A 55212-nucleotide genomic window follows, 5' to 3' on the forward strand; every position below is an offset into this window, starting at 1 on the left:
TTAGAATCAAAAAATTCCTTGATAACACTGACATTAACCCCCGGAACTGGAACATAAGCTAATATTCTATAAGCAAATAAAAAAGCTAATGTTATGAGAATTTTATTTGTCAATGCTTTATTCATTATTTTTGTCCGCTAAAAGTGATCTTCTCGTCTTTAATTTTACTAGCAAGATCTTTAGCACTTGCTCCAATAAGCTTAACTTTATTTACATTTTTTGAAAGCTTATGAATGCTATTGATTGTTTCAAATGTAATTTCGCTAAGCTCTTTGATTGCTGTGATTTTTTCAACATTAATCACATAAGGTTTTTCAAATTTAGAAGTAAAACCTACTTTTGGTAAGCGTCTTTGAAGTGGTTGTTGGCCCCCTTCAAAACCTCTTTTTTCGTTATAACCTTTTCTAGCAGTTTGGCCTTTTCCACCTTTAGTAGAAGTTTTACCCATACCACTACCTTGACCACGGCCTATTCTTTTGGTTTTATGTGTTGAACCTGGTGCTTTTGTTAAATTCATTGATTATCCTTTAAGCATTGTAAGTGCTTTGATAGTAGCACGCACAACATTTGCTGAATTATTTGAACCTAAAGACTTAGTTAAAATGTCTTTAATACCTGCAAGTTCCACGATAGGACGTGTTGAACCACCTGCAATAACCCCTGTACCTTCACTTGCTGGTTTAAGTAAAATTCTACTTGCGTTGTATTTTACTTCTACATCATGAGGGATAGTTGAACCTTTTGTTTTAACTTCAACAATGTTTTTAAAAGCATCATCAACTGCTTTTCTGATAGCATCTGGAACTTCTTTAGCTTTTCCATAGCCCACACCAACTAAACCTTTTCTATTTCCAACGATAACTAAAGCAGTAAATCTAAATCTTCTACCACCTTTAACAACCTTAGTAACCCTGCCGATATCGACGATTACTTCTTCAAATTCTTCTCTATTATATTTTTCCATCGATCTTCCTTTTGGGTTATAGTTTGATTCCGTTTTCTCTTAGTGCTTCAGCTAATGCTGCAATAACACCATGGTATAAATAACCATTTCTATCAAACACTGCTTCTTCTATGTTTTTAGCTTTTAAAACTTTTGCAAATTCAGCTGCTATTTTTTTAGCACCTTCTTTATTTGCTTTAACACCAATTTTTCTTCCATCTACTGCTGCTAAAGTTACTGCTTTAACATCATCGATAGCTTGGATATATAAAGTTCTGTTTGATTTAAAAACAGAAACTCTTGGAAGAGCTTGTGTTCCTGAAATTTTTGCTCTAATTCTTTTTTTTCTTTTAATTCTTAAAGATATTTTTCTTTTTAATACATTTGCTCTCATATTCTATCCTTACTTCTTAGATGTCTTACCAGCTTTGCGGATAATACGCTCATCTGAATATTTAACACCTTTTCCTTTGTAAGGCTCAGGTGGTCTAAATTCACGAATTTGAGCAGCAACTTGACCTACCACTTGTTTATCACTACCTTTGATAATAACATTATTTTTATCAACGGTAATTTCTATGCCTTCTGGAATAGCATAGTTGATAGGATGAGAAAAACCTAAAGCAAGTTCAAGAACTTTACCTTTTAATGCAGCTTTATAACCAACACCATTGATTTCTAAAGTTTTGCTAAAACCATCAGTTAAACCGATGATGATGTTTTGAGCTAAAGCTCTATAAGTTCCCCAATAAGCTCTACTTTGTCTATCTTCACCTTTAGGAGAGAAAAGAATTTGTGCTTCTTTAATCTCAACATTAACATTTGCTTTTGTATCAAGCTCTTTTGCTAAATTTCCTTTTTTGAATTTTAGCAAGTTACCTTCTAATTTTACTTCTACTCCACTTGGAATAGCAACTGGTTGTTTACCTATACGAGACATTCATTTTTCCTTTTTACTTGTCTACGATATGACTACTTTATAAGAATGGATACCGAATACCATAAAAAGTAGAAACTCTTACCAAATAGTACATAAAACTTCGCCGCCAACGCCTGCTTTATAAGCTTCGTCGTTAGCTAAAACACCTTTTGAAGTGCTTACTACGATAGTACCATAACCGTTTTTAAATCTTTTGATCTCATCTTTGCCTTTATAAACACGACGACCAGGTTTAGAAATACGCTTAACTTCATTAATTACGCTTTTGCCTTTTTCATCATATTTTAAAACTACATTGATGAATTTCTTTTTATCCTCTTCAATAACATTAAAGCTTTCAATATAGCCTTTAGCTTGGAAAATTCCAAGTAAAGCTTCGATAACTTTAGAATGCAAAAGTTGAGTAGTCTCTAATCTTCTCATCCCTGCATTTCTAATTCTTGTTAGTGAATCTGAAATTAAATCATTTATCATGGTTCTTTCCTCTTACCAACTTGCTTTTTTAAGACCAGGAATTAAACCTTCATTTGCCATTTTTCTTAAGCAAACTCTACAAATTCCAAAATCTCTATAAACTGAATGTGGTCTTCCACAAATTTGGCATCTAGTATACCCTCTAACGCTAAATTTAGGTTTGCGGGCAGCTTTTGCAATCATTGATTTTTTAGCCATATTACTTTCCTTTTGCAAATGGCACGCCAAATAATTCTAATAATTTTTGTGCCTCTTTATCTGATTTTGCTGTTGTAACGATAGAAATGTTCATACCATGAGTTCTTAAGATTTTATCATATTCAACTTCTGGGAACATTAACTGCTCATCTAAACCAAAGTTATAGTTTCCTCTTCCATCAAAACCATCTCTTGGAAGACCTCTAAAGTCTTTAACACGAGGAAGAGCTATAGTAATAAGCTTATCTAAGAAAGCATACATATTGTCTTTTCTTAATGTTACCATTACACCTACTGGGAAGCCTTCTCTTACTTTAAAACCAGCAACTGATTTTTTAGCTTTTGTGATAACTGCTTTTTGCCCAGCGATCAATGAAATAGTATCTGCAACATTTTGTAATACTTTTTGATCTTTTGCCAATTCCCCAGCACCTACACTGATTACAACTTTTTCAATAAAAGGAACAAGCATAGGATTTTTAATATCAAATTCTTTAACTAAAGCAGGTTTGATATTTTGAGTATATTTTTCTTTCAATCTCATCATCTTATTCTCCTGCCTTTGCTACATTTGAAATATCCATTGGCATTTCTTTATTGATAAAACCGCCATTTGGATTTTTATCACTTGGCTTAACAGCTTTTTTAGCGATTTTACAACCCTCAACAATTACTTTATTTGTCTTAGGAAATACTGCTAAAACTTTACCTGTTTTGCCTTTGTCATCGCCTGCGATAACTTTTACCATATCATTCTTTTTAATTTTTAATTTCATTACAACACCTCCGGTGCTAGTGAAACAATTTTCATAAAGCCACCATATCTTACTTCACGACCTACTGGTCCAAAAATACGCGTTCCGATAGGCTCTCTTTTAGCATCAAGAATAACTGCTGCATTTTCATCAAAACGAATTAAAGAACCATTGTCTCTATGAATTTCTTTTTTAGTTCTAACGATAACTGCTTTTACTACTTGACCTTTTTTAACTTTACCATTTGGTAGAGCTTTTTTTACAGATGCAACGATTACATCACCAACAGTAGCGTATCTTCTTTTGCTACCACCTAAAACCTTAATACACATTAATTCTTTTGCACCGCTATTATCAGCAACTGCAAGCCTAGTAAAACTTTGAATCATTACTCAACTCCTGCTGATACTATAGTTTTTAAGCGAAATGATTTTCTCTTAGAAAGTGGTCTACATTCAATAGCAACTACAGTATTTCCCACTTTAAGTTCATTTCTTTCATCATGAATTAAATATTTTTTAAAGCGTTTTACGATTTTTCTGTATTTTGGGTGAACCACTTTTCTTTCAACCAAAATTGTTGCTGTTTTATCTCCAGCAATTTGAACAACAACGCCTTGAATTTCTCTTTTAAATGCCATTTTCTATCCTTATTTTAAAGCGCTAATTGCAGTATTGATTCTAGCGATGTCTTTTTTAACTTCGCTAATCTCTTTAGGATTAGTTAGCTGCATTGTTTTTAGCTTTTGTCTTAAAGTAAATAAAAGCACCTTTTTTTCTTTTAGCATTGTTGCAAGCTCACCTGCTGTTTTATCTTTAATCTCAGTATATTTCATTTTGGCTCTCTCTTGTAACAAACTTAGTTTTAAATGGCAATTTATGCATCGCTAAAGTTAAAGCTTGTCTTGCCATTTCTTCATTAACCCCTGCCATTTCATAAATAATACGACCTGGTTTAATGTTCATTACCCATTCCTCAACTGCACCTTTACCTTTACCCATACGAGTTTCTAAAGGTTTTTTAGTTAGAGGTTTATCTGGGAAAACTCTAATCCAAGTTTTACCTTGTCTTTTTACAAAACGAGTTAAAGCAATACGAGCTGCTTCGATTTGGCGTGAATTGATACGGCCAGCTTCAGTTGCTTTTAGGGCAAAATCACCAAAAGTAAATTCAGTCCCTCTGTTGGCATAACCTCTGTTACGCCCTTTCATCATTTTACGATATTTTGTTCTTTTTGGCATTAACATGATTATTTACCTCTTCTTGCTCTTCTAGTTTTTTTAGCTGGAGCGTTTTCTTCGGTTTTTTCAGGTTGAACACCCTTTTGTAAAACTTCACCTTTGAAGATCCACACTTTAATACCTATATTTCCATAAGTAGTATGTGCTTCTGCAAAACCATAATCGATTTTTGCTCTTAAAGTGTGAAGTGGAACACGACCTTCTAGGTACCATTCAGTTCTTGCCATTTCAGCACCACCTAAACGGCCTGAAACTGAAACTTTAATCCCTTTAGCACCTGCTTTTTGCGCTCCTTGAATTACTTTTTTCATTGCTCTTCTAAAAGCAATTCTTTTTTCAAGTTGAGTAGCAACACTTTCAGCTGCAAGCTGAGCTGAAGCACCTGCTTTTCTTTCTTCTTTGATATTAATATTAACTTCTTTTTTGATTAAATCTTGAAGTTCTTTTCTTAAAATATCAACATCACTACCTTTTTTACCAATAATAATCCCTGGTCTTGCAGCTACAACAGTTACTCTTAATTTTTTCGCTGTTCTTTCTACAAGAATTTGGCTAATTCCTGCATAATAAAGTTTTCTTTTTAAGAAAGTTCTGATTTTATAATCTTCACCAATATTTTCTGCTAAATTAGCTTTTGTAGGAAACCATCTTGATTCCCAATTTCTATTAATTCCTAGTCTTAAACCAATCGGATTTACTTTTTGTCCCATATTAGCTTTCCTTTTTCACTGATGCTTTTTTAGCTTTTGTAGTTTTTTCAGCACTTGCTTCTACTTTACTAACTTCTACCAAAATGTGTGAAGTTGGCTTTCTAATAAGACTAGCACTTCCTCTAGCTCTTGGTCTAAATCTTTTTAAAACCGCACCAGCATCAACACGACAACTTGAAACAACAACTTCATTTGCTTCAAATCCGCCATTTGCTACAGCACTTGAAATAGCGTTTGCTATAAATTTAGCACCTTTATTTGGCATAAATTTCAAACTAGCTAATGCAAGCTCTGCATTCATACCTTGAACTTCTCTAGCAATCAATCTCGCTTTAGTTGGAGATAATCTTATGAATTTAATTAACGCTCTACTCATAAATCTCCCTTACTTACCTATTTTTTTCTGAACAGAGCCTTTATGACCCTTAAATGTTCTAGTAGGTGCAAATTCACCTAATTTGTAACCGATATGATTTTCAGTAATATATACTGGGATAAAGCTTTTTCCATTATGAACATTAAAAGTTAAACCTATCATATCAGGTATAATAGTGCTGCGTCTTGACCAAGTTTTAATTGGCTTACCATCGTTAGCTTTTTTAGCAGCGATGACTTTTTTCATTACATGGTCATCAACAAAAGGACCTTTTTTTAGTGACCTAGCCATCTTACTTTCCTTTTCTTCTTGAAATTATTAGCTTATCGCTAGCTTTTTTACGGCGAGTTTTAGCACCTTTAGTTGGTTTACCCCATGGAGTAACTGGATGACGGCCTGAATTTTTCTTACCTTCACCCCCACCGTGCGGGTGATCAACTGGGTTCATCGCAGAACCTCTTGTTTGAGGACGAATACCTCTATGGCGGTTTCTTCCTGCTTTACCGATAGTCACATTTGACCATTCTTCATTACCAACTTCACCGATACTTGCCATACATTCAGCTAAAACTTGTCTCATTTCACCACTTGCAAGTCTTAAGATAACATATTTTTCTTCTTTACCCATTAATTGAGCATAAGCACCCGCTGAACGGATCATTTGTCCGCCTTTGCCCGGTTTTAACTCGATATTGTGTACGATAGTACCCACTGGGATGTTTCTTAATTTCATTGCATTACCTGGTTTAATGTCAAGTCCGCTTTCAGCAGCACAAATAACATCACCAACGCTTAAACCTTTTGGTTGTAAGATGTATCTTTTTTCACCATCTCTATAAGAGATTAATGCAATACGACAATTTCTGTATGGATCATACTCGATTGCTTCAACTTTACCTTCAATACCAAATTTTCTTCTTTTAAAATCTATAATTCTGTAAAGTTTTTTAGCACCTGCTTCTTTATGACGGCTTGTGATTCTACCATTATTGTTACGACCTGCATGAGCTGGAAGTTTTACAAGTAATGAACGCACACTAGCTTTTGCTGTGATATCATCAGAGCTTACACCTGTGATGTATCTTCTACTTGGAGTATATGGTTTATAAGTTTTAATTGCCATCTTATGCCTCCGAACTTTCTAAGCTCACACCTTCTGGTAGCTTAACATAGAATTTTTTAAAGCTATTTCTTTGACCTTCACGACCTCTAAAACGCTTTACTTTTCCATCCATTTTTAAAGAATTAATTCTTACTGGAGTTACACCAAAATATTCTCTTAAAACTTCTTTTAAACCATTTTTAGTCATTTTTGGAGAAGTTTGAATAACTACAACACCTTGCTCTTGAAGGTTTAAGCTTTTTTCAGTGTAAAGTATTGTTTTTATATCAGTAATATCTGCCATTTTAACCCTCTTTTACGATAGATTCAAGCGCTGCTTTTTCAATGATAACAGCATTAAATACAGATACTAAATAAGCATTTACTTCGCTAATATCAACTACATAGCAATTTGCTAAGTTTCTAAAAGCAAGAAGTGTTTTTTCATCTAGTAAATCTTTTACAATTAAAGCATCTTTTAAACCAAGCTTTTTAATAACTGCATTTGCATCTTTTGTTTTACCGCTTTCAATGCTTAAACTATCTACTGAGAATAATGCATTGTTTTGTGCTTTATCAGCCAATGCTCTTTCAAGCGCTAAGCGTTTTTGTTTTTTATTAACTTTTTGGAAATAATTACGATTGTTTGTAGGGCCAAATGCTACAGCACCACCAACCCAAACATTCGTTCTTGTTGAACCTGCTCTTGCACCACCACGACCTTTTTGTCTCCATGGTTTTTTACCACCACCACTTACATCGCTTCTACCTTTAGTATGAGCTGTGTTTGCTCTAAGGCTAGCAAGATAAGATTTTACATATAAATAAAGGTTGTGAGGATTAACTTCTGCATATTTTGCTGGAAGATCGAGTTCACTAGCTTTTTCAAATTTATCATTTAAAACAGTTACTTTACTCATTTTGCAATCCTTATTTTACCCATAGCACCATTAAATCCTGGTACCGCACCTTTTACTACTAAGATGCCATTTTCTTCATCAAATGAAACTACTTCATTTTTAACAGTAACTTTTACATTACCATAATGACCTGCCATTTTCATACCTGGTTGAACACGACCTGGCCATTCGCGGTTACCGATTGATCCGTGGCGTCTGTGGAATCTTGAACCGTGACTTGCAGGACCTCCGGCAAATCCGTGTCTTTTAACAACCCCACTATAACCTCTACCTTTAGAATTAAAGCTCACTTTTAAGATAGAAGCTTCTTTTAAAGGATTAAGATCAATATCACCTGCTTCTGTGTTTGCTACTTCTAAAGAAGCAAATCTATTATATTCAGCTGAAAGATTGTATTTTTTTTGCTGACCCGCAATGCATTTATTATTTGCTTTGCCTTTTACATAAGCAACCAAAGCTTTTCCATTTTCTACTTCACATACTTTAGTTTGAACAAGTTTAAGTAAGGTTACAGGAATGCTTGGTGTGCTGATTGTTCTACTCATACCAATTTTTTCTACAATGTATTCCATATTCTATCCTTATTTACCCATAGCTCTTACTTCAACATTGACCTCTGGAGCCAAGTCAAGCTTAGTGAGTGAATCTACTGTATCTGGAGTAGCTGCTACAATATCAAGCATACGAGCATGAATTCTCATCTCAAATTGTTCGCGTGAATCTTTATTGATGTGTGGAGATTTCAAAACTGTATATCTTTTGATTTTTGTAGGCATTGGCACTGGACCTCTGATGTCAGCACCTGTTCTTTTAACAGCTTCTACAATTGCTGCAACTGTGCGATCTAGAACTCTGTGGTCATAAGCTTTTAGCTTAAGCCTGATTCTTTCCATATTTTTTCCTTTGTAAAGAACTCGTTAGACCCATAAGAATCTAACCACCATATAAAATGATGTTGAAATTATATAAAAAGAGCCTTTGCTATGTCAAGAAATTTATGCATTTTTTTTAATTATTTTCCTTTTAAAAAGGATAAAAATTAAATTTTATAAAATTTACAAGATTTTTTATACATTAAGAAAATCTAAGAAAAAATATAGTATGATTTCAAAATCTAAAGGGGCATTAGCTCAGCTGGGAGAGCACAACGCTGGCAGCGTTGGGGTCAGCGGTTCGAACCCGCTATGCTCCACCATTAATTACAAAGAAATTTATGAAATCACTACAATTTTTTTACGATAATTACCCAAAATTTCAAAAATTTGATGAAAGAAAAATTCAAATTCAAACCCATAAAAACATCATTATAAAAGGTGGTTTTGCAAGTGGTAAGAAAAATTTAATTTTAAATTTTTTATCTTTGTACAAAAGTGAAAATATACTTTTTATCGATTGTGATGATTTGAAATTTCAAGCAAGTGCTTTGGTAAATTTAAATTCGTTTTTAACCTATAATCCACAGATTAAATTTTTAGCACTTTGCAACTTTGCTCATAATTTTGACTTTGCCAGTTTAAAACACCTTAATTTGCAAATCATAATAAGCGTTTGTGATAGCAATTTTCATTTAGATTATTTTGAAGAACTTCATTTAGATTATTTAGACTTTGAAGAATTTTTAAGCTTAAACAAAAAATACGCTGACACTAAAACCATGGTAAGTTATTTTTTACATACAGGACGCAATGTGATTTTAAATCACAACTTTAACACAAACTCATCATACTTAAGAAGTTTTTACACTCCATTAGAGCTTACCATACTCAAACAAATTGCCTTAGAACTCGGGAATGAATTTAGCGTTAATGAGCTATTAAAAACACTAAAAAATACTATAAAAATTTCCAAAGATACCTTATATAAAAGCATAGAAAAACTAGAATCAAACTACACTTTGTATTTTGTAAAAAATCTTGAAAAGAATTTAAAAAAAATATATTTTTGGGACTTTTCACTAAAAAATTCTCTAAGCATACAAAAAGACTTTAGTGCTTTGTTTGAAAATTTGATTTTAAGCGAGTTGTTTAAATTTGAACAAGAAATTTTTTATACCAAATATTTTGATTTTTACTTACCAAGTCTTAAAAATGCATTTTTATGCTCGCCCTTTAAAGATAAAGATTTACTTAGTTTAAAAGTCAAAAAAATACTTAGTAAAAATCAACTCGCACTTTCGACTATTTATATCATCACGCTTTCACAAAGAGATGAGTTTTTCATAGAAGGGGTGCATGTGATGATTTTACCTTTTGATGAGTGGGCTTTAGGAAATTAATCTAACTCATCAAGCTTATGTTGATTTATGATAGAAATAATAAGCTTAGTATAATTACTTTTGATCTCTGAGTATTTTTCCAAATGACTTGCCGCTTCTTTGCCATCAAGTTTTTCATTTTGATTTATAGCATCCCACCGCCAAGCTCTAAATTCCTTATAAGCATCATGACGATTTAAATTTAGCAAGTATGAATCCACGCTTTCTTGCAAGGTATCAAATATACGAATTTTATGAGTTTTACCTTCACTTCTTTCTTTTGGAATCAAACCTTTCTCGCCCCAAGTCCATTCTCCAAATAAATTATTTGCTTCTTTAGCAAAACGACTTGTACCAGTTGCGCTTTCAATAATTGCTTGAGCTATGGCTAAAGATTTTGGAACTTTTTGGATACGCAGTTGGTATTCCTTGTGATCGTATAAATTTTTAACGCGATATTTTTCTTTTAAAAACCATAGTTTTTGCACAGCATTAGAATTTAGTTTTCTAAAATTACTCTTTAAAGCTTCCTCAAAAAAAATATCTATAAATTCTTTTTCATTTTCAATTTCTTTGAAAGAAACATCCAACAAAGCATTGATTTTTTTGATAAAAACTTCACGCTTTTCTTTTATACTTAAAGCATAATAATATTTATCAAAACCTGCTATAAATTCAGCTTTTAAAAATAAAAAACTACTAAGTAAAATTATAATCAGCTTCAAAACAGCACTTTACCTTTCCTCTGAAAAATATTTGATCATCCTCTAATCTAAAATATAAATTTTCTTTGCTTTTTGGTTTTACTAAAATATCATCTTTAACTTTTTGATTTAAATAAGCAAGATAAAAACAAGCTCCCATACCTGTACCACAAGCTAAAGTCTCATCTTCTACCCCGCGTTCATAGGTTCTAACTCTTATAAATTCTTCATTTTCTATTTTAGCAAAATTAACATTTGCATTATATTTTTTACGCACTTCTTTGCATAAATTTACATCAAATTCATTTAAATCATCAACAAAAGTCACCATATGTGGCACACCTGTATTACATCCTTGCCAAATTCTATCTTTATGTTTAAAAGCTTCTTTAATATCCTTCACTCCACTTAATTTAATCTCTACCATGTCATCATCAACAAATGATTTTATAAGTCCTGCTCCAGTTAAAAAATTTAAATATTGTGATTTTTTTAGATAATGATGAGCAAAATGAGCTGCTGCACGCGATCCATTACCACACATATTTGCTTTACTACCATCGCAATTATAAAATTCCCATTCAAAATCATATCTATCATGAGGTACAACTACTATAAGTCCATCAGCACCTATGCCCTCATAACGATTACAAAGAATTCTAGCTAACTCGCTACGATCTTTTTTTTCACCATCTGCAAATACTACAAAATCATTTCCGCTTGCACAATATTTATAAAATTTCATTTTTAACCTTTAAAGTATGTTTTAAAAAATTTAGCACATTTTCTTCAAATTTTTCATAACTTGAAATATTTTTTATCACAAAATCTGCTTTTTTTAGTTTTTCTTCTATATCAAGTTGCAAATTAATTCTTTTTAAGGCTTCATTTTCATCTAAATTATCTCTTTGTATTAATCTTTTTAATAAAATTTCTTTTGGAGCATAAATCAATATACTTTTTCCTAGATCTTGATAATGATTATTTTCAAAAAATAAAGGCAATTCTATAAAAAAAGCCTTGTTTTTTTTATCTAAAATTAGTGCTTTTTGTAAAATTTCTTCTTTGATTTTAGGATGTAAAAAACCTTCTAACTTTTTTTTGGCGTTTAAATCATTAAATACAATAGCACCAAGCTTTTTTCTATCTATTTTTCCTGCTATAAGTAAATCATCATTATCAAAAAGCTTAGCTATGGAATTTGCATTTTCATTTAAAAGCTCATGAGCTATCACATCTGCACTTAAAGTATCAAAACCCAAATTTTGAACTATTTTTATAAAGCTTGACTTTCCACCTGCTATACTTGAAGTCACAAAATAAGCATTTTGCATAATTTAACCTTAAAATATTTTTAGTTAAAATACCTTTTAAATTCTTAAAGGAAGATAAATGAATATAAGCTATGAAGATGCGGGTGTAAGTATAGATAATGGTAATACTTTTGTAGAAGCAATCAAGCCTTTAGTAAAAGAAACTTTTAATGAAAATGTTTTAGGTGGCATAGGCTCTTTTTCGGGTGCTTTTGCCATGCCAAGTGGTTTTAAAAATCCTGTTATGCTAGCAGCAACAGATGGGGTAGGCACAAAGTTGCGTCTTGCTATTGATAGTCAAAAATTTGACACCATAGGCGAAGATTTAGTAGCAATGTGCGTGAATGATTTAATTTGCAATTTTGCTACGCCTTTGTTTTTTCTAGACTATTATGCAAGTGCAAAGTTAGATGTAGAAGTAGCTAAAAAGGTTGTAGCAGGGATTGCTAATGGTTGTAAAAAAGCAAATTGTGCCTTAATAGGCGGAGAAACTGCTGAAATGCCTGGAATGTATCATAACAATGACTTTGACTTAGCAGGTTTTTCAGTGGGCATGGCTGAAAAAGATGAAATAGATAGAAGAAATTTTGTAAAAAATGGAGATATTTTACTAGCTTTGCCTAGTAGTGGGCTTCATTCTAATGGATATTCTTTAGCTAGAAAAGTATTATTTGAAGCACAAAAGCTTAAATTTGATGATAAAATAGATGGTAAAAATTTAATCGATATTTTACTTGAACCTACAAGAATTTATGTAAAAGACTTTTTAAAATTAAAACCTTTCATCAATGCACTAGCTCATATAACAGGTGGTGGTTTAGTAGAAAATTTACCTAGAGTTTTTCCAAGAGGAATAGGTGCTATTATTAGAAAACATCATCTAAAAACTCCTGAAATTTTTTATCAAATAGGCCAAAGCGTAGAAGAAGCTGAAATGTATAGAAGCTTTAACATGGGTGTGGGCTTAGTTATGGTGGTAGATCCATCTAATGTAGGAAAAGTTTTAGAGAACTCAGGTGCTTATGTAATAGGCGAAGTTGTGCTAAATGAAGGGGTTGTTTTAGAGTAAAATCTCTTAGACTTTCTAAGAGATTTTATTTTTTAGTTTAGCGGATGAAGTTCATTTGCATAAAAGCTTATTGAATTCATACCTTCTTTGATAGCCCATTCATAAGCTTTTACTACAAATTCCCAGTTAATGTGTGCGTAGAATTTTTCTAAATACGCAGGGCGTGCATTACGGTGATCTACATAGTAAGCATGCTCCCACACATCAACTACTAAAAGTGGAACTTTACCTTCAGTGATAGGTGTAGCAGCATTGCTTGTAGCTACTAATTCTAATTTTTGATTTTGAGTGTTATAAACTAGCCAAAACCAACCAGAACCAAATACTCCTGTAGCTCCTTTGATGAATTCTTCTTTTAAATTTTCCATAGAACCAAAGTCTTTTTCAACCGCTGCTTTAAACTCATCACTTAAAGAACAGCCACAACCACAGCATGTTTTTGGCTTAATGCAGTCAAAATAAAAGTCATGATTATACACTTGAGCAGCGTTGTTAAAAATTCCGCCATTTGAGTTTTGTATGATATAAACTAAATCTTTTCCTGCAAATTCAGTATCTTTGATAAGATTGTTTAGGTTGTTTACATAAGTTTGATGGTGTTTGCCATGATGAAATGCAAAAGTTTCTGCACTCAAAAAGTCTCCAAAAGCGTCTGCTTCATAAGGTAGTTTTCTTAATTCAAACATATTGTTCTCCTTTTTTTAAATTTTATAGCATTCTAACATAGTTAAGTTAAAAAAGACTAAATGAGTCTTTATTTTTCAAAAAGTATTACTTTGCCTTGTTCTAAGCTTTTTGCTACATCGATAATGCGTTGGTTTTTACTACCTTTAAATTTTAAAGATAAGTCTTTTTGCTCTAAAATAAACTTCCCATCTATCAAAACATCAGCCAAGATAAGCAATTCTTTCATAGCTTGTTCTTGCAATAGCTCTTCATAAGTAAAACCTGTATATATAGTAAGATCAAGTCCTAAAGCCTTAATGTGTTTTGCTAGAATACTTAAATTTTTTGCTTGCATAAAAGGCTCCCCGCCACTAAAAGTAACACCTTGGAGTAAAGGATTTTTACAAATATCATCATACAAACTTGCTAAATCTTGCAAATATCCTTTGTTAAAATCATGTGTTTGTGGATTATGACAACCTTTGCAATGATGAGGGCAGCCTTGAGTAAAAATCACATAACGCAAACCATAGCCATCGACTATGGATTCTTTTATGACACCGGCTAATCTAAGAAAAATCGTGTTTAATTCTTGCATGAACTTCAGCTTTTTTAGCGTCATTAAAACGATCAAGCGTTCCTACTAAATAACCCGTGATTCTTCTTATGCGTTCAAATTTAATATCATCTTCTTTTCTATGGCACTTTGGACAAAACTCATCTATCACACCACTATAACCACATACCGGATCTCTATCTAGCGGGAAATTAATCGAACCATAGCCTATATTGCTTTCTTTCATACATTTTATAATGCGTTCAAAACTTTCTAAATTCTTACTCACATCGCCGTTTAATTCTACATAAGTAATATGCCCGCCATTATTTAACTCATGATATGGGGATTCTATTTGAATTTTTTCATATATACTAATAGGAAAATCTACAGGAATATGAAAAGAATTAGTATAAAAATCTTTATCGGTTATGCCTTTTAAAATGCCGTATTTTTTTTGATCTAGTTTTAAAAATCTTCCACTTAAACCCTCAGCCGGGGTAGCTATGAGTGAAAAATTCAGTTTGTCTTTGAGTGCTTTTTCATCGACAAATTCACGCATAAAACGCACGATTTGCAAACCTAAATCCCTTGCTTCTTGACTTTGTCCATGATGAGAACCTACTAAAGCTATTAAACTCTCACAAAGTCCTATATAACCTATAGCTAAAGTCCCGTGTGCTATGATTTTTTCTACGCTATCATTTTCTTTTAAAGAATCTGAATCTATCCAAATTCCCTCGCCCATTAAAAATGGGAAATTTTTAACCTTTTTTAGACTTTGAATTTTATATCTATGAAGTAATTGCTCATACACAAGCTCTAATTTTTCTTTTAAAAGTGAGTAAAAAAGCTCTAAATTTCCTTTGGCTTCTATGGCTAAACGCACAAGGTTTATACTTGTAAAGCTTAAATTTCCCCTGCCACTTGTGATTTCTTTGCTCTCATCATAAACATTTGCCATAACCCTAGTTCTACAACCCATATAAGCTACTTCACTATTATAATCACCCTTTTTATAGTATTTTGCATTAAAGCTTGCATCTAAAAAGCTAAAATTTGGAAAAAGTCTTTTAGAAGCACATTCTATAGCGAGTTTAAAAAGCTTGTAGTTTGGATCTTTTTCATTATAATTAATACCTTCTTTTACTTTAAAAATTTGCACAGGAAAAATTGGTGTTTCACCATTTCCTAAGCCTTTCATCGTGGCTTTGAGTAAATTTTCTATTACCATTTGCCCTTCAAAAGAAGTATCGGTGCCATAGTTTAGCGTGCTAAAAGGCACTTGAGCTCCTGCTCTTGAGTTCATAGTATTAAGATTATGCACCAAAGCTTCCATAGCTTGAAAAGTCGCATCTTGGGTTTGCTTTAATGCTCTTTTGTAAGCATAAGCATTTGCTTGTTTTAAAAAATTCTCATCACTATTTAAATCAAGCTTTAAAAGCTCTTTAAAGCATTCTTTTTCGCTTGAAACTTGAAAATTAGCATTTTTAAAGCATTGCTCATCTAAGTTTTGCTCTAATTTTATTTCAAAAAAAGCATTTATAGCCTTTTTATACTCTTTTTGAAAAGTCTTTGCCACACCCTTTGCCATAGCAAAATCAAAATTTAGTATAGATTGACCTCCATGCATTTCATTTTGATTAGCCTGTAAAGCAATGCAAGCTAAAGAAGCGTAGGATCTAATATCATTTGGCTCACGCAAACTTCCATGTCCAGTGCTAAAACCATTTTCAAAAAGCTTCAACAAGTCTATTTGACAACAAGTTTGTGTTAGCATATAAAAGTCTTTATCGTGTATATGTATATCGCCATTTTTATGTGCATTTGCGATATGTTTTGGTAAAATACACTCATCTACATAGTATTTTGCTCCTTCTGAACCATATTTTAACATCATACCCATAGCACTATCTGAGTTGATATTAGCATTTTCTCTTTTTAAATCAGCTTCTTTAGAATCTTTGAAAGTTAAATCATCATACAAATTTAGCAAATCATAGCTACCATTGCGGATTTGTGTTCTTTTTTGGCGGTATAATATATAAGATTTTGCAGTATTGATTAAAGCATTTTTTATTAAAACCTCTTCAACTTTATCTTGAATTTGTTCTACCTGTGCATGATTTTCATCAAGTAAAGCTACAACCTCATCACAAAGCTTACCTAATTCATCATTTTCTAATTTTTTATCAGTAGAGTTTATATTGGCTCTAAAAATAGCATTTTTAATTTTAAAAATATCAAATGCAACTTGACTTTTATCTCTTTTTGTAATAAATTTTATTTTCATGTAAATTTTCCTAAAAAATAATCTCTAGAAGCTAAAAAATAACGCTTTATGAAGATAAGTTTAGTACAAAAACTTGATGAAAAACTTAAAAAGACAAAAGAAAAATTCACACAAAAATTGTGTGAATTTTGTTTATTCTAACTCTATACCTTTTACTGCATAAAGTTTATCAATACCACGATTTCCAAACATTTTTTCAGTATTACAATCCTTTTGGATATTCCACTCATCTAGCTCATGATGGAAATTTTTGCAATTGTGAAAAAGATATGCCATAGTAATTACATTTTGCACATCCCAATTCACAACACTATGCTCATACGCATGACAGTTTTCAAAATAATATGCCATTCTGGTAGTATTTGAAGTTTTCCAATGCAATAAAGAATGATTAAAATTAACACAATTAAAAAACATATAAGACATATCTTTTAAATTTTGAGTATCCCATTTTGATAAATCTTGATTAAAATTTTTGCAGTTAAAAAACATACTTGCCATATTTTCAACTTTAGAAACATTCCAGCGTGACAAATTTGCATTAAAACTTTCGCAACAATAAAACATATAAGACATATCTTTAGCATTTGATACATCCCAATGTTCAATACCTAAAAAATCCAATCTTTTAGAATAATAAAATACATAAGAAAAATCATCAATCAAAGATACATCAATATCCCTTAGAGAAATTCTTTCATTATGCACCAAATTCATTAACTCATTTTTGCTTTTAGGTCTATACATTTTGTCCTCCTTTTTGTATATTTTAAAAAACAAGTGTGAAGTCAATGTAAAAATTTACAAATTATTAACAATAACTTTCAATATATTAATAATAAGTATTTTAAAATAAACTTAATTTAAATAAGAGAAAACAAATAAAAAATATTTAAATTAAACAATGTAACTTTTTGTAAAATATGACAATGATTATCAAAAAAAGTGGATATAAAATAGTAAGTGGTGACCCATACGAGACTCGAACTCGTGTTACCGCCGTGAAAGGGCGATGTCCTAACCGCTAGACGAATGGGCCATTTTGCAGTTTTAAGATGAAATTATAACAATTTTTACTTAATAATTATTTAAGGCATTAAAAAATACCTTAAATATCGATTTCTATCCCTACAGGAGCATGATCTGAGCCAAAAATATCATCTCTTATAAAAGCATTTTTAATTTTATCTTTTAAGCCATTAGAAATGAAAAAATAATCAATCCTCCAGCCTACATTTCTTTCTCTTGCTTTCATTCTATAACTCCACCACGAATACTTTTCTTTAACATCGCCATTTATATGTCTAAAAGTATCTATAAAACCTAATTTTAATAAATCATCTATCCAAGCACGCTCAATCGGTAGAAAACCTGAAGTTTTTTCATTAGCTTTTGGGTGGGTTAAGTCTATCTCACGATGTGCGGTATTAACATCTCCACAGATGATAATTTCTTTACCTTCTTTTAAAAGTTTATCTAAATATACTAAAAAGTCATTATAAAATTTCATTTTAAAATTCAAACGCTCTTCATCTTTTTGACCATTTGGAAAGTAAATATTAAACAAAACTACATTTTTAAAGCTATGCTCTAAAACTCTACCCTCATCATCATCAAAAAACTCACATTTTTTGACTTCACAATCAAAATTACACAAGCTCATTACACCTGAATACCCTGCTCTTTTAGCACTATTTGAATACATATGTTTAAAAGGATACTCATAAATTCTTTTTGGAAATTTATCCTCGTGTGCTTTGATTTCTTGAAAACCTATAAAATCAATTTCTTCTTTTTCAATCCAATCAAGTGCATTTTTATCACAAATTGCCCTTAGGCCATTTACATTCCATGATAATAATTTCATAATTTAATCCTTAAACTTACAAAAAGCAAAATCATACCATAAAGATATTAAGTTAACCATTTTTATTTATAATTAAATCTTTAATTTTGAAAGGATTTCATGAAATTTTTTAATATATCGTGGCTTAAATTTATTATTTTGAGTGCTTTTTATATAACTAGTATCAATCTGAAATTGTTTTCTTATATTCACGAAAATTTACATCCTCATAATAATGATATTTCCATTATTTTATATATAATTATATATTTTGCACTATTAGTTGGAATTTTCGCTTTATTATTTTTGCCTTATCTTAGCAAGATTTTAATGATTTTTTTAATAGGTGTGAGTTCAATTAGTAGTTATTTTATGATCAATTATGGTGTTATTATAGATCATGATATGATTAGAAATGCTATGCAAACTGATCAAAAAGAAGTACGCGATCTGATTAATTTTAATATTTTTGTTTATATATTTTTTACTTTTGTGATTCCAACATTTTTAGTTATAAAAGCTAAAATAGAATATCACAATATCAAAAAACATTTAATCATTAAATTTGGCACTTTAGTTGTTGCTTTATTTGTTGCTTTTGGATTGCTTGGAATTTTTTCAAAAAGTATTGTACCATTTTTAAGAACTTATAATGAAGTAAGAGTTTATAACACTCCTTTTTATCAAATTTATTCAGCAATTAAATATATAAAATTAGAAGTTATTCCAGAAAAAGAACTTCAAAAGATAGCTTTAGATGCGAAAATGGAAAAAGACTTAAACAAAACTATGATTTTAGTCATAGGGGAAACCGCTAGAGCAAATAACTATTCTTTGGGTGGTTATACCAAAAATGATACTAATTTTTATACCAAAAACGAACCTAATTTAGTATATTTTGACAATGTAAGCTCTTGTGGGACAGCAACTGCTAGAAGTTTACCTTGTATATTTTCAAGACACAAAAGAGCTACTTTTGACAATAGTCTTTATGAAGAAAATGCTTTAGATATTTTACAAAGAGTTGGAGTTCAAAGTGTTTGGCTTGGAAATAATTCTGGAGGTTGCAAAGGAAACTGCGATCGTATAGCACATAAATTGATTTCAAAAGATTATGATGAGAGCTTACTTGAGCTTGTAAAAGAACAATTACAAAATCCATCTTCAAGTAAAATCATAGTCGTTCATTTGCAAGGTTCTCATGGACCAGCTTATTTTAAGCGCTATCCAAATGAGTTTAAAAAATTTACGCCAACTTGCGATACAAATGAATTACAACAATGCTCGCAAGAAGAATTAACTAATACCTATGACAATACTTTACTTTATACAGATTTTATCATCAAAAGTCTTATTGACTTACTAAAGCAAAGTCCTGCACAAAATGCCTCATTGTTGTATGTATCAGACCATGGAGAAAGTTTAGGAGAAAATGGAATTTACCTTCATGGAATGCCCTATTTCATAGCACCAAAAGAACAAACTCATGTTCCTATGATTCTTTGGAGCAAAGATAATAATTTAATCCAAGAATTACAAAAAAAGAAAGATTATAAATTATCTCAAGATAATATTTTTTCAAGTTTATTAGGATATTTTAATGTCCAAACTAAAGAATATGAAGAAAACTATGACTTATATAGTAAAAATTTAAAGGAAAATCCTTAATGAAGCCAAAGTATTCTTTATTTAAAAATGCAAGTTATGCTTTTAGTGGCATTAAATTCTTGCTTAAAGATGAAATGGCTTTTAGAATAGAATTTGCCATTATCTTACCTTTGATTTTTGTAAGCTTTTTTTTACCTGTGAGTTTTTTAGAACATTTTGTGCTTATTTTAGTATTAGTTTTGATTTTAATTATAGAAGCATTAAATTCTGCTATAGAAGCTTGCGTGGATCTTTGTACGAGCGAATTTCACATCTTAGCTAAAAAAGCAAAAGATTGTGCGAGCGCTGGGGTGTTTTTTAGCATTGTTTTGGCTATAATTACTTGGAGTTTTATTCTTTTTAATATGGCTAGAGAATGGATGATAAAGTAAAAACACTATGCATAAAAATCTTTGGTAAAAAACGCTTTGAAATTTTAGAATTTTTAGCCCTTCATGCTAATGAAGATGGCTTTGTCTTTGCAAATATCGAAGAACTTTCTAAAAAGTTAAACATCAGTAAACCAACCATCATTTCTACTTTTAAATTTTTAGAAGAAAAAGCTTTGCTTGAAAAGCTCAAAAACGGCTTATATAAACTCAAATAGGAGATAAAATGACGCTTAAAAACCCTTTGGATATGCATTTACATTTACGCGATGAAAGCATGCTTGAACTTGTAGCTCCATTTAGCGCAAAAGACTTTAAAGCGGGAGTTATCATGCCAAATTTAATCACTCCGCTTACTGAAATAAACGCATTAAAAGCTTATAAAGAACGCATTTTAAAAGCATGTAAAAATGAAGATTTTACGCCTTTGATGACTTTATTTTTTAAAGACTATGATGAGCAATTTTTAGAAAAAGCTAAGGATGAAATTTTTGCTATCAAACTTTATCCTGCAGGCATAACTACAAATTCAGATAATGGAATTTCAAGCTTTGATATAGAAAAGTTAAAACCTACACTAAATGCTATGAGTGAGCTTGGCCTGCCTTTACTTGTACATGGAGAAACAAATGATTTTGTAATGGATAGAGAGGCAAATTTTGCTAAAATCTATGAAAAATTAACTAAAAATTTTCCAAAATTAAAAATTGTAATGGAACATATTACCACTAAGGTTTTGTGTGATTTATTAAAAGATTATGAAAATTTATACGCAACTATCACTTTACATCATTTAATGATAACCCTTGATGATGTAGTAGGTGCTAAGATGGACCCACATTTGTTTTGCAAACCTATTGCAAAACGCTATGAAGATAAAGACGCTTTATGTGAGCTTGCTTTTAGCGGCTATGAAAAGGCTATGTTTGGAAGTGATAGCGCACCTCATCCTTTGCATACTAAAGAATGCTGCGGGTGTGCAGCTGGCGTATTTAGCGCACCGGTGATTTTACCTGTATTAGCTGAACTTTTTGAAAAGCACTCAAATGAAGCAAATTTACAAAAATTTATTTCAGATAATGCTTGTAAAATCCATAATCTTAAATTTGAAAAAGATAAAATCATCACTTTAGAAAAACAAGAATGGCAAGTAGCGCAAAAATACGGCGATGTAGTGCCATTTATGGCGGGAAAAACTTTAAATTTCAAGGTTATTTAGCCTTGAAATTTAATCAATAATCAAAAGTTTTATCTTAGCTTCTATAATCTCTTCTACCTCATCTTTTACAAAGCTTTCTAACTCTTGTTTGTTTGCATTAATGCCATTCATACTCAAATGCCATAAGGCATTTTCTATCGCACTATCCTTATCTCTTTTTACCACTCTAGTTTCATTAAAAATTTCACTCTCATAAGAAATATTTTGCGCATTTAAAAAACTTTGCAAATCCTCTTCATAAAAACCTTTAAAATGCGTGTTAAAATGCTCAAATATAGGATCTAAAAAGCTACTTTTGCGCCTACTCGCCCAGCCTAAATATACTTTTTTAGAAGCTAAGCTTAAAAAAGCTTTATAGTCTTTTTCATTTTGCAAAGCAGGAGACATGCTCAAAAAGGCTAAATCAAAATTTGTGTTATTGTTTTTATAAAAGTTTTCAAAGTCTAAATTTAAAGTTTTTATATTTGATATAGCATGAGTTTTTGCATCTTCTTGTAAAATTTCAAGCATAGCACTAGAGCTGTCTATACCTAAAACACTTTTTGCTTTTTGTGCTAAATGCAAAGTCCAAACACCGCTCCCACAGCCTATATCCACCACGATTTTGCCTTGTAAAGATCTAAGTTTTGCAAAAGTGACTTTTTGAATTTCGTTTAAGCTAGAACTATATCTTGCATAGCTTTTTGCTTTTTTATTCCATAAATTCATCTTCACTCCTTATTTTTTCTAATATAGTATAATATTTTTTTGTTTTTAGAAAGGAAAATTATGCGTGTATTGTTTTTGTGTTTGATTTCATTTTTAAGTATATATGCCAAAGATTTGGTAAGTGTTAGTATAGCCCCACAAGCTTATTTTGTAAAGCAAATTGCTAAAGACACTTTGGACATCAATATAGTCATACCACCTAATGCAAATGAGCATACTTTCGAATTTAAACCAAGTGGTATTTTAAAACTTGAAAAAAGCGATATTTACTTCACAGCAAATTTAGAATTTGAAAAAATTTGGATTTTAAAACTTAAAGATAATCTCAAAAATACCAAAATCATCTCTACTCAAAATGGCATTGATTTTATACCTTTACAAGAGCATGCTCACGAAGGACACCATCATCATGGAGATGACCCTCACACATGGCTTGATCCACTTTTAGCAAAAACTCATGCTAAAAATATCACTTTAGCACTTATAGAACAATACCCGCAAAATAAAGCATTTTATGAACAAAATTTAGAAAATTTCTTAAAAGAAATGGATACATTAAATTTACAAATACAAGCTTTATTTAAAAACACAAACAATAAGCATTTTTTAGTTTATCATCCATCTTGGGGGTATTTTGCAAAAAGATATCATCTAAGTCAAATTCCTGTTGAAATAGAAGGAAAAGAACCTAAGCCAAAAGACTTGGCCAAGCTTGCAAAACTCATACAAAAAGAGCAAATAAAAGCTATTTTTGTACCTAAAGGAGCTAATAATAATACCATTAAAGCTATGGCAAGTAATTATAATCTTAAAATCATAGAACTTGATCATTTGCCAAGTGATTATGAAAATGAACTTTTAAAAGATGCAAAAAATATAGCAAGCGTTTTACAATGATAAAAATCAATATTAAAAATTTAAACTTTTCATATAACCAAGATGAGGTTTTAAAAAATATCAACCTAAACTATGAAAGCAAAGACTTTTTAGCCATAGTAGGGCCAAATGGCGGGGGTAAATCTACACTTTTAAAACTCATACTAGGCTTACTAAATAGCCATAAAAATATAAACTTTGAAAGCTTAAGTTTAAAAGATATAGGTTATGTCCCACAAAATACTTTAGCTAATCCAAACTTTCCAGTACGCGTGCTAGAAGTGGTGATGATGGGAAGGGTGGATAAAAAATTCTTTGGTTTTTATACCAAAAAAGATCAAGAGCAAGCCTTGCTAGCCTTAGAAAAAGTAGGTATGAGAAATTTTTGGGATAAAAAAATCAATGAACTAAGCGGAGGCCAAAGACAAAGAGTTTATATAGCAAGAGCCCTAGCAAGTGAATGCAAACTTTTAATCCTTGATGAGCCTACTGCAAGCATAGATACCAAAGGCTCGGTGCAGATTTTTGAGCTTTTGAAAAAATTACACGAAAGTGGGGTTGGCGTGATAGTAATATGCCATGATTTAAATGTAAGCTTAGCTTATGCAAATAAAATCGCATATTTAAACAAAGAATTATTCTTACATGAAAACACCCCTGAAAAAAAGGCACATTTACTAGCGCATTTAAGCCAAAATCACACGCATTTTTGTGATGTGGAGCTTAGCTTGGAGCAGTGTTGCTGTGAAGGAAAAAACCATGCTTGAACTTTTATCTAGCTCTTTTATACAAAATGCTTTTTTAGCTGCATTTTTAACTAGCATTGCTTGTGGGATTATGGGGACTTTGATCATGATCAACCGCTTAAGCTCTATGGCAGGAGGCATTACGCATGGGGCTTTTGGGGGTATAGGTATAGCATTTTATTTTGGTTTGCCAGTACTTGTTAGTACGAGTTTATTTACGCTTTTTTTAGCCTTGCTTGTAGCATTTTTAGTGCAAAAATATCCTTTTAGAAGTGACAATATAGTCGGGGTTATATGGGCTTTTGGAATGGCTGTTGGTATCATACTCATAGACTTAACCCCTGGGTATAATGGTGATTTAATGGGGTATTTATTTGGTAGTATTTTGTCTGTACCTACGCAAGATATAGTTTTATTTGCAGTGATTGATGTGATTTTTATCATTTTAGTATTGCTTTTTTATCGTCAATTTGAAATTCTAAGCTTTGATAAAGAATTTGCAAGCTTAAGAGGAGTTAAAACTAATCTTTTTCATTATCTTTTAATCGCAATGATGGCTTTTTGTATCGTTATAAGTATCAAAGTAGTAGGGCTTATACTTGTGATAGCTTTACTTAGCATACCTGCATTTATCGCTGAGAGTTTTTCTAAAAAGCTTGGACAAATGATGATCATCTCTACGCTTTTGAGCATAAGTTTTTGCGTGATAGGGCTTTTTGTAAGTTTTTATTATAATCTTGCAAGTGGAGCTTGTATCATAGCTAGCGCTTGTATAGCTTTTGTGCTTTATCTTTGTTTTAGTGCTTTTTTAAAGAAAAGTTGAAATTTACTTTTACTTTAAAACGCTATTTTCATGCACTCTTAAAAAACTAGCAAATTTTGGCTTGCCGTTTTTGGTTAAGCCATTGTATTTAAAAGCGATGATAGCACCAACTGGCGGAGGGTTTAAGCGATCGCTTTCTTTAAAGCCTGAACCTATTTTAAAACTTACTTTTTTACCCTCAATCACTGCTTCACAAAGCAAAGATCCCATTTTACCTTCAAATTTTCCTTTACCTTCTAAATGCTTTTTCACAACACATTCTGTATCATCAAAAGGTTTTAGTTTAAAAGCATTGTTTGATCTTTTCTTTTCATAAGGTGCATTGTTTAATCTTATGATCACGCCCTCGCCTTTATGCGAAATGATATCTTGGTAAAACTGCTTTAAATGATTTTTATCTTTAATGCGAGTTTGTGGGATGATTTTTATAAAATCATTTGGATTTTTAGCTAAATACTTTTTTAAAACTTCCAATCTTGCTTCTAAAGTACAAGGATCAAGTTTAAATTCCTCACAAGCATTTGGCACATCAAAGACATTATAACTTACTTTTTGCCAAAGCTTTTCATCAGGATTTTCTTGGCGTATTAAAGATGAAATTTCTTCAAAAGAAGCTCTTTTTATCCAAAGTTCTCCATCTAACTCAAATTTAGGAAAATTTTTTGTAAAAAATGAAGGGAGTTTTATAGCATTTCCTGCTCTTGTTTGCATAGACTTACCACTCCAAAGTCCTCTTACGCCATCGAGTTTTTCGCTCATGAGATAATGGCTTAAATTTACATCTTTAAATGCTTTTTCATCATAAACTTTAAAAAGCAAAATATCTTTAGCAAAAAGAGAATTTAAAAAGAGAGTAAAGAGAAAAACAAGGCTTATAAAAAGCCTTGCAGTAAGATTAAAGTGCTTTTTTAGCAGCATCTGCTATTTTAGCAAAAGCAGCTGCGTCATTCATCGCTAAATCAGCTAAGATTTTTCTATCAAGCTCAATACCTGCTTTTTTAAGACCATTTATAAATCTTGAATAACTAATATCATTTAGTCTGCAAGCTGCATTGATACGTACTATCCAAAGACGACGGAAATCACGTTTTTTGCGGCGTCTATCACGATACGCATAAACCAAACTTCTTTCTAATTGTTCTTTAGCTTTTCTAAAGTGTTTGCGGCGACCACTATAAAAACCACGCGCAAGTTTTAAAACTTTTTTATGTCTGCGGCGTCTTACAACACCTGTTTTTACTCTTGCCATATTTATCCTTTCACAAATTGGCGTTCGTTAAACGAATCTTGCCCTTTAAATAAGGGGAGCTTGAATGACTTTCGTCAAAAACTAAATTTAAGCGAGCTTAAATTCCTAACATTTTTTCAACCGCTTTAACATTGGTTGAGTGAACATACTTAGAAGTGCGAAGATCACGCATTCTTTTAGCAGGTTTTTTAGTCAAAATGTGGCTTCTATAAGCAGCGCCTCTTTTGATTTTATTTTTACCTACTTTGAAGCGTTTAACAGCACTTTTAACGCTTTTCATTTTTGGCATGTGTATCCTTTGGATCAATTTTTTCATAAAAGAAAGCTATCATTTTACTACAACTATGCTTTAGAAAAATTAAATTCATTTCTTAAGAATTTTTCTTTAAAATTAAGTAAAATACCAAAATCAAACATTTTCAAGGAAAACTATGAACAATCTTTTAATCCTTTATAATCCTTACTATCAAGATAATGTCATCAAAGAGCATTTGCAAATTCTGCTTGATAAAGGCAAAGTTGCTTTTGCCAAAGTAAAATCAAAAATCAACGATCAAAACAATTCTTTTGAAAAAGACTTAGATGAAATTTATACTAGCACTAGTAAAGATAGTCCTTTGCAACTTTTTTTAAGTGATTATGCGAATTTATTTGTAGCAAAGGTCACAAAGGTAAGCAAAAGTTTAGATGATGAGAGTTTATTACCAAGTTATTATAAAGAAAAGAATTTTAACATCGAGTGTTATTTCATCATAGAAGATTTAAGAGAATTAGTTCGTGAAGATTTTACAACTGTTAAAAATCACTATCTATCAAATTTTACCACGCCAAATTATAAAAACAACTCTTATGCTATCTATGGAAATTCTTATATATATCCTTTAATCATCAAGCAAAAAAACGAGATTGATTATTTTTTAGATGAAACAAAGTATTATTTAAACGTTTATAAAAGCCAAGAGTATCTAAAAATTCAAGATATTTATAAAAAATACATCTTTGGAAATGAGCTTTTTCACCTTTTACATCCTGATAGCATTAGCAATATAATATATGCTGAAATGGAATTTGATGAAAATAAACAAGATCCTTTGTATGATTTTACTTCTATCATCGTTAAATACTCTAAAACCTTAGAATATGAAATTTATGATTTTTGTAAAAAAGTATTTTTGCAACTTTGCCAAAAAGATGAAAACATAAAAAATATAAGCTATAGCGTACAACAAAATGCTTATATATTAAATGATTTTTTTAAACATAAACCAAATATAGGCACGATGAAGTTTTTACTTATCAATAAACAAATTCAAGACTTACTTGAAATAAAATGTAAAAATTTTATCATTTATGAGCTTTGCAAGCACATGAATACCTTGCAAGACATAAGAAACACAGCTGTGCATGAAAAAGCCTCATCGCTAGAGCAAACTAAAAAGTTAAGAAATCTCATCTTGGGCATGGATACTTTTAGCATTTTAAAAGGAATTTTAATACAAAAGCAAAGATTAGATGATAAACAAGTGTTATAACATCATAACACTTGTTTATCAAGAAGTGCTGATACCACCAACCCCACAAAACCACATGTGCATAAACCATAGATAAATACTTTCTCTTTTTCATTTTTATACATATAAATTCCCCATAAAAACAAAACTACCATTGATAAACTTGCCAAAACATCCCCGCCTATAAACTCAACAACTCCATACACAACACAAATACCAGATACAAACATAGCAAACATAAAAAACATCAAATACAAACTAGTATGTAAAAACACCATTGCTACCATACATAAAAGCGCGACTATTACCATTTTAGATCCTTTCTTTTTTTAAAATGATACAAATTTCACATGTCAGCTTGTGTCATGACACAACCTGTCATAAAGCTAAAATATAATTTTGTTAACAAAGTTAAATATCTTGACAATGGGGGGGGGGATTTGTATAATTTTTATTTTAATTTTAACGGAGAAAAAATATTATGATGTCTTTAGATGATACTTCTGTAACAAAAAATAATGGTATCGATACAACCTCACATTATAACATCGAACAAACAGTAGATGAATATAAGAGCAAGTGGAATTCATATGAATCTTTTAGATGTATTTTGGTTGAATACATTGATAAATTATTAGATAATGCCATAAAAGAAGGCAAAGTTAAACTTGATAAAAATGCCATAGAAATAAAATCAAGAACAAAAGCAATAGATAGTTTCAAAGGTAAAATTTCAAGAGATGATAAAAAATCAAAATATAAAAACCCTTTAGATGAAGTCACTGATTTAGTTGGGGTAAAAATTTTACTCACTTCTTTAAAAGATGAAAATATCTTATATGAGCTTTTAAAAATAGAACTCAAAGACAATATCGACTGGAAAAATAGCATAGATAAAACACAAGATATCAAAAAAGAAAGAAAATTTGGTTATCTTGGAAGACATTTAGTTATAAGCTATGATGATAAAATGCTAAAGCTAATTGAGGATAAAGATAAATACAATAGCGAGGATTTTACAAATTTCAAAGCAGAAATTCAAATCAAAACTCTTTTACAGCACGTTTGGGCTGAAGTAGAACACAAAGCTAGATACAAAGCAGGCGAAGAACTTGATGATGATAAAAAAAGATATTTTGATCGTTTGGCTGCTTTGATAGAAGTTGCTGATGATTTATTTAAAGATTTGGTAGAAGAAACCGAAAAAATGAATAAAAAATCAAGAAAACGCATCGACAAAGAACAAGATGAAGCAAACGAACAAGATAATATACAAAAAGAACCAAAAGTATTTATCAGCAGTAAAAACATAGCATTTTATTTAGCAAATGAAAAAGTGAAAGAAAAATTTAAAAAACTAAATAAAGAAAATGTTCTTTATGTTTTATATGATGAAGAACCTAGTTTAATCAGTGCAAATTTTATAGAACTTTTAAAAACTATAAATATCTACCACACAAAAGATTTAAATTCATTATTTGATGATGAGAATAAAAAAATACTTTATGAATATGCACAAGAAGTGCTAAATAGAGATAAATCTCCAAGCAGATTACCAAAATTATCCATCATGCAAATTTTAGCTTATGCAAAAGCAAATCAAGAGCAAAAGGAGAAAATAAAAGAAAAAAAATTAATATTTGAAAGAACTTGTCGCATTATAGATAAACTAATAAAGGGAGAAAATAATGAGTGAATTTAACACCTATAGCATTAGCATTAAAGATAAAAATGGTATGGGTTTTGAAGGTGAGTTGATCAATAAAAAAGAAGTTGATCATGCTTTACAAAATCTAAATAAAGAGCTAGAAAAAACTTCAAACGATCTTAAGAAAGCTCAAGAAGAATTAAAAGATTCTAAAGATAAATTGCTTCAATCTCAGATGAATTTAGATACAACTTCAGAAACACTAAAGAAAACTCAAAACGAGTTAGATTCTGAAAAAGAAAAACACACCGCGTGCGAAGTTAGATTAAAAGACAAAACAAATGAGCTAGAAAAAACTCAAAGTGCATTAGAAAAAACTCAAAATGAGTTAAAAGATGAAAAAGATAAAGCCAATAACTTTAAAGATAAATTAAGCAGTGCATTAAATGCATTAGAAAAAACCCAAAATGAATTAAAATCCAAAGAAGAAAAACTTAACGAGTGCGAAACTGGATTAAAAGATAAAACAAATGAGCTAGAAAAAACTCAAAACGAGCTAGATAATATAAAAGAAAATACACATTTTTCTTTATATGAATACTATCAAGCAAATAAAGAAAATTTAAGAGAGTTTAATAGCAATGGTTTTAAAGATCAATGTGAGTTTCTTGTTAAAGCATTAAATTTAGATAGTTTAAAAAATCTTCACTTTATAATCAAAACAAAAACACTGAGAGAAAGCAATGATTTGCAATATTATGTTGATTTTTTTGAGAAACTATATAAAGCCTTAGAAAAATATCATGATAATTTAGAGCGTTTTGAAACAAAAGAAGGTGAAAAATTTGACTTCAATAAACATGATAAAATCCGAGGCAATAGCCAAGGCAAAATCAAAAAGATTTTCTTTATAGGTTTTAGAATATCACATCACATATATAATTCACTTGTTGAAGTAGAATAAATAAATTTAAAAGGAAAAAAATGGAACAAACAAAAAATATCAAAGAAATTATTTTACATAAAGACGATGGCTTACTTCAAGCTATAGAAGGCATTAGAAATGGTGATGAAGTAGAGCTAAAAGAAATACAAAAAATTCTTTTAGAAGTTGATCATCATGCAGTAGGATTGGATGAATATGATTTGGGTTTATTAACAGATATCAATAGAGGTCATTGGGATATTTATAGAAGATCAGAAGAAACTTCTAATACCAAAACAATCAAAATAAAAGATGGAGAGTTAATCGCTAGATCACCTTTACTAGACATCAAAAAAGGTGTAGTTGCTATTGACTTTGGAACCAAAAGCACAGTAGCTGGATTTTTAGATGAAAGATCTCATAAACAACTCATCCGTATAGGAAGTGGCAATAGAAAAGAAGAAAATAAAAACGATTATGAAAATCCAACAATAGTTGAGTTTGTAGATATTGATAGTTTTATGCGAACTTATAATTACTGCAAATCACGCCCTTATACAAAATTTAATGACATCTCAGTCTCTCATGCTGCTTTAAACAATTTAAATGGAGCTAAAGATGAGGATTTTTATAGATTTTTCTCAAATTTAAAACAATGGGCAGGAAGCAGTGAAAATAAATTTCGCATAAAAGACGGTAAAGAAATTATAAAAACACTAAAAGACTTTGTAGAATGTGATGAAAAAGATTTAAATCCTATAGAGATTTATGCTTATTATATAGGAAGATATATTAACAATATGTATAGTGGTATATATTTAGAATACTTGCTTTCTTTTCCTGTTAAATACTCTTTACAAGTTAGAAATAAAATCAAAGAAAGTTTTGAAAGAGGGATCAAAAGATCTATACCTTTTGCTGTTCTTTGTAGCGAAGAATTTAACCAAAGATTTAAAGTTATCTTAAGCGCAAGTGAACCTGCTGCTTATGCAATAAGTGCGCTAAAAGAATATGACTTTGTAAAAAAAGACATGGAAGAACCTGTGCATTATGGTGTGTTTGATTTTGGCGGAGGGACTACTGACTTTGACTTTGGTATTTTAAGAAAAAGCAAAGGTAAAAAATATCCTTATGATATAGAACATTTTGGTGCTGATGGAGATCAATACTTAGGTGGGGAAAATTTACTTGAGTATTTAGTATATGAGATCGTAAAAACAAACAAAGAAGAACTTATAAAAGAAAATATATCTTTTACCAAACCTGCAAATGCTCAAACTTTTGGAGGACATGAAAGTGTTATAAAAGATTCTCAAGAAGCTAGAAAAAACACTTCGGTTCTCAAAGAAGCGCTTAGGCCTTTATGGGAAAATGTAGAAAATTTTAACGATCCTAAAAATATAAATGAGTTAAAATATGGAAGAATGGAAGAGGATGGCGATGGTTTTTACAAAATGAACATGCAGTTAATTAGAAATAATGGTGAAGCACGTGATACAGACGTAATATCTTTAGTGTTTGATCCACAAAAATTACTCTCTATCCTTGAAACAAAAATAAATGAAGGGGTTGATAAATTTTACCAAGCTTTCAAAAAAGCATCTCAAAAAATGGAAGGTTTAAAAACTTTAAATATTTTCTTAGGTGGAAATTCTTCTAGATCAAAACTAGTAAAAGATGCTTTTGAGAAATTAATAAACAAAGCAAAAGAAAATGGAGATGTAACAGAATATAAAATTTTCCCTCCACTTGGAACCCAAGAAGCAGATGAAATGATAAAAGATCTAAAAGGCGAAGAAGCTTTAGAGCAAGATCTATCTAAAAAGGTAACTTGCAAAACAGGGGTTGTTTTTGGCTTGCTTGATGGTAGAAAAAGAGGAAATTTCAACATTATTTCAGAAGTAGGTGTTGATGATGAGGCTAAGTTTAACTACTATATTGGTAAAGATGATGGTGAGGGAAAATTTGAAATGATCATCGATAAAGACAGCATAGATGTAAATAGTGGGGAATTAAAACAATTATTTGATTATGCTGATATTGATGAATTTGAAATTTATTACACTAAAGACTCAAGAGCTAGTACAAACAAACTTCCTCTTAGTGAAGCAAGCATGACAACCTTGCGTCTTGATAAAGAATACGCAGAAGATGATGCAATATGCATAAAAATAACAGGCCCTGACACTATAAAACATTGTGTTTGTAAAGAGGGAAAATCTATAAAAGAATTTGATGAAACGAAATTAAAATAAGAGATAAAATGGAACAAGCAAAAATTATTGACATGCGCCAACGCATTAGTGAATTTGCAAGCACTGTAAATAGTGCTTGCGTAATTAGTGGATCTATTTTAACTCTTGCTGAAAAATTTTTAGGCGATAAATATCCGCATTTAAAAACCGCATCAATCATCATAAGTATAATAGGACAAATCACAGGATTGTTTAATAAAGATGATAATGTCGAAGATCTTGGTGCAGCCATGAGACAAAGCGATAAGAAACCTGAAGATTTTGATAGTATTAATGCTTATATTGATTATCTTAAGAGTGAGATTAAAGCAGGAAATATTAATCTTAATGAAGAAAAAACAGATATACAAAAAGCCGTTGATACAGCTTTAGGTTCAGGTTTAACCATAAAAGCTTTAGATGAAAAATACTCTTTAAAAACAAGTGCTGAATTTTGGAATTTCACTGCGAAAAAAGTGGATGAAGGCAAGCTTGATGCAACAGATGTTAATTCTTTATTAAAAACTGCAAGTGAGAAAAAGATTGATGTTAATGATGTGGCAAATTATGTAGATGATAAAAAGCTTGAAAGTGGAGCAAGTAAAAGTGAAATTTCTGCTTTTATAAAAGAAAGTTTTAAAGAAGCTAATCCAAGTTTAAGTGATGATGATGTTACAAGCAAATTTAATACACTTGTAAGAAAAGATTAAAAATAAAAATTCAAAACAAAGGAGACAAAATGGGATTTTGGGATACTGTATGTAGTATAGGTAGTGCAATAGTAAGTGGAATAAGTAGTGCATGCAAAGCTATAGGTGGGGCTATTATGGATGGAATTGGAAAGCTAGCTGGAGCTATACTTCCTCATATTGGAACCTTATCAAGCTTTTTAAACATAATAGGACAAATCACAGGATTGTTTAATAAAGATGATAATGTCGAAGATCTTGGTGCAGCCATGAGACAAAGCGATAAGAAACCTGAAGATTTTGATAGTATTAATGCTTATATTGATTATCTTAAGAGTGAGATTAAAGCAGGAAATATTAATCTTAATGAAGAAAAAACAGATATACAAAAAGCCGTTGATACAGCTTTAGGTTCAGGTTTAACCATAAAAGCTTTAGATGAAAAATACTCTTTAAAAACAAGTGCTGAATTTTGGAATTTCACTGCGAAAAAAGTGGATGAAGGCAAGCTTGATGCAACAGATGTTAATTCTTTATTAAAAACTGCAAGTGAGAAAAAGATTGATGTTAATGATGTGGCAAATTATGTAGATGATAAAAAGCTTGAAAGTGGAGCAAGTAAAAGTGAAATTTCTGCTTTTATAAAAGAAAGTTTTAAAGAAGCTAATCCAAGTTTAAGTGATGATGATGTTACAAGCAAATTTAATACACTTGTAAGAAAAGATTAAAAATAAAAATTCAAAACAAAGGAGACAAAATGGGATTTTGGGATACTGTAATAAGTGGTTTCCATCCCTTTGCTGTCAATATCGAAACTATCAATATTGAAAAAACATACATAGAAAGGAATGCTAAAATACGCATTCCTTTAAACCAGCAAACATACACTTTTAAAGAAGATTATACTCTATATAATGAAAAAGATTTTTTTGATTTTAATAAAAATTTAACGACTAATACAAATCTTAAAACAATAAGCAAAGCTAAAAAAATTCAAATTAAAAAATTTGTCACTCAACTTGAAAAGTTGAAACAAAACAAGGAAAAGAATGATTAGAAATTTATTTTTGATAGACAATGAAAAAATAGCAGTGTTTAGATATAGAAACGAAAACATAGAATCTATAAAAAAAGAAGGTGAAGTTTTTTTTACCGTAGATGAGGATTTTTGGATTTGGTGGGAAAAGACGGTTGAATATATCAAAGATGATGAACTTGATCTATGTTTTGTATGGAATAAAAAAAATGAGTTGATTTTTAATCATTCTTTTTTTGTTGAAAATTTAGAAGATACTATATGGAATATAAGCATAGTAAAAAAGATACTAAATAAATACATACCACATTCTAAGCTTATCAATAAGCAAGAAACGCATATACAAAATTCATTTTATACTAATGTTTCTTTGCAAGATAAAGTTTCAAAAGATGTTTGTATAGAAGGGGCTTTAAAACAAGAAACAAAAGCACAAAAATATTTTAGAGAGCTAATGGAAAAAGAAGCACAAGAAAGGAAAAACAAATGAAAAAAACTATAGAAACTATTACACTTCATACAAATAATTTATATTTAAATCATAAAACAAACATCACTACACTTAAAACAGATGAACTAGATATAAGCGATGTGGCTTTATATAAAGTAGATAGCATTACCTTTAAAAAAGATGCGCCAAAAAGACAAGCTTTAGAAAATGTTTTAAGCACTCTTAGAATAGAAGGTGTTAATTTTATATATTTAATTTTGGGCAATGATGAGGGTATTGAGTTTTATTATGGTATTAGTAGAGATTATTCTAAATCATCGCCAAGTTTAAATATACAAGAAATAGGAGAATTTTTACTATGTCCTAGCATAAAAGGAAATTTTAGAGGTAGTAAAGTAGAAGTTGTCACAGGAGAATCTAAAAGAAAACTTTTAGACAAAATTACAAATAATCAATACCAAAGTATCATAGAAGGTGTTCCTGGTATTTTAGAAAACAAAGATGAATTCCAAGGGGTAGATAGACTTGCAGATACTATGGGGATAAATTCTGAATTTGGCTTTATGATCATAGCTTCTTTGGTGGATGATAAAACTATAGCAGATATTGAAAAAAATATATTTGATATTTATGATATGCTAAGTCCTATGGCAAAACAAAGCAAGCAAGAATCACAAAGTAAAAATTTTGGTACTAATGAAAGTAAAAGCATAGGTACCAATGAGAGTAAAAATACAGGCACTAGTGAAAGCAAAACCACGGGTACTAATGAAAGCAAAAGCATAGGTACTAATGAGAGTACAAACACAGGAACAAATGAAGGTGAAAGTAGAAGTGAAGCGACAAATTCTGGAGAAAGTAAGCAAAGTGGAACTAGCGAAAGTAAAACCTTTGGAACTTCTAGCGGATCTAGCGATAATGGAAGCAGTTATTCTACAAACAAAGGAAGTTCTGAATCTAAATGCACAACTACAAATAGTAATATAACAATCACTGGTGGAAAAAGTCAAACTATATCAAAAAACATTGGAAATAGTGAAAGCAAAACCACAGGTACTAATGAAAGCAAAACCACAGGTACTAATGAAAGCAAAACCACAGGTACTAATGAAAGCAAAACCACAGGTACTAATGAAAGCAAAACCACAGGTACTAGCGAAGGAACTACAGAATCTATAACAACCACCACAGAATCAACCAACAAACAAATGCAAGATTGGGTAAAATACATAGATGAAATTTTACTACCTAGAATAGACTATGGCAAAGGAAAAGGACTTTTTACAAGCTCTATGTTTTGCTTTGCAAATTCAAAGGCTGTTTTACAAAAACTTGAAAATACCATTATATCTTTATTTAGCGGAGAAAGTGGAAACAAACTTCCACTTAGAGCGTTTTTACTAGATAATGGCAAAAGACTTCATGCTTTTAGAAATTTACAACTACCAAAAATACAAATGAATCAAGATGATGAAAAAATTTCATCATTATTTTCTCAAAGCTCGCATTCTCTTGGAAATTTAATAAGCTCTAAAGAGCTAAGTTTAATCGCAGATTTACCGAAAAAAGAGGTGGTAGGTTTAGAACTTAATGAGGAAGTTGAATTTGGATTAAACTATAAACAATTTTCTCAAGAAAATTCTTTAGTTCTTGGAAAATTAATACAAAGTGGTAATATTACAAACAAAGAAGTAAGTATAAACAAATTTGAGCTTGATAAACATATATTTATCACAGGTGTAACAGGAAGTGGAAAAACAACAACTTGTCAAAATATACTCATCAACTCAAACAAACCATTTTTAGTAATAGAACCTGCTAAAACAGAATATAGAATTTTAAAAAACATTTATGATGACTTACTTATCTTCACACTAGGAAATGATACATTATCACCTTTTAGACTAAATCCTTTTGAATTTTTTCCTCATGAGAGCATTACTTCAAGAGTAGATATGATAAAAGCTAGCATAGAAGCTGCATTTGACATGGAAGCTGCTATACCTCAAATCATAGAAAGTGCAATATATGAGTGCTATAAAGACAAAGGCTGGAATATATCTACCAATAAAAATGAAATTTATGAAGAAAGTGCCTTTGATGAAGGAGTTTATTCTTTTCCGACCTTGCAAGATTTAATCGAAAAAATAGAAGATGTGGTAAAAACTCAAGGTTTTGATGAGAGATTAAAAAATGATTATATAGGTTCTATTAAAGCTAGATTAAATGGGCTTTTAGTTGGATCAAAAGGCTTTATGTTAAATACTAAAAGATCAATAGATTTTAGAAAATTGCTTGATAAAAAAGTAGTGTTTGAGCTTGAAGAGATTAGAAATGGTAATGAAAAATCTTTAGTAATGGGATTTATACTTACTAATTTTGTAGAGGCCATCAAAGTAAATTTCAAAACTAGCCAAAATAAACATGGCTTAAAACACATACTTTTAATAGAAGAAGCACATAGATTATTAAGTAAGTATGAAGCGGGAGATAGTTTAAATAAAAAACAAGGTGTTGAAGTATTTACTGACATGCTTGCTGAGATTAGAAAATATGGCGAATGCTTAATGATAGCTGATCAAATTCCAAACAAGCTCACCCCAGAAGTATTAAAAAACACAAACACAAAAATCGTTCATAGAATTTTTGCTACAGATGATAAAAAAGCTATCGCAAATACCATGGCTTTAGAAGATGAGCAAGCAGAATTTTTAAGCAAACTAGATATAGGAACAGCTATTGTCTTTTCAGGTGGATTTTCTAAAGCAGTAGCTGTAAAAATCAACCAAAGCTCAAATACAACTTCAAATGAATTGATAAATGAAGAAATAATCCAACACAATATTTACAATTTCTATGCTAAAAACTATAAAGATGGTGTTATACTTGGCTCAGCTTGGCTAGAAAATGCAGATATTAAAACGATAGAGAATCTGTTAAACCTTCAAAGAAGAAATATAATGAAAGCTTTAAAAGATCACTACGACAAAAAGCAAAAAATTGCGCCAAAAATTTTAGAAAATTTAAAACCTATTGCTCAAATTTTTGATCTTACTTTCTTAGCAAGATTTTTTATACTTGAAAACAATCTTAACGAGAGCAAGCTTAATATAGCTTATGATTTCTTGCATAAATATCTAAATAACTCTATAGAAAATAAAGATGTAGAGCATTTTAAAAATAATTTATTTTAATACTTTAAAATGACACAACCTGTCATAAAGCTAAAATATAATTCCTTTTGTAAATCAAAACAAAAGGAGTTATTTATGGGAAAATTAGGTTTTATTTTAGGTGGAGTTGCTTTAGCTGCAACTGGATATGGATTAAAAAAATGGTATGACAAAACCAAAGAAGAAAATGCATACTGGACTGATGATCCAAAAGACATAGCATGTGAAATGCTTGGGCAAGCTACTGAAAAAGTTTATAATGTAGTTGATGTGGTGGATGATAAATTTTTCAACGAGCCTTTGGTTGTTTCAGATTTATTTGGCGGAAAAGAAGCCATAGAAAACAACCCAGAACTCAAAGAAAAATACGAACAAACATGTGCTAGCATAAAAGAGATTTTTGAAAACGCAAATCCGAGTGAAATAAAAGAGCAAAAAATGGATAATTTTTAACAGCTTACAAAACAAAAAAGGAAATTAATGATACGTCCTATGCCATTTAAAAAAGTATGTAAAAAATGCGGGTATTCTAAAGTAATAGTTCCAAAATCTGATGTTATGTCTTTTAGTGGTGAAATTTTTTCTTGTCCAAAATGTAAAGAACCTCTCCAAAGAAAAAATGCAAACGCCTTAGAAATGGCATTTAGCACCATACTAAGTGCTTTTAAAAGATAATGTCTTAACTTACGACATAACCTGTCATAAAGCTAAAATATAATTCCTTTTGTAAATCAAAACAAAAGGAGTTATTTATGGCGGTTGTAATTGGCATTATAGTTATGATAGCTACTACTATATGGGCTATTGCCTGCGGAGCTTTTTGGGCTTTACTTATATTTGTTTTATATTGTGTTATTTTGCCAAGTTTATTTTTAATAGAAAAATACGGAATTACAAATGTAGCGGTGTCTTATGCGCTAATTTTAGCAGGTATAATGGTGCTTGCAAGGATCATTAAAAGCAATAAAACTTAAGCAAATTTAGATACAATAAAAAATAAATTCAAAATTGAAAGGGAAAAGATGAGTAATCAAGAAATTGATTTAAATAAAATAGCTGAAAGTTTAGACTTCAAAAAAATAGAAGAAGTCTTGAAAACAATTACCAAAGAGGCAAAAAACGATATAGGAAATAAATTAAATCTTTTTATTGTAGGAAAATCAGGCGTTGGAAAAAGCACTCTCATAAATACTATTTTTGGAGAAGATGTAGCAAAAACAGGTAGTGGTAAGCCTGTGACGCAAGAAATAGAATCTTACACTAAAGATAACTTAACTATTTACGATACAAAAGGATTAGAATTAAAAGGTAATGAGATAGAAGAGATTAAAGAATTCTTAGACAATCAAAAACGAAAAAATGCTGAGGATCAAATTCATATAGTATGGTTTTGCATAAGTGAGTCTGGCAGAAGAATTGAAGATGCAGAGATTGAACTTTATAATATTTGCAAAGAATTAGATATTCCAACTATGATAATCATAACAAAAGCAACACAAGATAAAGATGTTAATGGTGAAAAATTTTCTGATAAAATAAAAGAAACATTTAAAATAGATGATAATTTTATACAAAGAATCGTTGCTATAGAAACTGAAGATGATGATGGTAATACTATAAAACCTAAAAATATAGATAATTTAATCAATAAAACCTATATCATATTACCCGAAGCACAAAAAAAAGCTTTTGCTAGAAAGCAAAAATACGATAAAGATGTAAGAAAAAAACAACTAAAAGAAGACACTGATCTGTTAGTTGGTAGGTATTCAAAAGCGGCGGCGGCAGTGGCGGCTACACCTATGCCTTTTTCTGATTTTGCTTTGTTACTTCCTACTCAAATTGCAATGATCTTGCATATTAGCAAGACTTATAATCTTGAATTAAACATGGAAAATGCTGAAAAAATAGCAATTGGATTGTGCTCTGTATGTGCTGCTGGATATGGATTAAAACTGGCTGTTGGAGGTCTTTTAAAATTTATCCCAGCAATAGGAACTGTAGCAGGAGCTGCCTTTAATAGCACTGTTGCTTTTTGTGGCACAAATGTAATGGGGACTGTTTATGGTGCTTATCTGGATGATAATTTTGATAACATCCTTGATAAATGTTTTAACTTTGAAGATGTTGTAGATGCGATAAAGTTAAAATATAATGAATCAGACATAGAAAATATCAAAAAACAAATCAGTGCTACCGAGAAATAATATTTACATAAACTAGAGTAAAAATACTCTAGTTTTAATATTTTAAAAGAAAGTCATACCATGCTAAACAAACTACCTCAACTTTTTTCATTGCTTTTTAGTTATAAATCAAACATCTTTAACATCATCTCAAAGCCAAAGCAAGCTTATACTTACACTAAGTTTGCTTTAGAGTTAAAAGAGCTTTATGAAAAAGAAAATGACAAAACAGAAGCCGCTTTTATCATCCTAGATAGAGTGCTTAAATTTAAAAAAGAAAATCCTGATGATTTTAATGATTTTTTAAAGCTTATTCAAGAGCTTTTAACTACCTATGAAAATGATCCAAAAACAATCAAACAAAACATCAAAGATTTGCTAAAATAAACAAAAATAAAAAAGGTTGTATATGGAAAAAGACAAGCTTTCTACGCGTTTAGTTTCTATACTGCAGTGTTTAAACAATGGCGAGCGTTTTAGCTTAGAAGAGCTTGCACAAGAATTTAATGTCAGTATTCGCACCATACAAAGAGACTTGCATGAACGCCTTGCTTTTATCCCTATAAAAAAAGAAAGTGGAAAATACTTTTTAGAAGGCTATGTTTTAGGAAAATTAAGCTTTAAAGATATACAAAATTTTGCTATTTTAAGCGGTATAGGTAGACTTTATCCTAGTTTAGATAAAGAGTTTTTAAACGACTTGCTTAATGAAAAAATCAATAAAGCCTTTTTAGTCAAAACCCAAAGCTATGAAACACTTGATAGAGAAATTTTTGAAGAACTAAGCGCAGCTATCATAGCAAAACACTCCATTAGCTTTTACTACAAAGAAAAACACAGAAAAGCTAATCCATACAAACTCATCAATATTGACCACATATGGTATCTTTTAGCAGATGAAAACAATACTTTAAAAACCTTTACTTTTTCTAAAATCACACAACTAAGAGTGGAAAAAAAAGAAATTTTTACCCCAAAAGAAGAGTTTTTAAAACAAATTCAAAAAGATCAAAGCAACTGGATTAGCAAAGAAAATAAAGAAGCTATTTTAAAACTTGATAAAAAAGCTAAAGAATATTTCTTAAGAAAAAATGCCCTTACTAAATACGAATTTATAGATGAGGATGAGAATTTTATTTATATCAAGGCATTTTATACTTATGATGATGAACTTTTAAATTTGATAAGATATTGGATACCATATATTAAAATAAACAGACCTATTACTTTAAAAGAAAAGCTTTTTGAGCAATTAAATACATACATGCAAGATTAGCGTTTTTTTAATACATAAAGTTGTTCTTGTATATGCATAGAGCGTTTAGAAAGGTTTCTACTAGCTCTAAAGGCATTATACTTTTGCTCAAGTACAAAGCATTCTCCAAGACTTTGAAGTCTTTTTGTGAAATTTTCTTTTTTTACAAAACCCTCACAATTATAAGAAAGCAATACAATCTTAGCTTTTAAATCATTTATCAAATCAAACAAAGCATCTTCAGCTTTTTTTTCTTTGTTAAAAGCACTGCGGTTCCAGTCTTTTGGTATGCCAGAAACCTTTGAAATTTCCTTTGGCTTTTTATAATTAGCAATTAAATTTAACATAAAATAATTTGATCCATAAGGATGTTGATTATAAGGTGGGTCTAAATACGCTACATCAAAGCTATCAAGCTCTTTAGCTAAAATATTTGCATCTTTTTGAAAAACCTCATACTCACAAGTAAAATTTGAAAAAATAGGCATTTTTAAAGCTATATCGCCTTTTATACGACTAAGTGCATTTGCTCCATTTCCTCCAAATTTTCCCACTCCATTTTTATCTTTATAAAAGCCTTTAAAAACTCCACTTGTATTTGCATGCACACTTGCTTCATAGATAAGAGGTGCGATGAAGTATTTTTGTATATTACTTGGCAGGTTTGAAATTTTTTCTCGCATAGAGTCTAAATACATAGCGTTTTTAAGCGTATAAAAAACTCTTTCATTCTTTTGGATATACTCATCATCATTTGGTGCATAAAGCTTGCTTATAAAGCCTTTTTTGAGTTTTAAATCAGAAGTTAAAAAAGCGTAATGTTTTTGCAATTCTTGTAAAAATTGTGCGTTTTGATTACTCAAATAACATTCATTGATTATTTTAGAATAATCTTCCAAATCATTTGCCATGATAAGACTCGCATAAGGCCTCACAAAACGCGAAACTACCCCAGAGCCACTAAATACATCACAAAAACTAAATTTGTCTTTTTTAAGCTCATTTTGTGCGAATTTAAAGCCTTGATTTAAAAACTCAAGCAAGGATCTTTTATTGCCAAGATAAGTTATGATTTGTTCTTTTAAAAAATGTGGATTTTCTTCTAGCATAAGTTTAAAATACAAGCCTTAAAAAGGCTTGTGATTATTTTTTCTTTTTAGGAGTTACTAGCATATTTACATAGCGTCCTTCAAGTAAAGGCTCTTTATCTCTATCTGCTATATCTTCAACCATTTGCCAAATTTTTTCAAGCAAAGCTACCCCTGCTTCAGGAGAGCCCATCTCACGACCTTTTAAAAACACTCTAAATTTCACATGCTTGCCTTGCTCTAAAAACTCGCTTGCATGTTTGACTTTATAATTAATGTCATTTTGAGCGATTTTCACAGAAAGTTTGATTTCTTTTATATCAATAACTTTTTGTTTTTTCTTTGCTTCTTTTTGTTTCTTTTCTTGTTGATAACGGAATTTTCCATAATCCATTATCTTACATACAGGTGGTTTGGCTTCAGGGGCTATCATCACCAAATCAAGCCCTAGTCTATTTGCTATATCTAGCGCTTCATCACTACTAATAATGCCATAAACCTTGCCATCATCACCTATACATCTGATCTCATCTGCTTGAATTTCTTCATTTAGCAATACTTCTTTTTCTTTACTCAAAAGCGTACCTCACTTAATTTCTCCTTTGTTAGGGTTATAAATTCATCTAAAGTCATTGTTTTTTGCTCTTTTGCTCTTCTATCTCTTAAAGCCACACTTTTATTTGCTACTTCTTCATCACCTAAAACAAGTATCATAGGTACATGTGCTTTTTCAGCGGTGCGGATTTTTTTATTTAAGCTTTCATTTTTATTATACACTTCACTATCAATGCCAAGTTCTAAAAGTTTTCTTGCTATTTCTTTTGCATACTCATGATGATTTTGTGAAATAGGCACTATAGCTACTTGAGTTGGTGCTATGAAAAATGGTAACTCACCTGCACAATGCTCTACTAAAATTCCTATAAATCTTTCAAAAGAACCCAAAATAGCACGGTGAAGCATTACAGGTTGTTTTTTCTCATTATCTGCGTCTGTGTATTCGAGTTTAAAACGGCTTGGTAAGTTAAAATCTACTTGTATAGTTCCACACTGCCATTTTCTTTTTAGCGCATCAGTGATTTTGATATCGATTTTTGGACCATAGAAAGCTCCACCGCCCTCATCAATGCCATAATTCAAACCTTGCTCATCTAAAGCTTCTTTTAAAGCCTTTGTAGCTATATCCCAAATTTCATCATCACCTATTGCTTTTGCTGGGCGTGTTGAAATTTCCATTTCATAATCAAACTCAAAAGCCTTCATCAAAGTATCAACAAAACTTAAAATTTCTAAAACTTGTTCTTTTATCTGACTTGGCATACAAAAAATATGCGCATCATCTTGAGTGAATTCTCTTACCCTAAAAAGCCCGTGTAAAACTCCACTTTTTTCATGGCGGTGTACCACACCGTATTCAAAAAATTTCAAAGGTAAATCACGATAACTTCTAACATCACTTTGATAAATTTTAATATGCCCTACACAATTCATCGGCTTAATGCCATATTCTTGCTCATCAATTTGCGTAAAATACATATTTTCTTTATAGTTTGCATAATGCCCACTAATTTTCCACGCATCAGCTTTTAAAAGCTCAGGTCCACGCACAGGCTCATAACCTCTTAATCTATGTGCTTTATATAATAAATGTTCTAATTTACTTCTTAATTTTGCACCATTGCTAAGCCATATAGGAAGTCCACCGCCTATTTCATCATCAAAGGCAAAAAGCTTCATTTCATTACCAAGTTTTCTATGATCTCTTTTTTTAGCTTCTTCAATGATTTTTAAGTATTCATTTAAACTTTCTTTATCTGCAAAGGCAGTACCATAAATTCTTGTGAGCATTTCCCTTTTTTCATCACCACCCAAATACGCTCCCGCTACACGAGTAAGCTTGAAAAATCTTAAATATCTAGTATTTGGCACATGAGGTCCACGGCATAAATCTTCAAATTCGCCTTGCTTATAAATACTTACTTTTCCATCAGGAATTCTTAGTAAAACTTCTTGTTTTAAATCATCATTAGCAAATTTTTCTTTAACCTCAGTCTTTGAAAGTTCATATTTTGTGATGTCTAGCTTTGCTTCTGCTAGTTCTTTCATTTTCTTTTCGATTTTGCTTAAGTCTTCTTCTGAAATCTTACTATCAACCCTAAAATCATAATAAAACCCATCTTCTATCACAGGCCCTACGAAAAATTTAGCCTCTGGATATAAACTTTTAATCGCTTGAGCCATTAAATGCGCACAAGAGTGGCGGATAACTTCTAAACTTTCTTTAGAGTTATCAAAATAAATCGGAGTTAAATTTGTGTCATTGTTAAAGCTTTGAGTATCTATCAAAGTTTCATTATTTGCATATGCAATTATATCTTTTGTCATTTCTACCCTTAACACTCACTAACCTTGTGAGCTTAAATTAAAATATAAGACTAATTTTAGCTATGAAAAACTTAAACTTTTTTTAAATAAAGGATATTTTTATATTTCAAACACCCGTTCTTGATATATCTAAAGCACCACTCATAAAAAGGTATAAAAATACAAAACCTAAAATTATCCTATAAATTCCAAAAGGTATGAAGTTTATCTTGCTAATTAATTTTAAAAATATTTTAATTACTACAAAAGCCACTATAAAAGCTGTTACAAAACCTATGGCTAAAGGAATGAAATTATTCATATTGCTTAGAACTTGTGGTTCTTTATAAATGCTATAAGCTGTTGCTATAATCATAGTAGGAATTGCAAGTAAAAATGAAAATTCAGAAGCCACTTTGCGATCAAGCCCAAGCAATAAGCCACCTATGATACTTGCTCCACTTCTTGAAGTACCTGGTATAATAGCAAGAGCTTGGGTTAAACCTATCAAAAAAGCTTGCTTATAACTTACCTCATCTAAAGAGTGGATTGTGTAGTCTTTTTTTCTATGTTTAAGTTCTATAATGATAAAAATAATCCCACCAATGATTAACATAGTAGCCACGGTATAGCCATTAAATATCTCTTTTAAAAACTTATATGCTATAAAACCAACCCCACCTGCAGGCAAAAAGCCCACAGCAAGTTTTAACCAAATATCAAGTTTTTGAGTTAGTTTTTCTTTGAAAATAAAAATCACCGCTAGTATAGAACCAAGCTGAATGATGATGAAAAAACTTCTCCAAAAATCATCTATATTTAAACCCAAAATTTCAGCACCTAAAATCATATGCCCTGTAGATGAAACAGGTAAAAATTCTGTCAGGCCCTCAATGATTCCTAAAATCAAAGCATAATAATAATCTAAATTCATTTTTTAAGTACTCTTCTTGCAAAAATTAGCATAATCGCTACAAAAACTACAAAACCTATAATCCCATCGTCTTTAAATGAAGTTGCAATAGCAAGTGGATCTTCAGCCCCACCTCTGCTAATAGAAAGCACAGTTAAACCAGCTATTAACACTCCAAATAAACTCTCACCCACTATCAAACCAGAGGCAAATAAGGTTCCTTTTTGCTCATGCTCTTGAATAAGTTCTTTTTTATGAGCATTTTTAGCATATCTTTGTTCCAAACGTTTTTTGATTAAATACGCTAATAAGCCACCTACAAATAAAGGCATATTAACAGCAGGTGGTAAATATATACCTATACCCACAGCTAAAGGTGGCAAAGACATATTTTTCTTTCTTAATAAACGATCGACGATGATTATACCAACGCCCACAAAAGCTCCCGCTATAATATAACTCCAATCGATATTAGCGTTAAAAATGCCTTGAGCTATAGTACTCATTAAATTTGCTTGCGGTGCAGCAAGCGCATTTGCTTCATCCATTCCTTCTCTTGGCATTGCACCCACAAAACCATAAGCTTGGTATAATAAATTTAACACAGGAGCGATAGCCAAAGCTCCAAATACGCAACCTATAATCAAAGAAACTTGCTGTTTCCAAGGAGTTGCACCCACTAAATAGCCAGTCTTTAAATCTTGTAAATTATCATTAGAAATAGCAGCAGTTGCCAAAATAACACTAGTAGTAAATATAGCAAAAGCAATAGCAAATTTAGACATTAAAGGATCACTAAATAAATCTACTTGATAACCCAAAAGTAAAATAATCAAAGAAGAAATCATAATCCCAATTAGTCCTATACCCGAAATAGGAGAAGATGATGAACCCACTAAACCTGCCATATATCCACAAGCAGAAGCTACAAAAAAGCCTATAAAAATAGCTACTAAAGTTCCTACTAAAGCAAAAAGAATTTGATAGCCACTTGCTAAATTTGAATCAGCCACAAAAGCATAAAATGAAATAAATAAGCCTATACACATAAGCACAAATAAACCTAGCATAGCTTTTAAAGATAAATCCATATCTTTAGGATCTTGTGAGAGGTTTAATGAGGTTTTTTTGAGCATATTTTTCATACCATCATATACAGGCTTTGCAAGTTCTATTAAAGTCCATAATGCTGCCATGGCAATAGCTCCTGTGCCTATTAAGCGTACTTTTTGAGCCCAAATTTGATTAGCTATATCAAGCGCACTTAAGCTTACATCAAAACTTTCTTTAGCAGAAAAATATGGCACAAAAACCATCCAAGCAAGCACCATACCCACAAGCAATGCAACACCTCCAGCTATACCTACTAAGTATCCAGCACCCAAAAGCGCCACTGAATAGCCCATAGAAAATCCAAAAGTCATTTTTTGCCAAATAAATGCAAAACTACTTCCACTTGAAAGTAGTTTAAAGCCGCTTGAAAAAAGGCTTACAATAGAAGCTAATACTACACCAAGTGTGATTTCTTTTAAGCCCACCTTTCCTTTTTTATCAGCTTGATCTTTATTGGCCACTTTTAAAATTTCAGCAGCAGCCCTTCCTTCAGGATAAGCCAATTTACTCTCTACTACCATAGCTCTACGCAAAGGTATAGTAAAAAGCACGCCTAATCCACCTCCGCAAAGACAGAGCATAAAGGTAAGCCAAAGTGGAAATTCAAACCAATACCCACATATAAAAAGACCTGGTATAACAAAAATCACAGCCGAGAGCGTACCTGCAGCTGAAACTTGAGTTTGAACCATATTATTTTCTAAAATATTAGAATCTTTAAAGATTTTTAAAACAGCCATTGCAATTACAACAGCAGGAATAGAAGTAGAAAAAGTAAGACCAACTTTAAGCCCCAAATATACATTTGAGGCAGTAAAAATAATCGTTAAAATACTTCCTAGTATTATACCCCTAAGCGTAAGCTCCGGTAGTGAGTTTTTTACATGCATTTTGTTTCTCCATTTTTATTGACAACCTTCACATTCTATAGTTCTATCAACCACATCATCATTTACTTTTTGACTATCAGGGCTTTCGCTTCTTAGATAGTAAGTTGATTTAACACCTAATTCCCAAGCAAGTTGATAAATTTCATTTAAATATCCACCGCTTGCTTTATCTAAAGAAACAAAGATATTTAATGATTGACCTTGATCAATCCATTTACCACGAATCGCTGCTGCTTTTACTAAGATTTTTTGATCAAGCTCATAAGCAGGAGTATAATACTGCCAAGTATTAGCGCTTAAATTTGGCACCACAGTTGGTATCATACCACTTAAGTTTTGTTCAAACCATTTTCTTTTATACACAGGCTCAATTGTTTGAGTAGTACCCACTAAAATCGAGATAGAAGAAGTTGGTGCTATAGCCATTAAATAACCATTTCTTATACCATCTCTTTTTAGTTTTTCTCTTAATTTTTCCCAATCACACTCGCTTTGATCAAACAAACCTTCACTTGCGGTAAGTTTTTTAGCATTTTCATTTGCCACATCAATTGGTACTATACCTTTACTCCAATTTGATCCTTCAAAGTCAGGATAGTTTCCTTTTTCTAAAGCTAAATTTGAGCTAGCTAAAATAGCCTCATAGCTAATCATCTCCATAATACGATCAATTTTTTCAAAATGCTCATTAGAACCCCAATAAATTTGAGCTTCAGCCAGCATTTGCGCTTCACCCATTACACCAAGTCCTATAGCACGTGATTTTAAGTTGGTATTTTTAACCTTTACATGGGGATAAAAATTCAAATCAATCACATTATCAAGCATTCTTATTGCCGTTGGCACTACTCTTTGGATGTCTTCTTTGGTGTTGATTTTACTTAAGTTTATACTTGCAAGATTACAAACTGCGGTTTTTCCTTCGTTTTTATATTTTTCTACTATATAGACTTTTTTACCATTAATACTATCTAAAGTAGAAACTTTCTTAGCAAGCTTTTTATACCCTCCATCTATTGCAAGCTCTTCATCCTCGTCTAAATGAAGCTCTGTTTTATCATCAAATACGATTTTAATTTGATAATAGTTTGGATCTGTATTTTGAAAAATTTCTGTACATAAATTTGAACTTCTTATAATTCCTGCGTGGGAATTTGGATTTGTTTTGTTTGCACTATCTTTAAAACATAAAAATGGCATACCTGTTTCAAAATAAGATAAAAGTATTTTTTTCCAAAGCTCTTTTGCATCTATAATTTCTTTAGCTATGCTTTCATCTTTTTCAAATTCTTCGTATTTTTTTTCAAATTCTTCACCATATAAATCACATAAACTTGCAGTATCAGCAGGATCAAAAAGCGTCCATTTACCATTTGTCCTTACTCTTTTCATAAATAAATCATTAATCCACAAAGCAGGGAAAAGTTCATGCGCTCTTCTTCTTTCTTCGCCAGAATTTTTACGCAAATCTAAAAAGTCATTAATATCCATATGCCAAGGTTCGATATATACAGCAATCGCCCCTTTTCTAGTACCAAGTTGATCAACAGCAACGGCTATGTCATTAGTGATTTTTAAAAATGGTATGATCCCGCCTGCTGCGTTTTTATGCCCATCTATACTTCCACCCATAGCACGCACCTTAGACCAATCCCAGCCTATACCACCACCAAATTTAGATAAGAGTGCCATTTCTTGATAGGAATCAAAAATCCCTTCTATATTATCAGGTGTGCTTCCTATATAACATGAGCTTAATTGGTGTCTTGTAGTTCTTGCATTTGAAAGGGTTGGAGTTGCAAGCATTACTTCAAAAGTTGAGATCAAATCATAAAATTTTTTAGCCCAAGTTTGAGAATCTAATTCATTTTGTGCTAAAAACATCGCAATAGCCATAAACATTTGTTGTGGTAATTCTATAGGCATACCTTTAGAATCTTTAATCAAATACCTATCATACAAAGTTTTTATACCAAGATAAGTAAACTGCAAATCACGCTCTGGCTTGATATAAGCATTAAGATCATCTAAATCATATTTTTCTTTTAGGCCGATTAAAATCCTACCTTCTTTTTCGCCTTTTTCAAGGTATTCTCTTAAATGCTTATACCCATTATAACCACTTACTTTTTTATATAAATCATACAAAAACAATCTTGCAGCAACAAAGGTCCAATTAGGTCTATCAATATCTATTTTATCTACTGCTGTTTTTATAAGAGTTTGTTGGATTTCTTCTGTTGTTATACCATCACGAAATTGAATTTTTGCATCTACTTCAAGCTCACTTTGACTTACATTTTCTAAATTTGCCACCGCGTCGGTAGTATATTTTTTAATCTTAGAAACATCTAACTCTTCAGTTCTTCCATTTCTTTTTAATACTTTCACTCACAACCCCTAGTTTATTATTTAAAAGTTCTTTCAAAAATTTTATCTACATTTTTAGTATAGTAGTTATAATCGAAGCAATTTCTAATATCTGCTTCACTTAAAGAATTTTTCAAATCCTCATCAGCTAATAAAGCTAATAAAAACAAACTCTCGCCTTTTTCATTTAAAGCAGGCTTACCATTTTGCAAATCAGCCCAAACTTTCATAGCATTTCTTTGAACTATCTTATACGCTTCTTCTCTGCTTATACCTTTAAATGGAAGCTCAAGCAATACTCTTTGAGAGAATACAAGCCCTCCAGTTAAATTTAAATTTTTCATCATATTTTCTGGATATACCAAAAGCTTTTCTACCACACCGCATAATCTTGAAAGCATAAAATCAGTCGTGATAAAAGCATCAGGTAATACAAATCTTTCTACACTAGAATGTGATATATCTCTTTCATGCCACAATGCTACATTTTCTAAAGCAGGTGTTACATAAGCTCTTATCATCCTGCAAAGACCGGTAATATTTTCACTCAAAACAGGATTTCTTTTATGAGGCATAGCTGAACTTCCTTTTTGTCCTTGAGAAAAATATTCTTCAGCTTCATATACTTCTGTTCTTTGAAAATGGCGGATAGCAACAGCAATTTGCTCACAACTTGAAGCTAAAATAGCTAAAGCCGAGATAACTTGTGCGTAACGATCTCTTTGTATAACTTGGTTTGAAACTGGTGCTGGTTTAAGATCTAAATTTTTACAAACTTCTTCTTCAAATTCAAGTGGAGCATGAGCAAAATTTCCCATAGCGCCGCTGATTTTTCCATAGCCAATCACTTCTTTTGCATGAATAATTAAATCTTTTGCATGAACTAGCGAATCATACCAAATAGCCAAAACTAAACCAAAAGTTATAGGCTCTCCATGAATTCCATGACTTCTTCCTACCATTAAGGTATTTTTATGCTCATATGCTCTTGTTTTAATCGCTGCTAAAACTTGATCTAAATCTTGCAAGATTAATTCTAAACTATCTTTAATCTGCAAAGCAACTGCAGTATCAATACAATCTGAACTTGTCATTGCATAATGTACAAAACGACTTTCCTCGCCTAAGCTTTCACTTACACTAGTTAAAAAAGCGATAACATCATGTTTGGTAGTTTTTTCTATTTCATCTATTCTTGCTATATCAAATTTTGCATTTTTTATAATTTTTTCACAATCATCGTCTTTAATAAGACCAAGTTTATTCCATGCTTTCACAGCAGCTAATTCTACTTTTAGCCATGCATCATATTTTGCTTGCATGTCCCATTTTTTAGCCATGATTTCTCTACTATATCTTTCAACCATTTTCAAGACCTTTTTTTATATAATTTTTTATGAAAAAATAGCTTGAATTTTATTATAAATTACCTAAGAAAGTTATTAAATGGCATATATAAAAAAGAAACTAGCAAATAATGGAAAAAAGGCATTTAGACTACTTATGGATGAGTTGAAAATTTCTATACGTGAAGCACAAAAACTCATTGATAAAAAAAGATTATTTTGTGATGGAAATTTGGTAGAAGAAAAAAATAAATTTTTAAATGGTTTAGTAGAATTAATCATATATGAAAACAACCCCAAAGGATTAGAAATAGTTTTTGAAAATGAAGATTTTGCCATCGTAGAAAAACCAAGTGGAGTGCTAACTCATCCTAATGGGCGCAATTGTGCTTATAGTCTTTGTGATGAAATTTGGTATTTATGGGGTGAAAAAGCTTGCGTGGCTCATAGACTAGATAAAGAAACAAGCGGACTTTTACTCATAGCAAAACATAAAAATGCACAAATTGAGTTAAAAACTATGTTTGAAAAAAGATTAGTGCAAAAAAGTTATCTTGCTCTAGTAAAAGGAAAAACTGAAAAAGAATTTATAGTAGATAAAAGCATGGATTTAGCTAAAGACTATGATACAGTAAAAACCAGGATGCATATTTGTGAAAATGGCAAAGAAGCTTTAACACAATTTTATACTTTAGAATATTTTGAAAATTTAGATGCTAGTTTAGTTTTAGCTAAACCTCTAACAGGCAGACAACATCAAATAAGATTACATTTGTTTCATGTGAAACATAAAATTTTAGGTGAACCTTTATATGGTTTAGAAAAAACACAAATAGAGCAAATATTAGATGGAAAAATGAGTGATATAAAAAGAGCTCAAATCACAGGTGCTAAAAGACTGCTTTTACACTCTTTTAGCTTAGAATTTACATATAAAAATCAAAAATTTTTGATACAATCTCAAAAAGATATAAAAGGTGAATTTTTGAAAAATCTACCTTAATCTTTTTCTAATTTTAAAACCTTATCAGTTTGGATTGCAATTGGAATTTTTTTGATAGGCTGACTAAAATCTCTACAATAATCACAAGATTTATAAAAATCTTGAGAATAAAATTCAAAAAATCTTTCTTTAGAATCCTCTAAATTTAAAAAATCGCCATTAAATTCTTCAAGTCCTTTTAAACGCGATAAAGAACTTGATATAGGACAAACAAAAACAGCTCCTTTAGGTGCTAATTGTTTATTTTCTAAGCCCTCAGATGTCATCAAACTTACACATGACATTTGACAATTATAATAATTTTTAATTATATCTTCTTTGCTTCTACCGCGCTTGTAAATTTTATCTATATCATACCAATAATCTATTGTATTATAAGAAAACGCTATATTATTTTTCTTAAGCTTACTCAAAATACTCTCTTGTTTTAAAGGTATTTTTAAATTTGGTGATTTTCTATAATCTGAAATACTTATTTTTCTTGCTTTTTTTGATTTTTTAAATCTCAAAATCAAATCTTCTTTAAAGTCTATTGTTGCATTAGTTAAAATATCAAAAGTTAGTATTTTCTTTTGAGTATCTAAATAATCAATCAATTGCGGTAAATCTTTAAATAACAAAGGTTCTCCACCTATGATTCTAACCCTTGCGATAGAATCTACCTTAGATAAAAGTAGCTCTAATGATTCTATAATGCCCTCTAAAGTACAAGTATATTGATTTGATGGTGAAAAATACTGCATCAAATTATTGCATGACTCACAGCGCAAAGTACATCTTGTAGTTAAAACTAATTCTAAATAAGGAATATCCACCTTACCTTCTAAAACCCTCTTTTCGAAGTATTTTTTCAAATAAAATTTTTTCATCAAAGCAGCATAAGGAACTTTAAAAATTCTAGCAATTCCTCTTTTACCATTTAAATACGAAAAATACCAAGAAATATTTGGTTTTATATATCTATTTTGAAATAATTGGTTTTCTAATAATTGTTTTTTATCTACCATTGTTTTTCCCTTCATTCTTTAATACATAAATAATTCCACCAAGTCCTATGATCACCACTATGCTTATAAAAATAAGCTGTGCTATATCTAAAAAAGTCATTGTTTACTCTGCCTTTCTTTAAGCTGTCCGCATGCAGCTGAAATATCAAGTCCCTTGCTTTCTCTTATCGTACAAGTAACACCTTTGGCACTTAAATAATCTTGGAATTTAACCGCATTTTCAACACTTGGTCTTTTATATAAACTTCCTTCGTGTGGATTAAAAAGTATTAAATTCACTTTAGCTTTTATGCCATTTAAAAGCTTGACTAGTTCTTTTGCATGTTCTATTTTATCATTTATCCCATCAATTAAAAGGTATTCAAACATCACTCTTTTACGCTGATCTATAGGAAAATTTCTCACCGCTTCCATAATGCTTGCTATATTATAAGCTTTATTAATAGGCATTAATTCACTTCTAAGCTCATCATTTACAGCATGGAGCGAAATAGCCAAAAGCACACCTAAATTCATTTCTCCAAGCTCTTTAATTTGCTTTGCTAAACCACTTGTGCTTATAGTTTGTCTTCTAGGGCTTATCGCTAAAGCATCATTATCAGCTAAAATTTTAACTGCCTTAGAAACATTTTTAAGATTATCCAAAGGCTCTCCCATACCCATATAGACTATATTAACCCTTCTTTCATAAGGTATGTTGTTATGTTTTTTAATCCATAAAATTTGTCCTACTATTTCTCCTGCAGTCAAATTTCTTTTCAAACCGCCTTTAGCAGTCAGACAAAAACTGCACCCACTTTTGCAACCCACTTGAGAGGAAACACAAATAGTATATCTTGCATGTTTGATGATTTTTCCATTTTCATCTACAAGCTCTTCTTTCATTGGTAGCAAAACAGCTTCGATTTTTTTACTATCTAAAAGTTCAAAAAGATATTTTATACTACCATCTTTGCTTTTTTCTTCTTTAACACATTTTAAAGGTGAAAAATGAAAATTTTCTTGCAAAAACACCCTAAAGTCTTTTGGTAAAGATGACATTTGTAAAAAATCGTCTGCATATTTTTTATATACCCATTCAAAAATTTGCTTTGCTCTAAATTTTGGTTGGACTAAATTTTCTAATTCTTCTTTAGTAAAGTCTAATATATTTTTTAATTCACTCAATTTTTTTCCTGTATAAGTTTTTTATCTAACAAAAAATCTTTTAATAATTCTTTTGCCTTTTGGTGATTTTTTAAAAAATCCTCATGTGCAAATTCATTACAAAAATTTGTCGCACATAAATAACAAATTCCTTCTATCCCTTGCATTTTTGCGCAAGAAAGCACTGCATATGCTTCCATATTTTCTATATGTACGCCTTTTTTAAAAAATTCTTGGGCAATATTTTCATCTTTGCAAATATAATTTGAAGAATTAATCATAGTTTCATGTGAAACATTTAATCTAATCTCATTAGATATAGGTGTATAAAAACTATCAAATAAATCTGCGTATTCTAAATTCGCTGCATTAGAACTTTCATAAATGTCTAAAATTTTTCCTTCTTGGTAAATTCCACATGTACCTATAAAAATCACTCTATCTACTTTTACTTGACTTAAAATTTTACCTAAAGAAAAAGCAGAATTAACTAAGCCTACACCTATACTTTGTGCAAATTTAAAATCCTCATTTCCTCCTGCACATACTATAAGATTTTTCAAAAATTAACCTTTATAAAAAATAATTCAAATTTTATCTAATTAGCGCTTAAAATAATGCTATAATTAATATTTTTTAGATAGAATAAATTTATGATAAAAGCAAAAAAACATTTTGGGCAAAATTTTTTATGTGATAAAAGCGTGGTAGATAAAATCATCCAAGCCATACCCAAAGATACTAAAAATATAGTTGAGATTGGGCCTGGCTTAGGTGATTTAACGCAAGAACTTTTGAAAATTCCACAAGCTCATATTAGAGCTTATGAGATTGATAAAGATTTGAT

71 protein-coding genes and 2 tRNA genes (2 of these 73 only partly in view) are annotated in these 55212 nt (G+C 30.8%); 27 read left to right on the top strand and 46 right to left on the bottom strand.

Features of this window, described 5'->3' with window-relative positions:
• The 21 genes from secY to rpsJ all read right to left on the bottom strand — a co-directional run.
• Positions 1-125, bottom strand: the start of a protein-coding gene (gene secY / locus L8V85_RS02375) for a preprotein translocase subunit SecY (protein WP_133319135.1). The gene continues 1138 nt to the left of window position 1, outside the view; only the first 125 of its 1263 coding nucleotides appear in the window; it begins with the start codon at positions 123-125; its stop codon lies off the left edge, out of view.
• Positions 125-517 carry a 50S ribosomal protein L15 gene (gene rplO / locus L8V85_RS02380; RefSeq protein ID WP_039617163.1) on the bottom strand — a complete coding sequence of 131 codons (393 nt, stop codon included), beginning with the start codon at positions 515-517 and terminating at the stop codon, positions 125-127. Before rplO ends, secY begins: the two co-directional genes overlap by 1 nt.
• 3 nt (positions 518-520) lie before the next feature.
• Positions 521-964, bottom strand: a complete 444-nt coding sequence (gene rpsE, locus L8V85_RS02385; RefSeq protein ID WP_039617161.1) for a 30S ribosomal protein S5 — start codon at positions 962-964, stop codon at positions 521-523.
• 16 nt (positions 965-980) lie between these two features.
• Positions 981-1337 (bottom strand): 50S ribosomal protein L18, encoded by a 357-nt coding sequence (gene rplR / locus L8V85_RS02390; RefSeq protein WP_039617157.1) that lies wholly within the window; start codon positions 1335-1337, stop codon positions 981-983.
• 9 nt (positions 1338-1346) lie between these two features.
• Complete coding sequence (gene rplF, locus L8V85_RS02395; RefSeq protein ID WP_220567001.1) at positions 1347-1883, bottom strand: 50S ribosomal protein L6; 537 nt, start codon at positions 1881-1883, stop codon at positions 1347-1349.
• A 78-nt stretch (positions 1884-1961) separates the two neighbouring features.
• Positions 1962-2357 (bottom strand): 30S ribosomal protein S8, encoded by a 396-nt coding sequence (gene rpsH, locus L8V85_RS02400; protein ID WP_039617152.1) that lies wholly within the window; start codon positions 2355-2357, stop codon positions 1962-1964.
• 12 nt (positions 2358-2369) lie between these two features.
• Positions 2370-2555, bottom strand: a complete 186-nt coding sequence (locus L8V85_RS02405; RefSeq protein WP_012660824.1) for a type Z 30S ribosomal protein S14 — start codon at positions 2553-2555, stop codon at positions 2370-2372.
• 1 nt (position 2556) lies between these two features.
• Entirely contained in the window at positions 2557-3102 is a 546-nt protein-coding gene (rplE, locus tag L8V85_RS02410; protein WP_133319134.1) for a 50S ribosomal protein L5, read from the bottom strand.
• 1 nt (position 3103) lies between these two features.
• The gene (gene rplX / locus L8V85_RS02415) at positions 3104-3331 is read right to left on the bottom strand and encodes a 50S ribosomal protein L24 (RefSeq protein WP_012660822.1); all 228 of its coding nucleotides are present in this window, start codon (positions 3329-3331) and stop codon (positions 3104-3106) included.
• The gene (rplN, locus tag L8V85_RS02420; protein WP_012660821.1) at positions 3331-3699 is read right to left on the bottom strand and encodes a 50S ribosomal protein L14; all 369 of its coding nucleotides are present in this window, start codon (positions 3697-3699) and stop codon (positions 3331-3333) included. Before rplN ends, rplX begins: the two co-directional genes overlap by 1 nt.
• Entirely contained in the window at positions 3699-3950 is a 252-nt protein-coding gene (rpsQ, locus tag L8V85_RS02425) for a 30S ribosomal protein S17 (RefSeq protein ID WP_039617148.1), read from the bottom strand. Before rpsQ ends, rplN begins: the two co-directional genes overlap by 1 nt.
• A gap of 9 nt (positions 3951-3959) precedes the next feature.
• Positions 3960-4145 (bottom strand): 50S ribosomal protein L29, encoded by a 186-nt coding sequence (rpmC, locus tag L8V85_RS02430; protein WP_012660819.1) that lies wholly within the window; start codon positions 4143-4145, stop codon positions 3960-3962.
• Entirely contained in the window at positions 4132-4557 is a 426-nt protein-coding gene (gene rplP / locus L8V85_RS02435; protein ID WP_012660818.1) for a 50S ribosomal protein L16, read from the bottom strand. Before rplP ends, rpmC begins: the two co-directional genes overlap by 14 nt.
• 2 nt (positions 4558-4559) lie before the next feature.
• A complete protein-coding gene (gene rpsC, locus L8V85_RS02440) occupies positions 4560-5261 on the bottom strand; it encodes a 30S ribosomal protein S3 (RefSeq protein ID WP_039617145.1) in 702 nt (233 codons plus the stop codon).
• Between the two features lies 1 nt (position 5262).
• The gene (gene rplV, locus L8V85_RS02445; protein WP_263737401.1) at positions 5263-5637 is read right to left on the bottom strand and encodes a 50S ribosomal protein L22; all 375 of its coding nucleotides are present in this window, start codon (positions 5635-5637) and stop codon (positions 5263-5265) included.
• A 9-nt stretch (positions 5638-5646) separates the two neighbouring features.
• Entirely contained in the window at positions 5647-5928 is a 282-nt protein-coding gene (gene rpsS / locus L8V85_RS02450) for a 30S ribosomal protein S19 (RefSeq protein ID WP_039664929.1), read from the bottom strand.
• Between the two features lies 1 nt (position 5929).
• Positions 5930-6760 carry a 50S ribosomal protein L2 gene (rplB, locus tag L8V85_RS02455; protein ID WP_039625087.1) on the bottom strand — a complete coding sequence of 277 codons (831 nt, stop codon included), beginning with the start codon at positions 6758-6760 and terminating at the stop codon, positions 5930-5932.
• A 1-nt stretch (position 6761) separates the two neighbouring features.
• Positions 6762-7043 carry a 50S ribosomal protein L23 gene (locus tag L8V85_RS02460; protein WP_039617139.1) on the bottom strand — a complete coding sequence of 94 codons (282 nt, stop codon included), beginning with the start codon at positions 7041-7043 and terminating at the stop codon, positions 6762-6764.
• A 1-nt stretch (position 7044) separates the two neighbouring features.
• Entirely contained in the window at positions 7045-7659 is a 615-nt protein-coding gene (rplD, locus tag L8V85_RS02465) for a 50S ribosomal protein L4 (RefSeq protein ID WP_039617137.1), read from the bottom strand.
• Entirely contained in the window at positions 7656-8231 is a 576-nt protein-coding gene (rplC, locus tag L8V85_RS02470; RefSeq protein ID WP_012660811.1) for a 50S ribosomal protein L3, read from the bottom strand. The genes rplD and rplC overlap by 4 nt, the downstream gene beginning before the upstream one ends.
• A 9-nt stretch (positions 8232-8240) precedes the next feature.
• Positions 8241-8552 carry a 30S ribosomal protein S10 gene (gene rpsJ, locus L8V85_RS02475; RefSeq protein WP_012660810.1) on the bottom strand — a complete coding sequence of 104 codons (312 nt, stop codon included), beginning with the start codon at positions 8550-8552 and terminating at the stop codon, positions 8241-8243.
• Positions 8553-8778: 226 nt separating this feature from the next.
• Between rpsJ and L8V85_RS02480 the strand changes: the two genes are divergently transcribed.
• Both L8V85_RS02480 and L8V85_RS02485 read left to right on the top strand, forming a co-directional pair.
• Positions 8779-8854: transfer RNA gene (locus L8V85_RS02480), tRNA-Ala, on the top strand.
• An 18-nt stretch (positions 8855-8872) separates the two neighbouring features.
• Entirely contained in the window at positions 8873-9934 is a 1062-nt protein-coding gene (locus L8V85_RS02485; RefSeq protein ID WP_263661859.1) for an ATP-binding protein, read from the top strand.
• On the opposite strand, the gene L8V85_RS02490 is transcribed toward L8V85_RS02485, so the two are convergent.
• From L8V85_RS02490 to coaE, 3 genes are read right to left on the bottom strand one after another with little or no spacing between them, the layout of a single operon-like run.
• Positions 9931-10638 (bottom strand): glucosaminidase domain-containing protein, encoded by a 708-nt coding sequence (locus L8V85_RS02490; RefSeq protein WP_263659182.1) that lies wholly within the window; start codon positions 10636-10638, stop codon positions 9931-9933. The genes L8V85_RS02485 and L8V85_RS02490 overlap by 4 nt on opposite strands.
• A complete protein-coding gene (gene dapF / locus L8V85_RS02495; RefSeq protein ID WP_133319131.1) occupies positions 10613-11362 on the bottom strand; it encodes a diaminopimelate epimerase in 750 nt (249 codons plus the stop codon). The genes L8V85_RS02490 and dapF overlap by 26 nt, the downstream gene beginning before the upstream one ends.
• The gene (coaE, locus tag L8V85_RS02500) at positions 11349-11951 is read right to left on the bottom strand and encodes a dephospho-CoA kinase (protein ID WP_133319130.1); all 603 of its coding nucleotides are present in this window, start codon (positions 11949-11951) and stop codon (positions 11349-11351) included. Before coaE ends, dapF begins: the two co-directional genes overlap by 14 nt.
• 58 nt (positions 11952-12009) lie before the next feature.
• On the opposite strand from coaE, the gene purM reads away from it, so the two are divergent.
• Entirely contained in the window at positions 12010-12999 is a 990-nt protein-coding gene (purM, locus tag L8V85_RS02505) for a phosphoribosylformylglycinamidine cyclo-ligase (protein WP_263665338.1), read from the top strand.
• Positions 13000-13031: 32 nt separating this feature from the next.
• Here the strand turns inward: purM and sodB are convergent, their stop codons facing one another.
• The 6 genes from sodB to L8V85_RS02535 all read right to left on the bottom strand — a co-directional run bounded on the left by sodB (position 13032) and on the right by L8V85_RS02535 (position 18381).
• A complete protein-coding gene (gene sodB / locus L8V85_RS02510) occupies positions 13032-13685 on the bottom strand; it encodes a superoxide dismutase [Fe] (protein ID WP_263665337.1) in 654 nt (217 codons plus the stop codon).
• A gap of 68 nt (positions 13686-13753) precedes the next feature.
• Positions 13754-14263 carry an anaerobic ribonucleoside-triphosphate reductase activating protein gene (nrdG, locus tag L8V85_RS02515; protein ID WP_165955263.1) on the bottom strand — a complete coding sequence of 170 codons (510 nt, stop codon included), beginning with the start codon at positions 14261-14263 and terminating at the stop codon, positions 13754-13756.
• Positions 14235-16514, bottom strand: a complete 2280-nt coding sequence (locus L8V85_RS02520) for an anaerobic ribonucleoside triphosphate reductase (protein ID WP_263737402.1) — start codon at positions 16512-16514, stop codon at positions 14235-14237. The genes nrdG and L8V85_RS02520 overlap by 29 nt, the downstream gene beginning before the upstream one ends.
• A gap of 132 nt (positions 16515-16646) precedes the next feature.
• Entirely contained in the window at positions 16647-17261 is a 615-nt protein-coding gene (locus L8V85_RS02525; RefSeq protein ID WP_263737403.1) for a BspA family leucine-rich repeat surface protein, read from the bottom strand.
• Positions 17262-17478: 217 nt separating this feature from the next.
• A tRNA-Glu gene (locus tag L8V85_RS02530) sits at positions 17479-17553 on the bottom strand.
• A gap of 69 nt (positions 17554-17622) precedes the next feature.
• Entirely contained in the window at positions 17623-18381 is a 759-nt protein-coding gene (locus L8V85_RS02535) for an exodeoxyribonuclease III (RefSeq protein ID WP_263665332.1), read from the bottom strand.
• A gap of 99 nt (positions 18382-18480) precedes the next feature.
• Between L8V85_RS02535 and L8V85_RS02540 the strand changes: the two genes are divergently transcribed.
• The 4 genes from L8V85_RS02540 to pyrC are packed head-to-tail and all read left to right on the top strand — an operon-like array spanning position 18481 to position 21615.
• Positions 18481-20028, top strand: a complete 1548-nt coding sequence (locus L8V85_RS02540; RefSeq protein ID WP_263737404.1) for a phosphoethanolamine transferase — start codon at positions 18481-18483, stop codon at positions 20026-20028.
• A complete protein-coding gene (locus tag L8V85_RS02545) occupies positions 20028-20399 on the top strand; it encodes a diacylglycerol kinase (protein WP_263737405.1) in 372 nt (123 codons plus the stop codon). Before L8V85_RS02540 ends, L8V85_RS02545 begins: the two co-directional genes overlap by 1 nt.
• Complete coding sequence (locus L8V85_RS02550) at positions 20384-20614, top strand: helix-turn-helix domain-containing protein (protein ID WP_012660796.1); 231 nt, start codon at positions 20384-20386, stop codon at positions 20612-20614. Before L8V85_RS02545 ends, L8V85_RS02550 begins: the two co-directional genes overlap by 16 nt.
• A gap of 8 nt (positions 20615-20622) precedes the next feature.
• Entirely contained in the window at positions 20623-21615 is a 993-nt protein-coding gene (pyrC, locus tag L8V85_RS02555; RefSeq protein ID WP_263737406.1) for a dihydroorotase, read from the top strand.
• A gap of 9 nt (positions 21616-21624) precedes the next feature.
• Here the strand turns inward: pyrC and L8V85_RS02560 are convergent, their stop codons facing one another.
• Positions 21625-22323: a class I SAM-dependent methyltransferase gene (locus tag L8V85_RS02560; RefSeq protein ID WP_263737407.1), complete on the bottom strand. Its 699-nt coding sequence runs from the start codon at positions 22321-22323 to the stop codon at positions 21625-21627.
• A gap of 60 nt (positions 22324-22383) precedes the next feature.
• On the opposite strand from L8V85_RS02560, the gene L8V85_RS02565 reads away from it, so the two are divergent.
• From L8V85_RS02565 to L8V85_RS02575, 3 genes are read left to right on the top strand one after another with little or no spacing between them, the layout of a single operon-like run.
• On the top strand, positions 22384-23220 hold the full coding sequence (locus L8V85_RS02565; protein WP_263737408.1) for a metal ABC transporter solute-binding protein, Zn/Mn family: 837 nt from the start codon (positions 22384-22386) through the stop codon (positions 23218-23220).
• Positions 23217-23966 carry a metal ABC transporter ATP-binding protein gene (locus tag L8V85_RS02570; protein ID WP_263737409.1) on the top strand — a complete coding sequence of 250 codons (750 nt, stop codon included), beginning with the start codon at positions 23217-23219 and terminating at the stop codon, positions 23964-23966. Before L8V85_RS02565 ends, L8V85_RS02570 begins: the two co-directional genes overlap by 4 nt.
• Complete coding sequence (locus L8V85_RS02575) at positions 23959-24768, top strand: zinc ABC transporter, integral membrane protein (protein ID WP_039625059.1); 810 nt, start codon at positions 23959-23961, stop codon at positions 24766-24768. The genes L8V85_RS02570 and L8V85_RS02575 overlap by 8 nt, the downstream gene beginning before the upstream one ends.
• Positions 24769-24777: 9 nt before the next feature.
• On the opposite strand, the gene L8V85_RS02580 is transcribed toward L8V85_RS02575, so the two are convergent.
• From L8V85_RS02580 to rpmI, 3 genes are all read right to left on the bottom strand, one after another.
• Positions 24778-25686: a DNA ligase gene (locus L8V85_RS02580; protein ID WP_263737410.1), complete on the bottom strand. Its 909-nt coding sequence runs from the start codon at positions 25684-25686 to the stop codon at positions 24778-24780.
• Positions 25664-26017, bottom strand: coding sequence for a 50S ribosomal protein L20 (gene rplT / locus L8V85_RS02585; protein WP_039617097.1), 354 nt, complete (start codon positions 26015-26017; stop codon positions 25664-25666). Before rplT ends, L8V85_RS02580 begins: the two co-directional genes overlap by 23 nt.
• 97 nt (positions 26018-26114) lie before the next feature.
• Complete coding sequence (gene rpmI, locus L8V85_RS02590; RefSeq protein ID WP_039617094.1) at positions 26115-26306, bottom strand: 50S ribosomal protein L35; 192 nt, start codon at positions 26304-26306, stop codon at positions 26115-26117.
• Positions 26307-26448: 142 nt separating this feature from the next.
• Here rpmI and L8V85_RS02595 point away from each other — a divergent pair, with 142 nt between their 5' ends.
• Positions 26449-27549, top strand: a complete 1101-nt coding sequence (locus L8V85_RS02595) for an HP0729 family protein (protein WP_263737411.1) — start codon at positions 26449-26451, stop codon at positions 27547-27549.
• 2 nt (positions 27550-27551) lie between these two features.
• Here L8V85_RS02595 and L8V85_RS02600 read toward each other — a convergent pair whose 3' ends face one another.
• On the bottom strand, positions 27552-27839 hold the full coding sequence (locus tag L8V85_RS02600; RefSeq protein ID WP_263737412.1) for a hypothetical protein: 288 nt from the start codon (positions 27837-27839) through the stop codon (positions 27552-27554).
• A gap of 170 nt (positions 27840-28009) precedes the next feature.
• On the opposite strand from L8V85_RS02600, the gene L8V85_RS02605 reads away from it, so the two are divergent.
• From L8V85_RS02605 to L8V85_RS02670, 14 genes are all read left to right on the top strand, one after another.
• Positions 28010-29224, top strand: coding sequence for a GTP pyrophosphokinase family protein (locus L8V85_RS02605; RefSeq protein WP_263737413.1), 1215 nt, complete (start codon positions 28010-28012; stop codon positions 29222-29224).
• Entirely contained in the window at positions 29217-30140 is a 924-nt protein-coding gene (locus L8V85_RS02610) for a coiled-coil domain-containing protein (RefSeq protein ID WP_263737414.1), read from the top strand. Before L8V85_RS02605 ends, L8V85_RS02610 begins: the two co-directional genes overlap by 8 nt.
• Before the next feature lie 20 nt (positions 30141-30160).
• Positions 30161-32356, top strand: a complete 2196-nt coding sequence (locus L8V85_RS02615) for a hypothetical protein (protein WP_263737415.1) — start codon at positions 30161-30163, stop codon at positions 32354-32356.
• An 8-nt stretch (positions 32357-32364) separates the two neighbouring features.
• A complete protein-coding gene (locus tag L8V85_RS02620) occupies positions 32365-33045 on the top strand; it encodes a hypothetical protein (protein WP_263737416.1) in 681 nt (226 codons plus the stop codon).
• 29 nt (positions 33046-33074) lie between these two features.
• Positions 33075-33752, top strand: a complete 678-nt coding sequence (locus L8V85_RS02625) for a hypothetical protein (protein WP_263737417.1) — start codon at positions 33075-33077, stop codon at positions 33750-33752.
• A 29-nt stretch (positions 33753-33781) separates the two neighbouring features.
• Positions 33782-34081, top strand: coding sequence for a hypothetical protein (locus L8V85_RS02630; protein ID WP_263737418.1), 300 nt, complete (start codon positions 33782-33784; stop codon positions 34079-34081).
• Positions 34074-34550 (top strand): hypothetical protein, encoded by a 477-nt coding sequence (locus L8V85_RS02635; protein WP_263737419.1) that lies wholly within the window; start codon positions 34074-34076, stop codon positions 34548-34550. The genes L8V85_RS02630 and L8V85_RS02635 overlap by 8 nt, the downstream gene beginning before the upstream one ends.
• A complete protein-coding gene (locus tag L8V85_RS02640) occupies positions 34547-37705 on the top strand; it encodes an ATP-binding protein (RefSeq protein WP_263737420.1) in 3159 nt (1052 codons plus the stop codon). The genes L8V85_RS02635 and L8V85_RS02640 overlap by 4 nt, the downstream gene beginning before the upstream one ends.
• A 75-nt stretch (positions 37706-37780) precedes the next feature.
• Positions 37781-38137 carry a hypothetical protein gene (locus L8V85_RS02645; protein ID WP_263661871.1) on the top strand — a complete coding sequence of 119 codons (357 nt, stop codon included), beginning with the start codon at positions 37781-37783 and terminating at the stop codon, positions 38135-38137.
• Between the two features lie 27 nt (positions 38138-38164).
• Positions 38165-38359 (top strand): hypothetical protein, encoded by a 195-nt coding sequence (locus L8V85_RS02650; RefSeq protein WP_263671534.1) that lies wholly within the window; start codon positions 38165-38167, stop codon positions 38357-38359.
• 77 nt (positions 38360-38436) lie between these two features.
• Positions 38437-38658, top strand: a complete 222-nt coding sequence (locus L8V85_RS02655; protein WP_263737421.1) for a hypothetical protein — start codon at positions 38437-38439, stop codon at positions 38656-38658.
• A 48-nt stretch (positions 38659-38706) separates the two neighbouring features.
• Positions 38707-39891, top strand: coding sequence for a YcjF family protein (locus tag L8V85_RS02660; protein WP_263737422.1), 1185 nt, complete (start codon positions 38707-38709; stop codon positions 39889-39891).
• Positions 39892-39951: 60 nt separating this feature from the next.
• The gene (locus tag L8V85_RS02665; RefSeq protein ID WP_220568683.1) at positions 39952-40257 is read left to right on the top strand and encodes a hypothetical protein; all 306 of its coding nucleotides are present in this window, start codon (positions 39952-39954) and stop codon (positions 40255-40257) included.
• A 22-nt stretch (positions 40258-40279) separates the two neighbouring features.
• Positions 40280-41146: a helix-turn-helix transcriptional regulator gene (locus L8V85_RS02670; protein ID WP_263737423.1), complete on the top strand. Its 867-nt coding sequence runs from the start codon at positions 40280-40282 to the stop codon at positions 41144-41146.
• Here the strand turns inward: L8V85_RS02670 and L8V85_RS02675 are convergent.
• The 7 genes from L8V85_RS02675 to purB all read right to left on the bottom strand — a co-directional run bounded on the left by L8V85_RS02675 (position 41143) and on the right by purB (position 51230).
• The gene (locus L8V85_RS02675) at positions 41143-42234 is read right to left on the bottom strand and encodes a DNA adenine methylase (protein ID WP_263737424.1); all 1092 of its coding nucleotides are present in this window, start codon (positions 42232-42234) and stop codon (positions 41143-41145) included. The two genes, L8V85_RS02670 and L8V85_RS02675, sit on opposite strands and share 4 nt — an antisense overlap.
• Positions 42235-42268: 34 nt before the next feature.
• Positions 42269-42790, bottom strand: a complete 522-nt coding sequence (gene infC, locus L8V85_RS02680; protein WP_039617082.1) for a translation initiation factor IF-3 — start codon at positions 42788-42790, stop codon at positions 42269-42271.
• Positions 42787-44598 carry a threonine--tRNA ligase gene (thrS, locus tag L8V85_RS02685; protein ID WP_263737425.1) on the bottom strand — a complete coding sequence of 604 codons (1812 nt, stop codon included), beginning with the start codon at positions 44596-44598 and terminating at the stop codon, positions 42787-42789. The genes infC and thrS overlap by 4 nt, the downstream gene beginning before the upstream one ends.
• A gap of 106 nt (positions 44599-44704) precedes the next feature.
• Positions 44705-45511, bottom strand: a complete 807-nt coding sequence (locus tag L8V85_RS02690; RefSeq protein WP_258107749.1) for an undecaprenyl-diphosphate phosphatase — start codon at positions 45509-45511, stop codon at positions 44705-44707.
• Positions 45508-47493 carry an OPT family oligopeptide transporter gene (locus L8V85_RS02695; protein WP_263737426.1) on the bottom strand — a complete coding sequence of 662 codons (1986 nt, stop codon included), beginning with the start codon at positions 47491-47493 and terminating at the stop codon, positions 45508-45510. Before L8V85_RS02695 ends, L8V85_RS02690 begins: the two co-directional genes overlap by 4 nt.
• 15 nt (positions 47494-47508) lie before the next feature.
• Positions 47509-49884, bottom strand: coding sequence for a ribonucleoside-diphosphate reductase subunit alpha (locus L8V85_RS02700; protein ID WP_263737427.1), 2376 nt, complete (start codon positions 49882-49884; stop codon positions 47509-47511).
• A gap of 17 nt (positions 49885-49901) precedes the next feature.
• The gene (gene purB, locus L8V85_RS02705) at positions 49902-51230 is read right to left on the bottom strand and encodes an adenylosuccinate lyase (protein ID WP_263737428.1); all 1329 of its coding nucleotides are present in this window, start codon (positions 51228-51230) and stop codon (positions 49902-49904) included.
• Between the two features lie 79 nt (positions 51231-51309).
• Between purB and L8V85_RS02710 the strand changes: the two genes are divergently transcribed.
• Complete coding sequence (locus L8V85_RS02710; protein ID WP_263737429.1) at positions 51310-52212, top strand: RluA family pseudouridine synthase; 903 nt, start codon at positions 51310-51312, stop codon at positions 52210-52212.
• Here L8V85_RS02710 and L8V85_RS02715 read toward each other — a convergent pair.
• From L8V85_RS02715 to L8V85_RS02730, 4 genes are read right to left on the bottom strand one after another with little or no spacing between them, the layout of a single operon-like run.
• Positions 52209-53219, bottom strand: coding sequence for a radical SAM protein (locus L8V85_RS02715; RefSeq protein WP_263737430.1), 1011 nt, complete (start codon positions 53217-53219; stop codon positions 52209-52211). The two genes, L8V85_RS02710 and L8V85_RS02715, sit on opposite strands and share 4 nt — an antisense overlap.
• A complete protein-coding gene (locus L8V85_RS02720) occupies positions 53209-53319 on the bottom strand; it encodes a hypothetical protein (protein WP_263671546.1) in 111 nt (36 codons plus the stop codon). The genes L8V85_RS02715 and L8V85_RS02720 overlap by 11 nt, the downstream gene beginning before the upstream one ends.
• Complete coding sequence (gene rlmN / locus L8V85_RS02725) at positions 53316-54386, bottom strand: 23S rRNA (adenine(2503)-C(2))-methyltransferase RlmN (RefSeq protein WP_263737431.1); 1071 nt, start codon at positions 54384-54386, stop codon at positions 53316-53318. Before rlmN ends, L8V85_RS02720 begins: the two co-directional genes overlap by 4 nt.
• On the bottom strand, positions 54383-54928 hold the full coding sequence (locus tag L8V85_RS02730) for a purine-nucleoside phosphorylase (RefSeq protein ID WP_263737432.1): 546 nt from the start codon (positions 54926-54928) through the stop codon (positions 54383-54385). The genes rlmN and L8V85_RS02730 overlap by 4 nt, the downstream gene beginning before the upstream one ends.
• Positions 54929-55018: 90 nt before the next feature.
• Here L8V85_RS02730 and rsmA point away from each other — a divergent pair, with 90 nt between their 5' ends.
• A protein-coding gene (gene rsmA, locus L8V85_RS02735) for a 16S rRNA (adenine(1518)-N(6)/adenine(1519)-N(6))-dimethyltransferase RsmA (protein WP_012660773.1) crosses the window boundary here: on the top strand, positions 55019-55212 show its beginning. It continues 628 nt past the right edge of the window; the window shows 194 of its 822 coding nt (coding positions 1-194); the start codon lies at positions 55019-55021; its stop codon lies off the right edge, out of view.

Origin of the sequence: Campylobacter sp. IFREMER_LSEM_CL2090 (genome assembly GCF_025771865.1) — a bacterium.
Lineage (GTDB): Bacteria > Campylobacterota > Campylobacteria > Campylobacterales > Campylobacteraceae > Campylobacter_D > Campylobacter_D lari_D.

Bases quoted from the DNA above. Each gene is read 5' to 3' on its own strand.
- rpmI (WP_039617094.1), bottom strand. From the start codon at position 26,306: ATGCCAAAAATGAAAAGCGTTAAAAGTGCTGTTAAACGCTTCAAAGTA.
- L8V85_RS02645 (WP_263661871.1), top strand. From the start codon at position 37,781: ATGGGAAAATTAGGTTTTATTTTAGGTGGAGTTGCTTTAGCTGCAACT.
- L8V85_RS02660 (WP_263737422.1), top strand. From the start codon at position 38,707: ATGAGTAATCAAGAAATTGATTTAAATAAAATAGCTGAAAGTTTAGAC.
- rplC (WP_012660811.1), bottom strand. From the start codon at position 8,231: ATGGAATACATTGTAGAAAAAATTGGTATGAGTAGAACAATCAGCACA.
- purB (WP_263737428.1), bottom strand. From the start codon at position 51,230: ATGGTTGAAAGATATAGTAGAGAAATCATGGCTAAAAAATGGGACATG.
- rplE (WP_133319134.1), bottom strand. From the start codon at position 3,102: ATGATGAGATTGAAAGAAAAATATACTCAAAATATCAAACCTGCTTTA.
- rplF (WP_220567001.1), bottom strand. From the start codon at position 1,883: ATGTCTCGTATAGGTAAACAACCAGTTGCTATTCCAAGTGGAGTAGAA.
- L8V85_RS02670 (WP_263737423.1), top strand. From the start codon at position 40,280: ATGGAAAAAGACAAGCTTTCTACGCGTTTAGTTTCTATACTGCAGTGT.
- L8V85_RS02540 (WP_263737404.1), top strand. From the start codon at position 18,481: ATGAAATTTTTTAATATATCGTGGCTTAAATTTATTATTTTGAGTGCT.
- rplX (WP_012660822.1), bottom strand. From the start codon at position 3,331: ATGAAATTAAAAATTAAAAAGAATGATATGGTAAAAGTTATCGCAGGC.
- thrS (WP_263737425.1), bottom strand. From the start codon at position 44,598: ATGACAAAAGATATAATTGCATATGCAAATAATGAAACTTTGATAGAT.
- L8V85_RS02625 (WP_263737417.1), top strand. From the start codon at position 33,075: ATGGGATTTTGGGATACTGTATGTAGTATAGGTAGTGCAATAGTAAGT.
- rpsQ (WP_039617148.1), bottom strand. From the start codon at position 3,950: ATGGCATTTAAAAGAGAAATTCAAGGCGTTGTTGTTCAAATTGCTGGA.
- L8V85_RS02580 (WP_263737410.1), bottom strand. From the start codon at position 25,686: ATGCTGCTAAAAAAGCACTTTAATCTTACTGCAAGGCTTTTTATAAGC.
- rplN (WP_012660821.1), bottom strand. From the start codon at position 3,699: ATGATTCAAAGTTTTACTAGGCTTGCAGTTGCTGATAATAGCGGTGCA.
- L8V85_RS02460 (WP_039617139.1), bottom strand. From the start codon at position 7,043: ATGGCAGATATTACTGATATAAAAACAATACTTTACACTGAAAAAAGC.
- rplT (WP_039617097.1), bottom strand. From the start codon at position 26,017: ATGGCAAGAGTAAAAACAGGTGTTGTAAGACGCCGCAGACATAAAAAA.
- sodB (WP_263665337.1), bottom strand. From the start codon at position 13,685: ATGTTTGAATTAAGAAAACTACCTTATGAAGCAGACGCTTTTGGAGAC.
- L8V85_RS02570 (WP_263737409.1), top strand. From the start codon at position 23,217: ATGATAAAAATCAATATTAAAAATTTAAACTTTTCATATAACCAAGAT.
- dapF (WP_133319131.1), bottom strand. From the start codon at position 11,362: ATGAAATTTTATAAATATTGTGCAAGCGGAAATGATTTTGTAGTATTT.
- L8V85_RS02690 (WP_258107749.1), bottom strand. From the start codon at position 45,511: ATGAATTTAGATTATTATTATGCTTTGATTTTAGGAATCATTGAGGGC.
- L8V85_RS02650 (WP_263671534.1), top strand. From the start codon at position 38,165: ATGATACGTCCTATGCCATTTAAAAAAGTATGTAAAAAATGCGGGTAT.
- L8V85_RS02630 (WP_263737418.1), top strand. From the start codon at position 33,782: ATGGGATTTTGGGATACTGTAATAAGTGGTTTCCATCCCTTTGCTGTC.
- L8V85_RS02595 (WP_263737411.1), top strand. From the start codon at position 26,449: ATGAACAATCTTTTAATCCTTTATAATCCTTACTATCAAGATAATGTC.
- L8V85_RS02710 (WP_263737429.1), top strand. From the start codon at position 51,310: ATGGCATATATAAAAAAGAAACTAGCAAATAATGGAAAAAAGGCATTT.
- rplD (WP_039617137.1), bottom strand. From the start codon at position 7,659: ATGAGTAAAGTAACTGTTTTAAATGATAAATTTGAAAAAGCTAGTGAA.
- rplO (WP_039617163.1), bottom strand. From the start codon at position 517: ATGAATTTAACAAAAGCACCAGGTTCAACACATAAAACCAAAAGAATA.
- rpsC (WP_039617145.1), bottom strand. From the start codon at position 5,261: ATGGGACAAAAAGTAAATCCGATTGGTTTAAGACTAGGAATTAATAGA.
- nrdG (WP_165955263.1), bottom strand. From the start codon at position 14,263: ATGCAAGAATTAAACACGATTTTTCTTAGATTAGCCGGTGTCATAAAA.
- L8V85_RS02550 (WP_012660796.1), top strand. From the start codon at position 20,384: ATGGATGATAAAGTAAAAACACTATGCATAAAAATCTTTGGTAAAAAA.
- rpsS (WP_039664929.1), bottom strand. From the start codon at position 5,928: ATGGCTAGGTCACTAAAAAAAGGTCCTTTTGTTGATGACCATGTAATG.
- L8V85_RS02575 (WP_039625059.1), top strand. From the start codon at position 23,959: ATGCTTGAACTTTTATCTAGCTCTTTTATACAAAATGCTTTTTTAGCT.
- rpsJ (WP_012660810.1), bottom strand. From the start codon at position 8,552: ATGGAAAGAATCAGGCTTAAGCTAAAAGCTTATGACCACAGAGTTCTA.
- L8V85_RS02485 (WP_263661859.1), top strand. From the start codon at position 8,873: ATGAAATCACTACAATTTTTTTACGATAATTACCCAAAATTTCAAAAA.
- L8V85_RS02600 (WP_263737412.1), bottom strand. From the start codon at position 27,839: ATGGTAATAGTCGCGCTTTTATGTATGGTAGCAATGGTGTTTTTACAT.
- L8V85_RS02695 (WP_263737426.1), bottom strand. From the start codon at position 47,493: ATGCATGTAAAAAACTCACTACCGGAGCTTACGCTTAGGGGTATAATA.
- L8V85_RS02525 (WP_263737403.1), bottom strand. From the start codon at position 17,261: ATGTATAGACCTAAAAGCAAAAATGAGTTAATGAATTTGGTGCATAAT.
- rplB (WP_039625087.1), bottom strand. From the start codon at position 6,760: ATGGCAATTAAAACTTATAAACCATATACTCCAAGTAGAAGATACATC.
- L8V85_RS02545 (WP_263737405.1), top strand. From the start codon at position 20,028: ATGAAGCCAAAGTATTCTTTATTTAAAAATGCAAGTTATGCTTTTAGT.
- rplV (WP_263737401.1), bottom strand. From the start codon at position 5,637: ATGAGTAGAGCGTTAATTAAATTCATAAGATTATCTCCAACTAAAGCG.
- L8V85_RS02675 (WP_263737424.1), bottom strand. From the start codon at position 42,234: ATGCTAGAAGAAAATCCACATTTTTTAAAAGAACAAATCATAACTTAT.
- L8V85_RS02560 (WP_263737407.1), bottom strand. From the start codon at position 22,323: ATGAATTTATGGAATAAAAAAGCAAAAAGCTATGCAAGATATAGTTCT.
- L8V85_RS02715 (WP_263737430.1), bottom strand. From the start codon at position 53,219: ATGGTAGATAAAAAACAATTATTAGAAAACCAATTATTTCAAAATAGA.
- L8V85_RS02615 (WP_263737415.1), top strand. From the start codon at position 30,161: ATGGAACAAACAAAAAATATCAAAGAAATTATTTTACATAAAGACGAT.
- rpsE (WP_039617161.1), bottom strand. From the start codon at position 964: ATGGAAAAATATAATAGAGAAGAATTTGAAGAAGTAATCGTCGATATC.
- L8V85_RS02720 (WP_263671546.1), bottom strand. From the start codon at position 53,319: ATGACTTTTTTAGATATAGCACAGCTTATTTTTATAAGCATAGTGGTG.
- L8V85_RS02565 (WP_263737408.1), top strand. From the start codon at position 22,384: ATGCGTGTATTGTTTTTGTGTTTGATTTCATTTTTAAGTATATATGCC.
- rpmC (WP_012660819.1), bottom strand. From the start codon at position 4,145: ATGAAATATACTGAGATTAAAGATAAAACAGCAGGTGAGCTTGCAACA.
- L8V85_RS02655 (WP_263737421.1), top strand. From the start codon at position 38,437: ATGGCGGTTGTAATTGGCATTATAGTTATGATAGCTACTACTATATGG.
- L8V85_RS02635 (WP_263737419.1), top strand. From the start codon at position 34,074: ATGATTAGAAATTTATTTTTGATAGACAATGAAAAAATAGCAGTGTTT.
- L8V85_RS02520 (WP_263737402.1), bottom strand. From the start codon at position 16,514: ATGAAAATAAAATTTATTACAAAAAGAGATAAAAGTCAAGTTGCATTT.
- L8V85_RS02405 (WP_012660824.1), bottom strand. From the start codon at position 2,555: ATGGCTAAAAAATCAATGATTGCAAAAGCTGCCCGCAAACCTAAATTT.
- purM (WP_263665338.1), top strand. From the start codon at position 12,010: ATGAATATAAGCTATGAAGATGCGGGTGTAAGTATAGATAATGGTAAT.
- L8V85_RS02640 (WP_263737420.1), top strand. From the start codon at position 34,547: ATGAAAAAAACTATAGAAACTATTACACTTCATACAAATAATTTATAT.
- L8V85_RS02610 (WP_263737414.1), top strand. From the start codon at position 29,217: ATGAGTGAATTTAACACCTATAGCATTAGCATTAAAGATAAAAATGGT.
- L8V85_RS02535 (WP_263665332.1), bottom strand. From the start codon at position 18,381: ATGAAATTATTATCATGGAATGTAAATGGCCTAAGGGCAATTTGTGAT.
- L8V85_RS02620 (WP_263737416.1), top strand. From the start codon at position 32,365: ATGGAACAAGCAAAAATTATTGACATGCGCCAACGCATTAGTGAATTT.
- L8V85_RS02605 (WP_263737413.1), top strand. From the start codon at position 28,010: ATGATGTCTTTAGATGATACTTCTGTAACAAAAAATAATGGTATCGAT.
- pyrC (WP_263737406.1), top strand. From the start codon at position 20,623: ATGACGCTTAAAAACCCTTTGGATATGCATTTACATTTACGCGATGAA.
- rplP (WP_012660818.1), bottom strand. From the start codon at position 4,557: ATGTTAATGCCAAAAAGAACAAAATATCGTAAAATGATGAAAGGGCGT.
- L8V85_RS02665 (WP_220568683.1), top strand. From the start codon at position 39,952: ATGCTAAACAAACTACCTCAACTTTTTTCATTGCTTTTTAGTTATAAA.
- coaE (WP_133319130.1), bottom strand. From the start codon at position 11,951: ATGCAAAATGCTTATTTTGTGACTTCAAGTATAGCAGGTGGAAAGTCA.
- rpsH (WP_039617152.1), bottom strand. From the start codon at position 2,357: ATGATAAATGATTTAATTTCAGATTCACTAACAAGAATTAGAAATGCA.
- rplR (WP_039617157.1), bottom strand. From the start codon at position 1,337: ATGAGAGCAAATGTATTAAAAAGAAAAATATCTTTAAGAATTAAAAGA.